The following is a 57,671-nucleotide window of genomic DNA, read 5'->3' as shown; positions in this document are numbered from 1 at the left end:
CCATAATTGGGAAATGAACGACTATAAAGCATGGACGGACGGATTGCCTTCAGATAAATTCTGGAATAAGGATTCTAACGGTACTGGTGGAGCAACAGACTATTCCTCAACGGATTTCCCATTATTCAGATTGGCAGATGTCTATCTGATGTATGCTGAATGCGCACTAAGAGGCGCTTCCGGAACTACGGTTGCCCAGGGTCTTACTTATGTAAATCAGGTAAGGGCCAGATCTTCTGCATTACCATTAGGTACACTTACTCTTGATAATCTTTTGGATGAAAGAGCAAGAGAACTGAACTTTGAAGGAATGAGAAGACAGGATTTGATCAGATTCGGAAAATTTACGGGAGGATCCTATCTCTGGCCATGGAAAGGAGGCGTGAAAAACGGAGTTTCCATTTCGGATAATTACAAAGTATTCCCGATACCGAGTTCGGCACTTCAGTCGAATCCTAATTTGACCCAAAATCCTGGTTTCTAATTTTTAAATCAATCTAGAAAATGAAAAATACACTAAAAATTATATGGTCTTCCATGCTGTTTATGCTCATGTTTTCCTGTACGGGAGAAGATGATCAGGTAGTTATGAATGAAGCGGTTAAAGGAACACTATCTGCGGATAATAGCGTGCTGGTTCTCAATAATTCAACGCCTGCTGCAGAAGCTGTGAAATTTACCTATTCCCCACCTGTATTTGATCAGGCCGTAGCTATCCCTCAATATTTTATTGAAATCGATCTGAAAGGACATAATTTCAGTAAATCCCAGCAGGTAAGTGCGCCTAAGTCAGATAAAACCCTTGCGATTACCCATAAAGTACTTAATGATTTCCTGATTGCTTCAGGAGCCAAAGCCGGGGAAGCAACGGATGTTGAGGTAAGACTTAAATCCTCTTTCAGTTCGAATACCAATTATTACTCGAATGTGGTTACTATGAAAGTCACGCCTTTCGTCAGTCTGAAAAATCTGTATCTGGTAGGAAATGCTACAGAAGCGGACTGGAACAACAATAATAACAACAAGGCCCTTTTCCGGGATCCGGATAACGTGAATAAATTTTATTTCAGAGGTTATTTCTCGGCAGGGGCGTTCAAATTACTTGAAAAGCTTGGAGTCTGGCATCCTCAGTGGGGCCTGAACGGCAGTCTGGTAGCGGCCAGTAATGAAGACGGATCGAACGAACCCGGCTCTTTCAATATTACAACGGCGGGATACTATACTTTTCAGATCGATATCAATGCAAAGACTTACTCCCTGACACCGTCTTCAGCGTCAGGGGCTGTTTATCCTACCATCGGAATCATCGGATCGTCTACACCGGACGGGTGGAACAGCGATCAGGATATGACGGCCTCTGCAGCAAATCCTCACCTCTGGAAAATTTCAAATGTTGCATTAACCGTCGGAGAAGCAAAATTCAGGGCCAATAATGACTGGGGAACCAATTGGGGAAATACCACGCCTTTTTCCGGTATCGGACAGTTAGGCGGAGGGAATATCCCTATTAATGAAGCGGGGAATTACGATGTTTATTTTAACGATCTGGATGGCAGATATATTTTCATCAAGAAATAAGCGCATATATATTTTTTAAAAGTGTTGCTCGCAAGCAGCACTTTTTTTATTTTTAAACTTAGAATAGTCATTATGAAGAAAATTACGATGGGGGCGGTCTTGTTCTCAATGATGTTTGCAGGAGTGAACGCACAGACTTTACAGTCGCCGGACGGAAAATTCCGGATGGATTTCCAATTGAAGCAGGGCGTACCCTATTACAACCTGAAATACAACGGCGCCGTGGTCGTGGAAGACTCGAAACTGGGGCTGAGGTTATTCAAGGATACGGCCATTAAATTTGCGTCGGAAATCGCCAAGCCGGAAGATGCGAAATTCGATCTCAACAACGGCTTTTCCAAAAAAACGGAAACCAGGGATTCTAAAAACGAAACCTGGCAGCCGGTACTGGGCGAAAAGAAAAATTATATCAATAACTACAACGAGCTGGCGGTAACCCTGCATCAGGATGCCACCGACCGGGATATCGTCGTTAAATTCAGGCTGTTTAACGACGGGCTTGGATTCCGTTACGAATTTCCGCAGCAGAAAAACCTGAACTATTTTGTCATCCGCGAAGAAGATTCCGAAATCGATTTCCCGACCGATATGAAAGCCTGGTGGATTGCTGCCGACTACGATTCGCAGGAATACCAGCCGCAGACCACGAAGATTTCTGAAATCCCGGCCAGATGGCCGAGTTCATTCGACAGCAATGCTTCCCAGCAGATGGTGCCGAATGCGGTACAGTCGCCGCTGATGCTGAAGAGAGAAGGAAAAGAGCCTTTATACGTAAACCTTGGAGAAGCGGCCGTACTGGACTATCCGGCTTCCAACCTCGAAGTGGACGCCGTGAATTTCAAATTCAAAACGCATCTGACTCCGGACCGTCAGGGTGCGAAAGGCTATATCCAGACGTCCTCCGTATCTCCGTGGAGAACCATCATCGTTTCTCCGAAAGCGGAAGAAGTATTAGGTTCCAAAATGATGTTCAACCTCAACGAACCGACCAAATATACCGACACCTCATATATTCACCCGACCAAATACATGGGCGTATGGTGGGAAATGATCATCGGGAAATCCCAGTGGGCGTATTCTACTGCGGAAAACGTGCACATCGGTGTAACGGATTTCTCAAAGTTGACCCCAAATGGAAAACATGCCGCGAATACGACAAAAGTAAAAGAATACATCGATTTCGCTGCAGAGAACGGCTTCAAAGGCCTGTTGATTGAAGGCTGGAACGTGGGCTGGGAAGACTGGTTCGGACATTCCAAGGAATTTGTCTTTGATTTCATTACACCGTACCCGGATTTCGATATCAAAGCTTTGAACGACTATGCCCACTCCAAAGGCATGAAGCTCATCATGCACCATGAGACCTCCGGTTCCGCCACCAATTACGAAAGATGGGCGGATAAAGCCTTCAAGCTGATGAATGATTACGGCTATGACGCGGTAAAAACCGGTTATGTCGGCGATATTATTCCGAGAGGCGAGCACCATTATTCCCAATGGACCATCAACCATTTCTACAGGATTGCCCAAAAAGCCAACGAGTATAAAATCATGGTCAACTCCCATGAATCCGTTCGTCCGGGCGGGGAAAGCAGGACCTACCCGAACTGGATTTCCGCCGAAGCCGCAAGGGGAACCGAGTTTGAAGCCTTTGCCGGAAACAACCCCGATCACCAGACCATTCTTCCGTTTACCCGATGGATGGGCGGACCGATGGACTACACACCGGGAATTTTCCAGACCAAACTGGATTACTATTTCCCGGGCGACAAACGTTTCGTAAAAACCACCCTGGCCAAACAGCTGGCCCTGTATGTCGTGATGTACATGCCGCTGCAGATGGCCGCCGACTTGCCGGAAAACTACAAACGCCACATGGATGCTTTCCAGTTCATTAAAGACGTTGCCGCCGACTGGGACGATACCAGGATCTTATCTGCCGAGCCGGGAGACTACATCATCACGGCCCGGAAAGCCAAAGGTACCGAAGACTGGTTCGTAGGTGGAATTACCGATGAAAACAAGCGCGAATACACCGTGGATTTCTCGTTCCTCGACAAAGGCCGTAAATATGAAGTAACGGTATATGAAGACGGAAAGGATGCGGATTATGTCAACAATCCTCAAAGCTACAACATCTACAAAAAGACGGTTACCAGCAAATCTAAGATCAGGGTCAACATGGTAAGAAGCGGTGGTTTTGCCATCTCTGCGAAGCCGGTGAAATAAGAGAAGCCTCCTGAAGACCATTGTTTTTCAGGAGCTTTTTCCCGCTCTCCGCTCATACTCCTCGCGCCGCCGCATGGCCGTCCCCGCTGTGGGGTAACCGCTGCGATCGGGGCTATGGGCGGAGAGTTTTTTAAGAAACCCTCGTGAAAATACATCCGGATCAATTCAGGAGTACGGAAATAAAAAATCAGCAGTATTTTCAAAACAACACTGATTCAACTATAGTAAAATATGAAAAAAATATACCTCACCTTTGCCGTTTCCATGGCGTCTCTGGCATTTTCCCAGAAAGCGCTGGACCGCGTAGAACCGGCATTCTGGTGGAAAGGAATGAAAAACCCGGAGCTTCAGATCCTGGTTTACGGGAAAAATATTGCCAATAATGAAATCGAACTTTCTGACGGCATTCAGGCCAAAGAGATCCGCAAAGTAGAAAACCCGAATTACGTTTTTGTAACCGTGAACACCAACGAGATCAACGTTCCGAAATTCAATATTACCATCAAAAACGGCAGGAAAAAAGTAGGTTCCTATACGTATGAACTGAAAGAGAGACACCCAAACTCTGCCAACCGGGAATCGTTCACCTCAAAAGACGTCATGTACCTCATCATGCCCGACCGCTTTGCCAACGGTGATGAAAAAAATGATTCCAGGCCCGATCTTACGGAAAAAGCCAACCGCAGCCTTCCCAACGGACGACACGGCGGAGACCTCAGGGGAATCATCAACAATCTCGATTACATTCAGAACTTAGGCGCCACCTCAGTCTGGCTCACCCCGGTGAATGAAGACAACGAGAAAGTTTATTCCTACCATGGCTATGCCCAGACCGACCTCTACAAAATTGACGGCCGCTATGGTACCAACGAAGAGTACCGGGAACTCTCCCAAAAGCTCAACCAACGGAAAATGATGCTGGTAATGGACTATGTGACCAACCACTGGGGAATTTCCCATTGGCTCATCAAAGACCTCCCGACCAAAGACTGGATCCATACCTTTAGCGATGAAGAGAAAGGCTTTAAACGGTCCAACTACAAAACGACCACCCAGTTCGATACCAATGCTTCGGAAATTGATAAGCAGACCGCTTTGGACGGATGGTTTGACACAACAATGCCGGACATCAACCAAAGCAATCCGCTGGTATTAAAATACCTTACCCAAAACGCCATCTGGTGGATCGAATATGCCGAGCTCGGCGGGTTCCGTGTAGATACCTATCCGTATAACGACAAAGAAGCCATGGCCCAATGGGCCAAAGCCATCACCGATGAATATCCGAAGTTCAACATTGTAGGGGAAACCTGGCTCAGCAGTCCGGCCTATATTTCCGCCTGGCAGAAGGATTCCAAAACCGGGGAAGCTGCCCATTACAATTCCCATCTTCCGTCCGTGATGGATTTTATGCTGTACGGCGATCTGCCTAAAGCCATCAGAGAAAAGGACGGCTGGGACAGCGGGATGAGCCGGATTTACAACAGTCTGGCCAGCGATTTCCTGTATCCGGACATCAACAACGTCATGGTCTTTTTTGAAAACCACGATACCGAACGGTGGAACGAAATCTTCAATGCCGACCCGAAAGCTTACAAGCTGGGACTAACCGTGATTTCTACCGTCCGTGGAATTCCCCAGATCTATTACGGTTCCGAAGTAGGAATGCGCGGCGATAAAAACAAAGGTGGTGATGCCGACATCAGAAGGGATTTTCCCGGCGGATGGAAAACCGATCAGCAAAATGCCTTTAATCCTTCATCCCAGACCGCGGACCAGAAAGAATTTTACCAATTCACGCAGAAACTGCTGAACTGGAGAAAGGGGAAGGATGTCATCCATACAGGGAAAACCAAAAACTTCGTTCCCCGGGATAATGTTTTTGTCTATTTCAGGTATAACGACAGAGAAAGCGTCATGGTGGTTCTCAATAACAATGACCAGGAAAAAACCGTTGACATTAAACATTTTGCAGAATCGCTTAACCAGTTTACAACAGGAAAAGATATCATTTCAGGAAAAGAATTCTCCGTCAAAACTGATTTCGTCGTTCCTGCTAAAACATCGATGATTATTGAATTGAAATAATAGATCTCTATCATTAAACCTCTTCAAACCTCATAGGTTTTCAAAACCTATGAGGTTTAAACAACAACTACAACCCAACATGAAAAAAACAACCATACTTTTTACTTTTCTGCTGATGATGCTCAGCTTTTCAGCCGTTTCAGCCCAGACAAAATCCGAAAATGAAAAAACGGCCATCGGGACCATGCTTGACAGTTTCAACGTTGCCGCTGCAAAAGCCGATTTCGATACCTACTTCAATTATTTTGCAGACGAATCCGCCTTCATCGGGACCGACGCCACTGAAGTCTGGGACAAAAAAGCTTTTAAAGCTTGGGCAAAACCGTATTTTGATAAAAAATCCACCTGGAACTTTACCTCACTGAAAAGAAACATCTATTTCAGCAAAGACGGTAAGCTTGCCTGGTTTGATGAGCTGCTCGATACGCAGATGAAAATCTGCCGCGGTTCGGGAGTGGTGGAAAAAATTAACGGGCAGTGGAAAATCAGGCAGTACGTCCTTTCCATGACCGTTCCGAACGAAGTCGTGGATAAAGTCGTTGCCGAAAAAGCCCCGATTGAAGAAGCATTAATTCAAAAACTGAAAAAATAATGACAGAAATGGTAGGAAAACACGATTCCGGTATATCCGGGAAAGTAAAAAAGCCCGATTTATCCATGCTTCAGATCATCAACATGAGCATGGGATTTCTGGGAATCCAGATGGCCTTCGGGCTGCAGAACGGAAACGCCAGCCGGATCCTGGCCAATTTCGGTGCTGATGTGCATGAACTGTCCTGGTTCTGGCTGGTAGCTCCCGTCACAGGACTGATCGTTCAGCCCATCATCGGCCATATGGGCGACAATACCTGGAGCCCGCTCGGAAGAAGAAAACCGTATTTCCTGATCGGCGCCATCCTGTGTGCTGTCGGTCTGGTCATGTTACCAAATGCGGCGTCGGCAACCCAGATGATGGCGGCCAATGTATTGCTGCTGGCCGTCATTTTCCTGGCGATGATGGATGCTTCCATCAATGTGGCCATGGAACCGTTCCGTGCATTGGTAGGCGATATGCTGCCGAAACATCAGGGCACCATCGGTTTTTCCGTACAGACCATCCTGATCGGGATTGGGGCGGTGATCGGTTCTTATCTTCCGGACTGGCTTACCCAGCTCGGCATTTCAAATGAAGCTGCCGCAGGTTTTGTAGCCGATAATGTCATCTATTCGTTTTATGTAGGAGCAGGATTTCTACTTCTGACCATTATTTATACCATTGTCACCACCAAAGAATATTCTCCGGCAGAATTTGCTGCTTTCGAAGGAGGAAAAGATATTGCGCCGCCTTCAAAATTTAAGGATATCTTCAAAGATTTTTCCAATATTCCGCCCCAGATGAAAAGGCTTGGGATCGTGCAGTTCTTTTCCTGGTTTGCCCTGTTTACCATGTGGGTATTTACCACCAGCGCGTTAGCTACCCATCATTTCGGACTGTCACCGGAAGATACCCATTCCAAAGCATTTAATGATGCGGGAGACCTTACCGGTAAACTCTTCGGGATGTACAACCTGTGGGCCATTCCCTTTGCCTTCATTTTGACGCCGCTGGCGAAATGGATCGGGAAAAAGCAGACCCACGCCCTGGCCCTGGCTTTCGGGGGAACCGGCCTCATCCTGATGTATTTCATTAAAGACACCGGCCTGCTCTGGATTTCCATGATCGGGCTTGGATTTGCCTGGGCCAGTATCCTCGCGATGCCTTATGCCATGCTGATCGAAGTGATCCCGCAGAAAAAAATGGGCGTGTATATGGGGATTTTCAACTTCTTTATCGTGATCCCGCAAATTATCAATGGTGTATTCGGCGGACCGATCGTCAGCGGTGTATTCGGAAAGATGGCCATCGATTATGTAGTCGTGGGAGGCATCTGCATGCTGTTGGGTGCCATCCTCACCCTGATTTTCATCAAATCCGAAGACGAAACTCCGAAAGAGATTGAGGAGGAGATCCGGCAGGTGCATTTTTAATACCATATTAACATAAACTTAAAGTAAAAATCAGATGAATAGGCTGGAAGAAGGGAGCTTGATGATGGAAGTTTCTTTTATCTCTAAATCAAAAATCAAATAGGATCGGTCTGCATTGATGAGTTATGATGATTCATTTGATTTTAATCTCTATTCTAAAAAAAAACTGCTTAAGCTATTTGCTGAAGCAGTTTTTTTTCAGTGATATTTCAAATAAAAGAACAAACCATCTGGTATCAATAGGAATGGGCTAAAGCCCATTCGCAAAAAAAATAATTTCCATCCGGCTTTAGCCAAAATCTGAAAACATCCGGCATAATGGCGTGGCTTCGGCTCCGCTCAGACACCGGTTAGCCATTTAGTTGACTTATAGTATAAATTTGGATTTCGCCCATTTATGTCATCCCCGCAGGGGATCTCAGCGTAGTATCAGAGAATAATATACACATTTGTCTTTAAATCTCTGTCAGCAATTCTTTATTCAAAATAATTGATGATCAATAAAGTGAGTTTGACCGTAGTGGCATCATATTCACTTAATTATTTAATTCAAAAATTAAATGAGGCTGATTCAGTTGGGAGTTTGGATACTACTCACCTCGCCGGAACAAACAAACGGTTCACAGTTCTGACAGGACTTCATCCCATCCTGTATTAAGCCGTCCCTCCGGGACTGTAAAATAATATAAATCAGTCCTCCCTGATTGAAAAAAACTAAGGCTGGCTATTCAGGATTTAATAAGAACCTCTCTGATAAAGCCATAACATATTCAATTTAAAAATCAATGTCTTTGATCCTGTGTCTGACAAGAGAAACTTCCGGCATTCGGCTTCCTGCTTCCAGCCTCTTAATCCAGATCTTTCGTCGAGTTCACGTTAAATAATGTTAATGGCTGTCATATTCCAATGAAAATCTCTGATTTTCTTTCTCATGTGTTCTAAAATATGTGCAAAGAAAGAAATTAAAATCTGATGTGACTCATGTGTTAAAATTGTCCTTCATGATTTAGGATAAACATCTTTTGCCTTTTTTGCAGTTAAAATATAATGATGGTTCATACAAAACCATCCCTCCCTGTTTGGTTCCCGATTTGCATCATTTATCGGATTTTAAGCTTATTTTAAGCTGAAGGAGGCTTATAATCACTAACTTTAAGTAAAACAAACAGGAATATGTACGACATCATCATTATAGGAAGCGGGGCAGGAGGTGCTACCATGGCTTACCAACTGGCCGACAGCGGCAAAAAAATACTGGTTGTGGAACGCGGAGATTACGTTCCGGTGGAAAAAGAAAACTGGGATTCGGTGGAAGTTTTTCAGAAAAACAGATACACAACAACTGACGAGTGGCTGGATAAGCACAACAAACCCTTCCGTCCCGGAATGCATTACAATGTGGGCGGAAATACCAAATTTTACGGGGCAGCCCTGTTCCGGTTAAGGGAAGAGGATTTTAAAGAAATACAGCATTACGGCGGAACGTCACCGGCATGGCCTATTCAGTATGACGACCTGAAAGAATATTACCTTCAGGCGGAAAAGCTTTTTTATGTTCATGGAAAAAGAGGATCGGATCCTACCGAACCTTTCGATGAAGAGCCTTATCCGTATGCCGCTCTGCCGCACGAACCGAGAATCCAGGAGGTGGTGGACGAACTGTCCGGCTATGGCTGGCATCCTTTTGAACTGCCGGTTGGGGTGAATTTTAAACCTCACAAAGCAGCCAACGCCCCTTATACTTTAGACCGGTTTGACGGATTTCCCGATGCTGCGGAAAGAAAAGGGGATGCCCATTTATGTTCACTTTCAAAAGCACTGGAGCATCCCAATGTGGAACTGATGACCAATACCAAAGTCTTAAGGCTGAATACCAATGAGGAAGGAGATACAGTTACGGAAATTAGGGTAGAACAGGACGGCGAAACCAAAACCCTGACGGCAGGACTGGTCATTCTTTCTGCCGGAGCCATCAATTCCGCGGCCGTTCTTCTGGAAAGTAAAAGTGAAAAGTTTCCAAACGGCCTGGCCAATTCATCGGATCAGGTAGGACGGAACTATATGTTCCATCAGAATTCCGCTCTGGTAGCACTTTATACTGAACCGAACCCGACCAAATTCGGGAAAACCTTCGGGGTAAATGATTTTTACCATGCTAATAAAGGTTACGAATTTCCGCTCGGACACATCCAGATGCTGGGAAAATCAGATGAACACCAGATTAAGGCAGACAGCCCCGTGCCGGCACCCGGCTTTACTTTTGAACTGATGGCCAGACACGCCGTAGATTTCTGGCTCACGTCCGAAGACCTTCCGGATCCGGAAAACAGGGTGACCGTCGAAAACGGGCAGATCAAGATCAGCTACACCCCGAACAACCAGCAGGGACACAGCTATTTAAAAGAGGAGCTGATCAAAGCCCTCAAAGCTTCCGGGAAATTCGATTCTTTCCTGTTCAAAGGCATCTATTTCAGCAAAGGAATGGACATTGCGTCTCCGGCTCACCAGAACGGAACAACCCGGATGGGAACCGATCCATCCGCTTCAGTAGTGGATACTTACTGCAAAGCCCACGACCTGACTAATCTCTATATCGTAGACGGAGGCTTTTTCGTATCCAGCGGAGCGGTTAATCCGGCCCTGACGATCATTGCAATGGCCCTGAGGGTAGGGGAACACCTGAAAAATAACGTTCTGAAATCATGAATTCCCGAATAGCCAGAATGACGGTGATTTACCTGCTGGCATTTTTTACGGGTCTTAATTTTGTTATTTTTCCGGCATTGAGCAGCGTGTTTACTGATAGCGCCCTTTTCGCACTTTCACCGGCACAGTTCGGGAATCTCTTCATTCCACAAGTGATCTGCATTATCGCTTCCTGTCTTGCAGCGCCTTTCCTGGTCAATAAAACAGGACCTAAAATTATCTTGGGGACAGGATTGGTTCTGATGATGGCGGCTACCGCAGGTTTGTGGAGCCTCCGGTTTTTCATGAATGAAAAGCAGATGCTTTTTCCGGCACTGATGGTGCTGGTCGCCTGCACGGGAACCGGTTTCGGACTGTCTATTACCACCCTGAATCCGCTGGCAGCTAGCCTGTCTGAAAACAGTAAATCCTCATCCATTCTCATCCTTCAGTTCCTGGTCGGCCTGGGAACTTCGGCATCGCCGCTGATGATCAATGCCGTCGGCAGCCTGCAGAACTGGATGGATGTTCCCGGAATCGTTTTTATATTGGTAGCGGTCATCTTCATTCTTTTCCTGTGTCTGCAACTTGAAAAAGGGCCGCTTTTCCAACTTCCGGCCCATTTTAAGATCCCTTCCCGGCTCTGGCTTTTTTTTGCAGCCATTGTTTTGTACGGGTTTATCGAAGGTGCCTTCGGAAGTTTCGGCGCGGTGATCCTTAAAAATCAGGGACTCAACAGTTCACAGGCAAGTCTCGGACTTTCCCTGTTTTGGGGCGGAATTGCATTTAACCGCCTTCTTTTCGGAATTTTTTCTAAAAAATTCAACCTGTCGTATGGATTTCTGGGATCGCCTTTGGCAGTTGCCGTATTGTTAAGTGCACTCTGGATCTATCCCGATGCCGGACTGCTTCTCCCGATGATGTTTCTGACCGGTTTTTTTATGGGCACTTTGTTTCCGGGTTCCATCGGTTGGGGAACCGTCGAATTTCCGTCTCTGTCTGTACTGGTATCCGGGTTTTTAATGGCTGCCAACCAGACGGGAACCGGCATCATCACCAACACGCTGGGCCATTTTTCAGACCGGACCACCCTTATCCTTCAGTTTCTTACCGGTTGCGTGATCCTGATCTTCATCCTCCTGATGATCCTCCGGAAAAACTCAAAGATCGAAGAAGCCTTTTAGCGGAAGATGGATGGTGAATGGTGAATTTTGCTGCGCAAGTGAATGGTGAATTACAGCTAACAGAGAAATTACATCTATAAAATCCATAAGAAATAGAATTTTAAAACCCTCTCGGATCCGCAAGGGTGTCGAAAATTCAAAGAATTTTTGACGGGGTGGCTGAGTATGTGAATTGTAAATTGTGAATTTTGTTTCGCAGGTGAATTTTGAGAGATGATCAAGAATTTGAATTGACGATTATAAAATGTAAAACTTATGTAGCGGAGGAAATTTAGCCCCGATAAAAAATTCCCTCTTTCGGAGGGGTGGCAAAATTTTAAAAAAATTTTGACGGGGTGGTTTAAAACGATCTGCAACTTCAAATCCTTTACTTTACTTTTAAAGAAGCCATTACAGAAACTTATCCTTCGCAATAAACCACCCCGTCAGAAATTCTGGGAATTTCTGCCACTCCTCCATGGGAGGGGAATTTCCGTACTTCCCATACTCAGCCCGTCTTCCTTTCTTACCTTACATCAACAGATTTCCCGCATGGCCGCCGTACATTTGTACTATAAATAATCACGATATGAAAACAGTATATCACAAAGCAGACACCAGAGGACATGCCAACCACGGATGGCTGAACAGCTACCATACCTTCAGTTTCGCCGGATACCAGAATCAGGACCGGATGAACTTTGGGGTGTTAAGAGTATTGAACGACGACACCGTTACTCAGGGAATGGGTTTCGGGACCCATCCGCACCGCGATATGGAAATCATTTCCATTCCGCTGGAAGGGGACCTGGAGCATAAAGATTCTATGGGAACCACCGCAGTCATCAGAAAAGGCGAGATCCAGGTGATGAGTGCCGGAACCGGAGTAATGCATAGCGAGTACAACAAGAACAAAGACCAGGCGGTAAAATTCCTGCAGATCTGGGTATTTCCGAGAGAAGTGGGTGTGGAGCCGAGATATGACCAGAAAAGTATTAAAGAAGGAGAAAAGATCAATGGGTTTCAACAGATCCTGTCGCCAAATAAAAATGATGACGGCGTATGGATCCATCAGGATGCCTGGTTCAGCCTGGCAAATTTTACCAAAGGAAACGGCAAAAACTATATGCTGAATAAAAAAGGAAACGGGGTGTATGCCTTTGTTCTCAGAGGAAGTGCAAAAGTAGGAGACCGCATTCTGAATGAAAGGGACGGCCTGGGAATCTGGGATACCCAAAGTTTCAACATCGAGGCGGTGGAAGATGCCGAAATCCTGCTGATGGAAGTTCCGATGGAATTGCCGGCCTATTTAAAATAATAAGCTAACATGAAACTGAACCGGAATCTTCATTAAAAGACCTGAAGAAGGTGCCGGATCACGGAAGAACTTTTGGTTAAGAGCCTGTTTAAAATTTTAATTCATCAAACTTTCCGTCATTTCTCTTAATTTTCTGAATTAAATAAACTTTGTTTATTCTTCACTTTAATACGATGATTTCAATTGACTTAATTGAATATTGCCGGGCAACCGACATATTGATTTTTTAAGCTAAAATGCCTTAAATTCTTAATGTTAAAATATAAAAGGTAAATTTAAACAGGCTCTAAGATACTAAGCATTTTAAATGTTAAAATATTTTTCGCATTAAACTTCTGTTGGTTCTGAATGACAATATCATGTATTGTGAATAATGATCCAAAGCACAGAGTTCTTTTCTGGACAGAATGCCTTGCGAACCTATACACAATTAATAATAGTAAAAGGCTTTGTATCAAATGAATATCAAAACATCTATAAGAAATTTAATAATAATCTATAGTTAAAACGGTTCACATCCCAAAAATCTTCCGATCTTTGCGGCATTAAAAAACAAACAAACTTATTCAACAGATAAACAATGAAAATATTAGCTATTGCAGGAAGCAATTCCGATACGTCCATCAATAAACTTTTAGTAACTTATGCTGCTTCGTTGATCCCGGATGCTGAGGTGGAAACCGTAGACATGAACGACTTCGAAATGCCGATTTACAAGCATCAGCGCGAAGTGGAAAGCGGGGTTCCGCAGCAGGCAGTTGATTTCGCGGCTAAAATCGATGCGGCAGATATTCTTTTGGTATCGCTTTCCGAGCACAACGGAACTTATTCTACGGCGTTTAAGAACGTATTCGACTGGACTTCCCGGATCAAAAACAGAGCCGTATGGAATGAAAAGCCGATGCTGCTGATGGCTACTGCTCCCGGAGGCAGAGGAGGATTGGGAGTTCTGGAAGCTGCCGAAAAGCGTTTCCCTTTGCATGGCGGAAATATCATCGATACCTTTACGCTTCCGTTTTTCAATGATAATTTCGACAAGTCGGCTCAGCAGATTTCCAATGAAGAGAAAAACAACGAGCTGAAACAAAAATTAGAAAAGATTTCAAAGCTGGAATCGATCCTTGAAAAATAGATTTGAAAATTAATATAAAATTAATATCTTTGCAAAAAGAAAAAAAGATGAATATTCAGACCACTTTTAAAGAATGTTTCTCCGAAAAAGGGAATATTGTGGGCTCTGAAATTCTCAGATAATACAACGGCCGATAATCTACCAAGATTGTCGGCTTTTTTGTTTTTAAAATTTGAAATAAAAGACAATATAATGTGCCGGTTTATCAATGTTACCTGTTGAAAGCATTGTTACACTGTTAAACTGAAGCATTGCTAGATTATTTAAAAATATTATGAGCAACACATACAAATCAGCAGGCGTAGACAAAGAAGAAGGATATAAAACCGTTGACAAGATCAAAAAAGCGGTGGGTGAAACCCATAACTCCAATGTACTGAATCATCTGGGGAGTTTCGGGGCATTCTATGAAATCGGAGGATACAGAAATCCGGTACTTGTTTCCGGAACCGACGGGGTAGGAACGAAGCTGAAAGTAGCTTTAGATTCCAAACAATACGATTCCATCGGGGTAGACTGTTTTGCCATGTGTGCCAACGATATCCTTTGCCATGGAGCAAAACCTTTATTCTTCCTCGATTACCTGGCCTGCGGAAAACTGGATTCCGAAATTGCTGCCGAAATCGTTCTGGGAATGGTAAATGCCTGTAAAGACAACAACTGTGCCCTGATCGGTGGTGAAACGGCGGAAATGCCGGGGATGTACCAGCCGGGAGATTATGATGTTGCCGGATTCTGCGTAGGGATTGTTGAGAAAGATGAAATCATCGACGGTTCACAGATCAAGGCCGGAGACAAGATTATTGCTTTGCCAAGTTCAGGATTCCATTCCAACGGATTCTCGCTGGTAAGGAAAGTATTCCCGGATTTTAACGAAGAATTCGAAGGCAAACCTCTGTACGAAACCCTTTTGGTACCTACCAAATTATATTATAAAGACATTCACAAAATCCTTGAGGAAGTGAAAGTGGCTGGGATTGCCCACATCACCGGAGGCGGTTTGTATGAAAATATCCCGAGAATCATTGCTGATGGTTTATGTGCTTCCATCGATGCTTCAACAATTAAAATTCCAAGCATTATGCTGGAGCTTGAAAAAAGAGGCGGGATCGCACGCGAGGAAATGTTCGGAACCTTCAATATGGGTGTGGGAATGATCGTTGTGGTAGATGCGGAACATGCGGAAAAAATTCTTCATCTTCTGGATGATGCCTATGAAATCGGGGAAATTACCGAAGGAAATGAAAAGATCAATCTCTCAATATAAATGTAGCAATTTACCATTGTAGCAATTTACCAATCTTAAACATTGTTACACTGGTATACTGATACATTGTTACATTATAATTATGAAAAACATCGTTGTGCTCGTTTCAGGTTCAGGAACCAACCTTCAGCGGATCATGGATACCATCGACAGCGGGGAGATCCCGGATGCCAAAGTATCTTTGGTGGTAGCCGACCGGGAGTGTTTCGGACTGGAAAGGGCAAAAAAACATAACATCGAAAACGTTCTTATTCCGAGAGGGAAAAATTTCGGCAGTGAGCTGGGAAAAATAATCCCCGAAAATACGGATCTCATCGTATTGGCCGGATTCTTGTCCATCCTGAAGCCTGAATTCTGTGAAAACTGGACCGGAAAGATCATCAACATCCATCCGGCACTGCTTCCGAAATTCGGAGGAAAAGGAATGTGGGGACACCATGTGCATCAGGCGGTGATCGAAGCCAGGGAAAAAGAGAGCGGCGCCACCGTGCATTTTGTAACACCGGGAATTGATGAAGGGGAAGCTATCCTTCAGAAATCATTTCCGGTAACGGAAGAAGATACCGCGGAAACCATTGCTCAGAAAGTTCATGAGGTGGAATATGAAATCTTCCCGGAAGCCATCAACAAAGTATTGGGCAACGGGTAATAAAGAAAATTCCCTCCCCTGGAGGGATGGCAAAAATTCACAAAGAATTTTTGACGGGGTGGTTAGTAAGTGATCCAGGCAGCAGCATTGAATAAAGTGTTCAAATAAAGAAAAATCTAAGTAAAAATAAAGACCGGAGGTGAAAGAACCGGTCTACAGTTTGAAATAGCTGTAAAAAGTAAAAAATCGAAAGTAAAATGAGTAAAAAGAGAGTTTTAATCAGTGTTTCTGACAAAAGCGGATTGATCGGATTCGCTCAGTTTCTGGAAGCCCGCAACTATGAACTGATTTCTACAGGAGGGACGTTCAAACATTTGAAAGACGCTGGTTTAAATCCCATTCAGATTGATGAGGTAACCGATTTTCCCGAAATGCTGGACGGAAGAGTGAAGACGCTTCACCCGAAAGTACACGGCGGACTTTTGGCGGTGCGTTCCAATGAGGAACACATGAACACCGTTCAGGAACATGGGATCGGGCTGATCGACATGGTGATCGTGAATCTTTACCCGTTCTTTGAAAACGTAAACAAAGAGATTTCCCTTCACGAAAAGGTAGAATTCATCGACATCGGAGGTCCTTCGATGCTTCGTTCTGCTGCCAAAAACTTTGACTCGGTGACGGTAATTACCGATGCGGAAGATTATGCATCCGTACAGGCAGAAATGGAACAGAACGGCGATACTTACATCGAAACCCGTAAAAAGCTGGCCGGAAAAGTATTCAACCTTACCTCGGCTTATGACGCAGCCATCTCAAGAATGCTTCTTGATGAAGACTATCCTGCTTATCTGAATGCATCCTACAAAAAAGTTTCCGATCTGAGATACGGTGAAAACCCTCACCAGACGGCAGCATACTATGTTTCTACTTTCGAGAACGGCGCCATGAAGGATTTTGAACAGTTGGGCGGTAAAGAATTGTCTTTTAATAATTTAAGAGATATGGACCTTTGCTGGAAAGTCGTTACTGAGTTTAAGGAAGAAATGGCCTGTTGTGCCGTAAAACATTCTACCCCTTGTGGAGTGGCCATCGGAACTTCAGCCCTTGAAACCTATCAGAAAACATTCGAATGCGACCCGGTTTCCATCTTTGGCGGAATTGTTGCAATGAACTACAAAATCGATGCGGCAACGGCGGAAGAACTGAACAAAACGTTTCTTGAAATCGTAATGGCTCCTGAATTTGATGAGGAAGCCCTGGAAGTTTTAAGAAAGAAAAAGAATCTGAGAATCATTAAAATCGTTAACCCTGTTTCCGATAAACAGACCTGGGTGAAGATTGACGGCGGAATCCTGGTTCAGGACAACGACAGTATTTTTTCAGATGATATTAAGGTGGTAACTGAAACCCAGCCTACCGAAGAGCAGAGAAAAGCATTGCTGTTCTCCCAAAGGGTGGTAAAATATGTAAAATCCAACGCGATCGTAGTGTCCAACGGAATTCAGGCTTTCGGGATCGGCGGCGGTCAGGTCAACCGGATCTGGGCAACCCAACAGGCGATCGAAAGAGCAAAAGAAAAATTCTCAGGAACGCTGGTTCTTGCTTCCGACGCGTTTTTCCCTTTCCGCGATGTAGTGGATTTCTGCGCGCAGGAAGGCATCACCGCGATCATCCAGCCGGGTGGAAGCGTAAAAGACCAGGACAGCATCGATGCAGCCAATGAGCACAACATTCCGATGATGTTCACCGGGATCAGACACTTTTTGCACTAATTAAAATAGAATTAAAAAAATAATCCGGATTGTATTTATACCATCCAAAATGATATATTTGTAAATTATAGACTAGTTAATTAAATACAGTATGAGAATATTAATCATAGGTGAAGGGGGAAGGGAATCTGCTTTGGCAGTAAAGCTTCAGAATGACCCGAGAATTTCAAAAATGTTTTTTGCCAACGGGAATGCGACAACAGATGTAATAGGACAGAATGTGAACGTACCCGATATTAAAGATCTCAGGGATTTTGCCATCAAGGAAAAAGTGGACCTTACCATCGTAGGTCCTGAAGCTCCTCTGGTAGAAGGGATCAGAGATGAATTCAAAAAGCACGACCTTAAGGTGTTCGGCCCTAACCAGAAAGTGGCCAGCCTTGAAGGAAGTAAGGCATTTTCCAAGAAATTCATGCAGACCTATGGTATCAAAACGGCAACTGCCAAAGTATTTGATTCATACAACGATGCTATTTCCTACGTTCAGGATCACGAATATCCGTTGGTGGTAAAAGCCAGCGGCCTTGCCGGAGGGAAAGGCGTGGTCATCTGTGATACCCGTGAAGAGGCGGAAGCAACCATCCACGATTTCATGATCAAAAGAATCTTCGGGGATGCCGGAATCAGACTGGTGATCGAGGAATTCCTTGACGGTTTTGAAGCTTCCATCATCGCTTTCTCCAACGGAAACAAATTGTTCCCGTGTATCGCTGCCAAAGATTATAAAAAAGCAGGAAACGGAGATACCGGACACAACACCGGCGGAATGGGATGCGTGGCGCCAAGCCCTGAATTTACCCCGGAACACTACGCGGATTTCGAGAAGAATATTCTGGAAACTACCGTGAACGGACTGAAAGCGGAAGGTTTTAACTTCAAAGGGATCATCTTCTTCGGACTGATGGTAACCAAAAAAGGAACTTATCTTCTGGAATACAACATGAGATTCGGAGATCCTGAAACCCAGGTGCTGATGGCTTTGATGGAAAACAATCTCTTGGATGTGATCCAGGACTGTATGGAAGGAAAAGACATCGAACTGAAATTTAAGGACGAAAAAGCCGTTTGTCTGGTGATGTGTTCAGGAGGTTATCCGAGAAACATCGAGACCGGTTTCGAAATTGTAGGGGAAGACCGCGTGAAGCACAGTACGCTTTTATACGCAGGTGCCATCCGCAAGGGAGACAAAGTGGTTTCCAACGGTGGAAGGGTGCTGAACATTGTAGCAACCGGAGCCACCTATGAAGATGCCCGCAAGAAAGTATACGAAGACGCAGGCCACGTACATTTCGATTACGGCTTCTACAGAGAAGACATCGGAAAGTTTTAAAAATAATGCCCTGATTTTTCGGGGCTTTTTTTTAAGGAGCCGGGAACCTGCTGTCCGCTCATACTCCTCGCGCCCCGGCCTTGCCGGCCCGCTGTGGGGTAACCGCTCCTATCAGGGCTAGGGCAGTGGTCTTATAGGAAACGGCAGTCTTTTAGCAAAGATTATCAGTAAGACCGGGCTTTAATCCGGTCAAATATCAATTATCAATCATTATTCATCAGTTATAAAATGAACAACGGTATTATCATCTTGGATTTCGGATCCCAGTACAACCAGCTTATCGGACGCAGAATCCGTGAGATGGGCGTATACTCCGAAATTCTACCATTCAACACCCCCTTGGAAACCATCCTTGAAAAACAGCCGAAAGGAATCATCCTGTCCGGAGGTCCGAGTTCCGTCAATGCGGAAAATGCACACCTTGTAAAGAAAGAATTATACGAACAGGGGATCCCGGTATTGGGAATCTGCTACGGCATGCAGCTTACCGCACACCTGATGGGCGGAAAAGTACACAAAGGCGTAAAAGGGGAATATGGCAAAGCCCACCTGGAAATTGTAAAGGAATCTTCTTTATTAAAAGGCGTGACCAACAATTCTGTGGTTTGGATGAGCCATTTCGATGAGGTAGGAGAGCTTCCTGCAGGATTTGAACTGAATGCAAAATCCGGAGTGATTGCGTCAATCGCCAACGAAGAAAAGAAAATTTACTGCGTCCAGTTCCACCCGGAAGTTTCCCACACCGAAGAAGGCGGCAAAATGCTGGAAAATTTCGTATTCGGGATCTGCGAAGCGGAGAGAAACTGGAAACTGACGAACTATATCGAGAAAACCGTAAACGAAATCCGTGAAAAAGTAGGGGATCAGAAGGTAATCCTCGGCCTTTCCGGCGGAGTGGATTCTTCCGTAGCGGCAGTACTGATCCACAAAGCCATCGGCGATCAGCTGACCTGTATCTTTGTAGATACCGGATTGCTGAGAAAAGATGAAGATAAAAAAGTGATGGACAATTACGGGGAGCATTTCCACATGAACATCAAACTGGTGGATGCCAAAGAACGGTTTTTATCAAAACTGGCAGGCGTTGATGATCCTGAAGCCAAGAGAAAGATCATCGGAAACGAATTCATCCACGTCTTCGACGAAGAATCCCATAAAATCGAAGGCGCGAAATTCCTGGCCCAGGGAACCATTTACCCGGATGTGATCGAAAGCCAGTCGGTAAACGGACCGTCTGCCGTGATCAAGTCCCACCACAACGTCGGCGGACTTCCGGAAGAAATGGAATTCGAACTGTTGGAACCTTTAAGAGAACTCTTCAAGGATGAAGTAAGAAAAGTGGGGGAAGAATTGGGTATTCCTCATCATCTGGTACACCGCCACCCTTTCCCCGGACCCGGATTGGGAATCAGGATACTGGGTGCCGTAGATGCTGAGAAAGTAAAAATCCTGCAGGAAGCTGACGATATTTTTATTGAAGAACTCTATAAAAACGACCTGTACGAAAAAGTTTCCCAGGCTTTCGTGGTATTGCTTCCTGTAAAATCCGTGGGGGTAATGGGTGACGAAAGAACCTATGAATATACGGCAGTAGTACGTTCGGCAAATACCATCGATTTCATGACCGCGACGTGGAGCAGGCTTCCTTACGAATTCCTGGATACCGTTTCCGGCAGAATCATTAATGAAGTAAGAGGAATCAACAGAGTTGCGTACGATATTTCAAGCAAACCGCCTGCAACCATCGAGTGGGAATAATTTTAACGAAATTGATTCTACGCATAACAAAATAAATTTCTTCGGAATACCTTTGTACTTCGAAATAATTTTTTTTCATCATTTGTGTTTTTTTGGCCTCCCGGAAGGGAGGTTTTTTTATTCATATCACTCCCAGCCTTACGGGTTCCAAAAATCCGTCAGGTTTAATTCAGCACCATAAATTCTCACTGATGCTCAAGATCATTACTTCTTAAACGCAAAATCTGATCGTCATTAATATCTTAAAGAACAGAGGAAAAGCGGCATTATTACTAATAAAACATATTGATGATGCATACGCTTCATCAGGTCATTTACCTGATCCTTTCTTTGCCAGCTTACGTTATACAGTATGAAAAATAATCTCTGCGTTTAAAAATAAAAGCAGGTTTAAAAAATACCTGTTCGTATAATATCATACATAATATTTTTGATTTGCACGTGATTGTATTCGATTATAAAACTTCCAGCTTGCGGCATCCATCTTCCAGCCTGTTATATTTAATTAAATTTTAATTCCCTATCCCCAACTTCACAGCTGATTATTTTATATTTTTGATATTAATTACCTCATGAAAATAATCGGAACGTGGACCACCGGAAATGACTTATTGCTGATCATCATTTCCGTCATCATCGGCCTTTTGATCGGCGCCGAGCGGGAATACCGGAATAAATCCGCCGGATTAAGGACTTTCATCCTGATCAGTTTCGGATCCTGTCTTTTTACCATCCTTTCCCTGAAGATCGGGATCTCGAATCCGGACCGGCTCGCGGCCAATATCGTTACCGGGATCGGGTTTCTCGGGGCCGGCGTAATCTTTAAGGATGACAATAAAATCGGCGGCATCACGACGGCCACCACCATCTGGGCCACCGCTTCTCTGGGAATGTGCATCGGCTCCGGACATATCTATCTGGCATTGTTGGGGGTAGCATTGGTCCTGCTAATCCTTACTTTGCTTTCCTATCTGCAGGAATTTATCGACAACCGCCATAAAATCAGGGAATATTCCATCACGACTTTGGATCAAAAGGATCTGGAATACTGCGAAACACTTTTTAACCGCTATGGACTGAAATACTCCCTGGTCCGCCAACGTTATGATGCCAACGGTTGTAATACGACCTGGAAAATCACCGGAAATATCGGCAGCCACCAGACGCTTATCCGTCAGATGATGAACGATACCCGGATCCATGCATACCAATTTTAACATATATCCAATGAATGCCAAACAAAAAGCCGCCGGATACAGCAACATCTGGCTTCCCGAGCCGGAAACCCATGATTTTCCCGCCGCTCAGGATTACCTCGAACTGATTTTTGAACCCGATGCAGCTGCGGCATTTGTAGAGAAACTGCAGCAGGCAAAACCGTCCGTAAAAAGTCGAAGGATATTTTCCGCGCCAGCAGCCTGCCTCTGCTTCCGAAAGACAACATTCACGTCAGGGAAAACCTTAAAAAAGTAAAGAACAGCAAAAAACTGTCACCCATTCTCCTGGTACGGGGCAACCAGGAAAAACTCATTATCGCAGACGGCTATCACCGGTTGTGCTGCAGCTATTACCTCACGGAAGACCTCGAAGTCCCATGCCGCCTGGTTTAATTGAACATGAACTCGAATTGGAAATTGGATGATCTGGATGGAATACGGAGACCGGATCCCGGTAGTTTTTCTTATCAGCAGGATGATCAGATATGAATTAAAAATTTTGCTGCTTGCTGAACGTGAACCCGAAGGAGAACCTGGATTAAGCGGCTGGAAGAAGGGTGCCGGATGCCGGAAGTTTCTCCTGTCAAATACAGCAGAAAATGAAGTCCTGGAAAGGACAGTTTAAATTAAATCCCGATGCCGTCCGGTGGCAGGAGGATCGCCATATTCAAAATATTAAGGATTAATTGTAGCTCAGTTTCCTTTGAAAACAGAAAATGGAGTCACGAAGGGATGTATAAAATCAACATTGGGTGTAACGGTATTTTCATCCCGTTAAAAACGATAAACAGCCCGGCTCTTCGTGAAAACTTTGCTTCCACACAATAGTTTTTTCTTATATTTTCCCTAAATTTAAACAAAATTACATCAGATGCAAATAGAAACAAGAGCGCTCACCGTAGCCGATTATCCGGAACTGGTAGAGACCATGAAGAGGGCCTACCCGCAGATGTCGGAATACGTCTGGTCAAAGAAAAGCATTGAAAAGCTGACCACCATTTTTCCAAAGGGGCAGATCTGCATTACGGTAGACGGGAAACTCGCTGCCGTAGCCTTATCGATTATCGTTAATTACGAGGAATTCGGTGACGACCATACCTACAGCGATATTACGGGAAATTATACGTTCAATACCCATATTTCCACGGGAAACGTCCTGTATGGAATCGAAGTGTTTGTGGATCCTGAATTCAGGGAACTCCGGCTGGGAAGAAGGCTGTATGATGCCCGGAAAGAACTCTGCGAACTGCTGAACCTGCGGTCTATTATCCTGGGAGGCAGAATCCCGAATTACTACAAACACACCGACCTCTCCCCGAGGGAATACATCCGGAAAGTCCGGGATAAAGAAATTTATGATCCCGTACTGTCATTCCAGCTTTCCAATAACTTCCTGCCGATCAAGGTACTGAAAGGCTATCTTCCGGAAGACGAATCTTCCGGTGAAAATGCGGTATTGCTGCAATGGAACAACATTTACTACAGCAAGAAAAACACAACGATGCAGGACAGCATCATCCGGTTGGGGCTGGTGCAGTGGCAGATGCGCCATTTCAAGGACATCGATGCCTTTTACGAGCAGGTGGAATTCTTCGTGAATGTTATGGGCGATTACAAAGCGGATTTCGTCCTCTTTCCCGAATTGTTCAACACCCCTTTGCTGGCGCCGTTCAATAAGCTTTCGGAGCGGGACAGCATGATTGAGCTGGCCAAACTCACGGAAGAAATCAGGATGAGAATCTCCGATCTGGCCATCAGCTATAATGTGAATATCATTTCCGGAAGCATGCCTGTGTTCGAAAACAACGATCTGTATAATGTCAGCTACCTTCTTCACCGCGATGGTAGGGTAGATGAATACCGCAAGATCCACATCACCCCGAATGAAAGAAAATATTACGGAATGAAAGGGGGGAACGAGATCCGGGTCTTTGATACCGACTGCGGGAAAATAGGACTGGTGATCTGTTATGATGTGGAGTTCCCGGAACTGCCGAGAATCCTGGCAGATCAGGGAATGAAAATTCTTTTTGTGCCATATCTTACCGATACGCAGAATGCATACATGCGTGTTCGCCACTGTGCGGCAGCGAGGGCCATTGAAAATGAGTGTTATGTAGCCATTGCGGGCTGTGTCGGGAATCTTCCGGGAGTGAATAATATGGACATCCAGTTCGGGCAGGCGGCCGTATTCACCCCGTCGGATTTTGCCTTTCCGTCGAATGCCGTCAAAGGGGAGGCCACTCCGAATACGGAGATGACCCTGATCGTTGACGTCGATCTGAATCTGCTTAAAGACCTGCACCATCATGGGTCCGTTCAGGTGATGAAAGACCGCCGGCAGGATCTGTACGAAACTTACCTGAAATAATCAATACCGATTTTAAAAACCTGTAATGGGTTGGTACACAAAGGGCTGTCTGAAAAATTCGGACAGCCTTTAATTTTACCTGTGTTGCAGCGCTTATAATACCTGCGGACAAACCACTGCAGGGCAAATCAGTCTTGGACATCTTGGTCTTCCGTCATCCGGACAGCATTTATTCGAGCAGTTTGTAATAATTCCGCCTCCTGAAATACTTTTCATTTCTGATCTTGATACTTTCTTTAAATTTTTCATTTTAATAATTTTATAGGTTAGTTTCACTGTTTGGTGAATGTAAAGTTAAAAAAAATCATCATATAAACTCAATTTGGGAAAATAATTACATTTTATTTAACATTTGCTATAAAAATTTAAGTTCTGCCAGGAATAATTTTTGAATTAAATTGCACTTACATTTCAGGGATATGTTTGATAAGCAGCAAAGAAAATTAAAGAGATCCGCCAGACTGATTTCCGTGTTGAGCAAATACGGCTTTAAAGATATGCTGGCCCGCATGAACGGCGGAAATAAAGCGGAAGCTCCGGAGAATACCGATGAAGCGGTTTCCAGAGGCACGGTCTACGAAAGGATACGGCTGGTGCTGGAAGAACTTGGGCCTACCTTTGTGAAACTGGGCCAGACCTTCAGCAACCGGGAAGACCTGCTGCCGCCTGAGCTGATCCGGGAGCTGCAGAAGCTTCAGGACAAAGTGGAAACGGTGGAAATGAATGTGGAGGAGATCCTGGAAAATGAATTCAATATTTCTGTCAGAGATTACTTTGCCGATATTCATAAACAACCATTGGCCACAGCTTCCATTGCACAGGTTTACAAAGCCGTGCTGATTGATGGAACCGACGTTATTCTGAAAATTAAGAAGCCTGACGTACAGACATTGATTGAAGATGATCTGCTGCTCATCAAAGATCTGGAAAAGCTGGTGTCTTCCTATTCCGAAATCGGTGAAAAGCTGAACCTGAAGCAGGCCATTTCCACTTTTGAAAAATCTTTGCTGGAGGAAGTGTCCTTAATCAATGAAAAAGAAAACATCCTTCAATTCAGAAGGAATTTCAAAAACAGCAAAGAAACCTATGTACCGAAAGTATATGAGGAACTTTGTAACAACAATATCCTGTGCATGGAGTTTATCGACGGGATCAAGATAACGGATACCGCCACGCTTCTGAAATATCATCTTGACCCCATCCCTGTTTCCGAAGCGGGCTTAAGGCTTTTCGTTTCGCAGATCCTGGACTACGGATTTTTCCATGCCGATCCGCATGCCGGGAATATCCTGGTGAAAAAGGATGGAAAAGTAGTCTTCATCGATTTCGGCGCAGTCGGGAAAATTCCGCCCAATGATAAGGAAATTCTCGAGAATCTCATCGTCAGTTTCGTTGCTAAGAACCCGCATAAAATCGTCCGTCACCTTAAAAAAATGGCCGTCAGCTACCAGATCCCCGATGAAAAAAGGTTCGAAGCCGATGTGGAGGACATCCTGAACTTTGTCCACAGCACCTCATTAAAGGAAATTAACCCCCAGGCGATCATCAACAAGATGAAAGATGTCTTAAAGGACAACCGCCTGTATATGCCGGATTATTTTTATCTTCTGTTTAAAGGAATCGGACTGATTGAAGGCGTCGGAAGAACCATTAATCCGGATCTTGATGTGGTGAAGAGCCTGCATCCGTACACCCGAAAAATATTTGCCAGGAAAATAAGTCCCAAAAACCTGATGAAAACAGGAATGGACCGGATGATGATGTTCACGGATAATGTGGATGAGATCCCGAAAGAACTGCGCTCCGTCCTGCAGAAGCTGGATGAAAATAAATTTACGGTTTCCAGTGAGATCAAAAATATCGAAAAAACCAACCAGCTGATCAAATCCAGCATCGTCAGCCTGATATTGGCTATGGTTCTCGGTGCCAACATCATTGCTACCGCCATCGTTTTTGTCTCGGAAACAGGACCGAGGATCGGCGAACTGTCTTTGGCAGCGGTATTGGGTTTTATTTTTTCCGTGTTTTTAATCATTGTGATTCTGCTGAGAATTACGAGGAAATAAATTGCGGACTGGTTTATTTGTGTGTATTGGTTAAAGTCAGTGGTAACCATCATTCTCAAATTCTTTTTCCATAGGAATATTAACTGTGTAGCCACAATAAAGGTTAAATAAGGCACGCCACAGGTATGCTATCTGAACGTTGGCTATAAAAAGATAGAACTCCGCTGGAGTTGTGCTATAACGGCTTGAACTTTAACTACACAGATGTTGCGCCTCCGGAGCCAACCCGTTTTAATGGCAACTATGAATGCCGGAAAATGTGTTATTGCTTATCTTTAGAAGAATAGATTAGTGATGATATTCTTAATCCTTCAAGATGAAATCTGCGTAATATGCAAGATCTTTAGGATAAATTTTTAGATTTAAAGTTTAGATCCAATGTAAGATCAACCCTCACAATCCTTATTCCGTAGGAATATCATCTGTGTAGCAATTATAAGGGAAGGATGAGAAGCACGCCGTAAGTGTACCATCTGATAAATCAAAGGGAAGTTTCTGTTGCATCTTTCAACTTTAACTGATGCATTGTTGAGATCATGAACTAGGGTTAAATAAATCTACACAGTCTCTGCATTTTAGATTTTTAAACATTAAAAAATTAATTGCCTATCTTTGCAAAATGGAACAACTCACTTTTGCAGATTTTGACCTTCCGGTTAAAATTCTTGATGTTTTAGCAGACCTGAATTTATTTGAGCCCACTCCGATTCAGGAGAAAAGTATCGGGCCGATTCTTTCCGGACGCGATGTTATGGGGATTGCACAAACCGGGACCGGTAAAACACTGGCTTATCTTTTACCGGTATTGAAAACCTGGAAATACAACAAATCCGGGAATCCAACCGTCCTGGTGCTGGTTCCTACAAGGGAGCTCGTGGTTCAGGTAACGGAAATCGTAGAAAAACTGACGGAAAATATTACTGCAAGAGTGATCGGAATTTACGGAGGTAAAAACATCAATACCCAGAAGCTGCTTTTCGATAACGGATGCGATATCCTGATCGGAACGCCGGGAAGGGTAATGGATCTCGCCATCGACAATGCCATTTCCCTGAAAGAGGTCCAGAAGCTGATTATTGATGAGTTTGACGAAATGCTGAACCTTGGTTTCAGACCGCAGCTGACCCACATCTTTGAAATGATGAAGGACAAAAGGCAGAATATTCTTTTTTCCGCGACCATGACCGATGCAGTAGACGAAATGCTGGATACGTATTTTGCAGGCCCCATTGAAATCTCCCTCGCCAAATCGGGAACGCCGCTTGAGAAAATCGAGCAGACGGCCTATAAAGTCGAGAATTTCAATACCAAGATCAATTTACTGGAACATCTGCTGAAAACCGATGCCGATATGTCCAAGGTATTGATCTTTACCAATAACAAGAAAAATGCAGATCTCCTGTTTACAAAAATCGATGAACTTTTCCCTGAGCAGTTCGATGTGATCCACTCCAATAAATCCCAGAACTACAGGCTGAAAGCGATGAAACGTTTTGAGCAGGAAGAAATCAAGGGACTGATCACAACGGATGTTATGGCCAGAGGTCTGGATATTTCGGATATTACCCACGTCATCAATTTTGAAACGCCTGATATCCCTGAGCAGTATATCCACCGGATCGGTAGAACGGGTAGGGCAGACAAGGACGGTAAGGCAGTGACTTTCGTTACGAAAAAAGAGGAGACTTTAGCACTGGATATCGAATTGCTGATGGATAAGGAACTCAGATACATTGATTTCCCTGAGGAAGTGAAGATCAATCCGAAGAAGATTGCTTCCGAAGAAGATCAGATTGTCATGAAAAATCCTGCGATGGTAAAAATCGGTGACGGTGGCGGCGCCTTTCATGAGAAAAAAGCAAAGAATACCAAAGAAAACTGGGGCGGACCATCCAAGAGGAAAGCGCCGAAAAAGTTCGGAGCCAACCGGGCACAGCAGAAAGCGATATCAAAATCCAAGAAAAAGAAATAAAAAACAAACACCCGGAAATTTCCGGGTGTTTCTGTTATCTTGCGAATACAAGAATAATTTTGTCATCTACACCATCACCGTTTACATCGTCATAGTCGCTTACGAAATGAAGCTCCTTCTGGTTGAGCAGGACCACTTCGCTAACGTCACCATCAACCGTCAGCTGCATTTTTGCGGCATCATAAGAATAAGAATAGGTTTCAGTTCCGTAATTTTCGCAGTTTCCGCCTGAATTTTCATCATAGAGCGTACTGGATACGGTATTGTCCGGCTTGAAATTAATGGTGCTTTTTTTATAGCAGGAAGAATGAGGATCGTTGTAAAGCGTGCTTCCGTTTTTTCCGGAGATGGCTTTTTCGCTTACCGGCCGCCAGTTACCTACGATGGAGTTGGAATCTACGTCATCATCGCTACTGCATGAAGTAAAAATGAAACCTGCCGATACGGCGAGAAATAATAGCTTTTTCATGGTTGATATTAATTTTAGGATGCAAAGAAAAGGAAAAAAACAGCTTCTTCAAAATTAATCTTTAAGACCGGCTGAAAAGTAAAAAGGCTGCTTCATTACTTATGAAACAGCCTTTTTTATTTTATTTATCCCTCATTATCTTCATCAAGAAAATTGAGTTCGTCGTCACGTTGAATGTAATCGGGTGTAATCCCCGGCGGATTGAAAAGTCCCCAGTCGTCCACAATAAAATGTTTCGGATTGAATCCTGCTACCCAATCGACAAACAAGATCCTGAATTCTTCAATGAGGTTCCGGATCAGCTTATAATATTTGGCATCTGCAAAACCGAACATTTCAAGATTATTGCCGCTGACCATAATATCCCTTGCCGCTTTACGGATAATTGCGGCATTTTCCATTTTAATATCATAAAGCTTTACAGCTTCGGCACCGGAAATTTTAGCCTGAATTATCATGCTGTCTTCAAGAATCTGCATTTTGATGCTTTGGAGATATTGGTTGTCTTCAGGAAACAGATCCGTGATAATCTTTACCGTTTTGAATATTTCCTGAGCCTTTTTGTAAATAGGCAGTTCTTTAGCAGGCCGTTCCATCTTATTTCATGTAAGGTTTCATAACCGACGTCCATAATCGGTAGCCTTCCGGGGTCATATGGAGCATATCTTCCACAAAAAGCTCTTGTCGTACGTTTCCGTTCTTATCCTGCATAACTTTGGTAATGTCAATAAATTTTGACCGCGGCTGTTTTTTCATAAAGGCGGCGATTTTCTTATTGGCTTCCCTCATCTGCGGCCAGAGATTTTCGCGGCTTGGAGAATACTTGATGGAAATATAATCCACTTCAATAGCCGGAAATTTAGTCCTGACTTTTTTATAGAACGTTTTAAACCGGTCAACCACAACATCCGCTTTCAGCAGGGCATTGTCTGCAAAATCGTTTTCACCGCAGTAGATGATGATCTGTTTGGGCTGATAAGAATTCAGGAGATCATTCGCATAAAAGTTGAGGTCCGTCAGCCTGGATCCTCCGAAGCCTCTGTTGATAATGGTTTTATCCGGGAAATAGCTGGCGACATCCGTCCATTTCGTAAATGAGGAACTGCCCAGTAAAAGGATGGCATTTTTTGCCGGAGGGTTTTCCTGATCCAGTTTCTTAAAATGCTGGATGTCCTGCCAGAACATTGGTTTTTCCTGTGAAAAGAACAGGGAAAAGGTCAGCAGTAAAAATGCTGATAACATCTTCTTCATTGTTTAATAATTTTAGAGTATATTAAATTTTCTTGTTCATTTTATTAAAAAACTCCCGATTGTTTCGGGAGTCTGCTTTTATCTTTTGTAGGTAATGTATTCTGCATCAACTATCGTATCTCCGTTCTGATCGATATTACCGGACATCTGTTTGATCCTCATTTCAGAACTGGTTAGCACCACGATCCGGTAACTTACCGCACTGTTGTTCTTATAGGTAACCACCAGGTCTTTTGTTTCAGAATTGTAGGTATAGGTTCCTTCAAGCTTTGAAGCCACCTGGCAGTTGGTTCCCGTTCCGCCGTAAGTGGTAAATGAAGTATAATAATCGGTCCTGAATTCTAAATTATCACTGACGCTGCATCCGGTAGGAACTTCGGTGCTCAGTGCGGTTTTATCGTCTTTTCCGGATATTACTTCTTTTTTACTAATCTTCCAATCGCCTTTCATCATATCCATTTCATAAGCTTGGATATCATCATCTTTACAGGAAATAAGCGCTAGCGCTGAGAAGGCAAATAAAAGTAACGGTTTTTTCATTTTTACAAATTTAGAATATGCTAAAATATAAATAAATTTGAAATATATATAATGAAATTGAGGTTTTCTAAACAAATGTTTGCAGAAAAAGTAAATGAGAGGGAAGCAGGATGCCGTTTGCCGGAAGTTCATATACGGAATTTACCATTTAAAGCATAAATTAACAGGATGAAAGACTGACGCTGAACATATTTGTCTTCCGATCTTCCGTCATTTCATTCAAACTTCCTGCCTCCGTCATCCCGCTTCCAGCCTTTAGTAACTCATCTCTACAATCTTATAAGCATCCTGAGGCGTCAGTTTTTTATACTCTCCGAGGCCCAGCCAGTTTCTTTCGGTAAATGCTTTCTCTACACGCTCTGCCGTACCTTGGTAATCCTCGGTATAGTCTGAAAGTCGGGTCTGGATATTCAGGCTGTGGAAAAATTCTTCCATCTTTCTGATGCCGGCTTCCGCTTTTTCTTCTGTGCTTCCGTCTTTAATGCCCCAGACTCTTTCCGCATACTGTGCCAGTTTGCCCTTTTTGGTCTCAAAATTATACCGGTAATGGGATGGTGCGATTACGGCTAAGGTTCTTGCATGATCGATTCCAAAGTAAGCGGTCAGTTCATGCCCCATGGCATGCACAGCCCAGTCGGTGATTACCCCTTTCTGGATCAGTCCGTTTAAGGCCATGGTACAGCACCACATAAAATTGGCGGCGGCATCATAATCAAAATCACCGGCCAGGACTTTCGGGGCTGTCTCCTGTAAGCTGATGAGAATGCTTTCCGCAATCCTTTCCTGTAAATCGGCAGATGAAGGAGCCGTCATGTACTGTTCCAGGACATGGGTGTAAGCATCCGTTAATCCGTTAACAATCTGTCTTGGCGGAATGGACCGTACCACTTCAGGATCCAGTACGGAAAACTGAGGGAACAGCCCGGGCCCTCCGGTGGATAATTTTTCATTGGTTTCCCTTCTGGAAATTACGTAGCCGGAATTCATTTCCGAACCTGTTGCCGGCAATGTTAATACCGTTCCGAAAGGCATCCCTTCCCCTTCAAAGGTCCTAACGGGCTTAGTCAGGATTTGCCACGGGTCGCCGTCATAATTTGCCGCTGCCGAAAGGAATTTCGTTCCGTCGATCACGGAGCCGCCGCCTACTGCCAGAAGAAAGGTGATGTTCTTTTCTTTGATCAGGTTCAGGGCATTAATTAAAACGGCATATTCCGGATTCGCCGGTACGCCACCGAATTCATACACCTGATGGCCGTTCAAAGCTTCTTTTACCTGGTCGTAAACGCCGTTGTTCCTGATGCTTCCGCCGCCGTAGATTATTAAGACATTGGCCTCTGCCGGAATCTCTTTGGAAATTTTTGTGATTTCTCCTTTTCCGAAAAGTATTTTGGTTGGATTTTTAAACTCGAAATTAAGCATTGTTCTTAAATTTAATGTAGCCCAAATTTACGCATTGTCCGAAGAAAATTCAGTTAAAGAAGTTTTAAAATTCTTATGACAGGATTTTATGAAAACTATGGGAATATGTCTGGAAAAGGACGCGGAATGCTGGAAGTTGAAAAAAATAAACGTAGAAATGCGGTTTGAACCATTAAGAGTATGAAGGGTTTAAAGATGATTAAGAAAATCAAAGATTTTTATTTAGCAGTACGCTTCAGGCTAAGCGAATCTTCATTTTTCTGAATACCTTATTAAATCTTAATGGTTTCCTTGAGATTAATAAAGTACTTCCGGATCTTATATGGTCTGGCAGTACATCCAGCCTCCAGCTTCCCTCCTCCAGCCTTTATTCATCACTATTTCCCAATCTTCGTCGCTTCCAGTTTTCCCGTCTTCCGGTTGATCTTAATGAAAAAAGATTCTTTCGACTGTAAGTCGTTTTTCGATTTTACGAGGTAAAGCGAGATCTGATGGGCTTCCATTTTATAGGAGCCTTCCGGACTGCTGCTATCGACCATATACCCATAAGTATTCGCTAATAAAACCGCTTCCGGAAGATTGTCTACAAATCCGATAAAATTGCGTAGCTGCTGTTCGTCTGAAAAATAGGTGGATTTCCCGTTCTCACAGGCTAAAATGTAGGAAAAGCAATCTTCACCAAGGCATTTCTGGAAAAAACCTTTTTCCGGGGCGGGATCGTTCAGGGTCATACGGTCAGGCGTCTGGCTTTCGTAGATGACTGCTTGATCGGGATCAGGATTGTTGCGGAGTACCGACCAATAGCCATATTTTTTATCCGGGATCACAAAAGGGTAGAGGAGTTCCGGATTATCGAGGATTTCCGGGATTTTTCTGAAATCGGCAGGCACACTTTTCTGCCCAAAAAATAAACCTGATATCAGGACCAAAGCCAAAGCCGGAAATAGTATTTTCATTCTGTACGTTTTGTAAATGCTGCAGGCTAAAACTTACTGAAATATAATTTTGTAGTAGCCGTTTTCGTCTTTCACATCAATTCCTACGCCAGTAAACGTTAATTTGTTGATCTGGTATCCGTCACATCCGCCTTTAAACTCCGACGACTGTATCGTGAAAGTGAAATTTCTGACATTAGAAGTAAAGGTATAGTTTTTTGTACCGTTGTAAGCACCTACATTTTCCAGGATCAGGAGGTTTTCATCGGTTTTGGTAAGCTGGATGGTCTTCTGGTTCTCCTCTTTCACGGAATAATTCGTCAGTGTCCCGTTGGTGATCAGGTTTTCATCATTGGTATTCACAAACTTGAAAGCGATCGGCTGCGGCGCATTGTAGCAGTCTTCCCCACAGGCGGCGAAAAGGAAAATTATGATGAAAAAAAAGAATAGTTTTTTCATGGGATTTAGATTAAATTTTTTTATTTAGGATCATCATTAATTAAGTCTAGTTAAAAAAAATATTCTACTTAATCATGAACTAATTTGTTTCATCTAACTGTCTGGTTTGTTTAATTAATTGACCCTTTAAGTTTTTTATTCTATTTTCTAATTTTAATAATTTAATATCTTTTAGATCTACTGTATTAACTCTGGTTAAAACTATTCTAGCCTCTATAGTATAATCCTCAAAGTAACTCAGCAACAAATCTAATGAGCGATCAATTTGTTCTATCGCTTTAACTAAATCTGACCCTTTCAATTCTATGAAAAAAACTTTCTTTTTAGTACAGTTAATTAAAATGTAATCGCATTTTGAGCCATTATCATTAATAATACAGCCATCAATTCTATATTTTGATAATTCATCTTTTTTATTATTTTTATAAATATATTTAGTAGATGATTTTTTATCTCTAAAAGATACAATAGAATGTTTTTCTTTAACAAATTCAAAACAAGTTTCAAAAGGCTTACAAGACATATTATTGCTGATTTAATTGAAAAAGTGCATCAAATTCACTATTGATTTCTCTAGAGATCATATCTACGTAATCTTGCTCAATAATGTTAAACTCTGAATCAATAATCTCACTAACTTTTCCAGATTGAACTTTTGCCGCAAAGATTTTATTTCTATCTATCCATAAGTGTTTATTTATAATATTATTTACAAGTTTAGAATTTTTATTACCAGCTTTTTTTGCTAGAATCAGGTTGTTTAACGAGGCAATTATATAAGGGCTATGTGTTGTTATAATAACTTGTGAATTTCTTATATTAGACATCAATGCAATTAAATTTAAAATTTCTTTTTGAGCTTCAGGAAAGAGATGAGCTTCTGGCTCTTCAATTACAATAAAAACATTTTGTTTTTCTAATATAATTATAAATAATAGTAATAAAATCCACAACGATTCTTGTTGACCTGAAGATGAAAAATTTAATTTTACATAACTATTGGCATCATAATAAATTTTTTCACCATCTTTATCAAACTGATATTTTCCTTTTAAAATTTTTGTAATAATATTTTCTGCTAATGTAGTTTTCGAGTAGTCTATTTCAAGCTGTGTTAATAATTTTCTTTCTTTAATAATATCATTTAATGATTTATTAAATAAAGGCCTAACGATATTAATTTTATCTAAGAAAGTTCTCATTAAAAAATCTAAACTTCTAGGATTTACATATTGAAGTTGGTCAGATAAAGTAGCTAATAAACTTCTACCAGCTGGAATGAAAATTAATTCCCTATCCTCTTTAAAAATTAAATTACATTTTTCTTTTATATTTGAAATAAATTCTCTCTTTTCAATATCCTTCTGTAATAAATCCTTACTAGTAAGTAGAGATATACTTCTGCTATTATGTGATGAATGAAATTTCAAAGATTCGTTTACCAATTTTTTTATTGAATCCAATAATGTTTTACTAAAATTAGCTGTAATATAATTATGATTTGTTTCTAAAGTTATAGTAATCCAGATATCTTTAGTATAATAAAATTTTAAATACAGATTATTTAAATGCGTACTAGGTCCAAAATAATCTAAGTATTTTTGTCTAATTATTTTTCCATAAGAGTTAATTGGTTTCTCGAAATCCCCACTTTCAAACGAATTGATGAAATATTTTACTAAATCGTCGTTTAATGATTTAAAAAAAAAAATAGTTTTGGCAATTGTACTTTTACCACTAGCTTGAGGACCTATTAAGACAGAAAAATCTTTTAATTGAAGAATTAGGTTTTGTATAGGGCCAAAGTTTCTGATTTCTATTTTTTGCATACAATAAATGTTTGAATGACAAATTTAATTAAATTTTTTTTAAAATATTTTTCATATAATTAAAACCAAAATCCCCTACATTTGTTATCATGAGACACAACCAACGCGCAGAAAAATTCAGGCAGATTGTGGAAAATAAGTTCCAGATCTATAATTCATTGTTTATGAGCCTGCCTTATGATAAAATGACGAACATCGGGATGCTGCTTCCGTTTCTTTGTGAAGAAAGCAAAACCGGCTACGAAGCCGGAAAGACCCCCGAAGAAATCGTTGAGGAATTCTTTAAAAACCACACCGATCTGAAGACCGAAGAGCAGAAGCTTGAGCTGCTTTTCAAGATCATCCAGTATATTGAAAGACAGGTGGTTTTGTTCGACAGTATTGAGGATGCCGCCTTCCCGAGCCTTCATTCCGAAAGTGATACCGGAACGGTAACCAATATGTACGAACGTTCCTATCAGGATCATAAGCTCGAGCAGATCCGTGATAAGCTGAAGGACTTTGCCGTAAAAATTGTCTTCACTGCGCACCCGACCCAGTTTTACCCGAATTCGGTACAGCGGATCCTGCATGATCTGAGAAATGCGATCACCACGGATTCCATTACCAATATCGACATGCTGTTGCAGCAGTTGGGGAAAACACCGTTCGTAAACAAAGAAAAACCGACTCCGATCGATGAGGCATTAAGCATCATTTATTACCTGCGGTACGTCTATTACGATTCTATCGGTGAACTGTTTAACAAAATTAAAACCACTTTTGGGAACGATCATTTCCATCTGCATGAAGATTTGATTCAGCTGGGATTCTGGCCGGGCGGCGACCGCGACGGAAATCCGTTTGTAACGGCGGAAGTAACCAAAAGGGTAGCGGAGGAATTGCGGACTGCGATTTTAAAAGCCCATTACAACCATTTGAAATCCGTGAGGAGAAGACTGAGTTTCCGAGGCGTTTCTGAAGTCCTGGGACAGTTGAGCAACGAACTGTATACCGCGATTTTCAGGAGTGAGCAACTTGAGGCTGAAGACATCATCAAAAGGCTGGATGAAGCTGAAAAAATCCTTGTGGAACAGCACGATTCCCTGTTCATTGATGAACTGGTGAATTTCCGCGACCGGGTGAAAATTTTCGGGACCCATTTTGCCACTTTAGACGTCCGCCAGGACAGCCGCATTCATCAGAAAGTCATTGATGAGGTATTTGCCAAAATATCCGGGAAAGCGGAAGCGACAAATGAAGAAAAATTCAATACGTTAATTGAAACAGAAGATAAAATAAACGCCGAAGATTTCGGGGATATCGTAAAAGATACGCTGCTTACCGTTTCACAGGTTGCGGAAATCCAGCAGCGTAACGGTCTGAGGGGGATGAACCGCTATATTATTTCCAACTCCGATGCCGTAAAGGATGTAATGAACGTATATGCCTTTTTCAAAATATGCGGTTACAGGGAAGAAGAAATCAAGATGGATATCGTTCCGCTTTTCGAAACCATGGAAGGGCTGGCCAATGCTGAAAAGGTGATGGAGGAACTGTACCGCAATCCGGTGTATCAGAAACACCTGCAGCGACGGGGAAACCAGCAGACGATCATGCTCGGCTTCTCGGACGGAACCAAAGATGGCGGTTACCTGAAAGCCAACTGGGAAATCTACAAAGCCAAGGAAGTGCTTACCCAACTTTCCGAACAGAACGGGATCAAGGTCGTATTCTTCGATGGAAGAGGCGGCCCGCCGGCAAGAGGCGGGGGAAAAACCCACGATTTCTATGCTTCCCAGGGAAAAACCATTGCCAATAACAAGATTGAGCTGACGATCCAGGGACAGACCATCACCAGTATTTTCGGGAATAAGGAACAGGCTAGATACAACTTCGAACAGCTTCTGACAGCAGGAGTGGAAAACGACGTCTTCAAAAGTTCAAAGAAAGAGCTTTCGGAAAAAGAAAGAGCACTGATCTCCGAACTGGCCGAAATCAGCTATCAGAAATATTCCGATCTGAAGGCACATCCGATGTTTGTGCCTTATCTTCAGGAAATGAGCACGCTGGAATATTACGGGAAAACCAATATCGGCAGCCGTCCGTCGAAGAGAGGTGCCGGAAACGAGCTGAAGTTCGAAGACCTGCGGGCGATTCCGTTTGTGGGATCCTGGGCGCAGCTGAAGCAGAATGTTCCCGGGTTCTTCGGTTTCGGATTTGCCATGCAGCAGCTGAAAGAGCAGGGCCGGTTTGAAGAAGTCATCGAATTGTATAAAGGTTCCGATTTCTTTAAAACATTGGTGCTCAACTCCATGATGAGCATGAATAAAACCTATTTCCCGCTAACGTATTACATTAAGAACAACCCGAAATTCGGCGCCTTCTGGAATATCCTGTTTGACGAGTACAACCTTTCCAAAAATATCATGCTGGAACTTACCGGCTTTACCATGCTGCAGCAGGAAGACCCGCTGTCCCGCAAGTCGGTGAAGATCCGGGAGAGAATCGTGTTGCCGCTGCTGAGCATCCAGCAGTATGCGCTGATGAAGATCCAGAAAGGAGAAGGCAACACGGTAGCTTACGGGAAACTGGTGACGCGTTCGCTGTTCGGGAACATTAATGCCAGCAGAAACTCGGCTTAATTTTTATGAAGGAGCTTCTTCTTGCGATTTCGATTTTATCAATACAATCGGGCGATGCATGGGAAAATGCGTCGAAATTCCAGATTGAAAATCAATGGCTGGGTTTTGAGCCTGCAAATACTGAAGATGTACGTGAAGCTGAGAGAAGATTACATGTAAACCTGCCTGAAGATTATAAAACATTTTTACAAATTACCAACGGTTTTTCAGCTCCGAATACAGTTGAGCCAACTTTTATGAAAGTTGATGAAATTGATTATTTAAATACTATCGATCCTGATCTTGTCAAAATATGGGACGTAAGCAATAATGAAACTGGAAATGATTTAAAGAAAAGCCTACTGATTGCCGGAAAGGGCCAGGAGCAGTATTTTTTACTGGTCCCTGTTGATATTGCCAAAGGAAAATGGAAATATTGGAAATTTGCCAACTGGCACCCTGGCGAACAGGAATATAAAGGCCTTAAAGATTATTTTAAAGATGTTTTGAAATTTTGTGAACAAGAAAGTTTGAATAATAGCAAGTAAAGATTGATCAGAAGAAACCCTTCCGGCCGGAAGGGTTTCTTTTTTATTCTTTAATAAATTTCTCATAATACACTTTATCCGTCGTCAGTATTTTCAGGTAATACACCCCTTTGGAAAAATCCTCTACTTTTACAGAATGCATGTTATCATTATTTTTTGTGATCAGCCTTCCAAGGTTGTCGTACACTTCCAATGAGAGAATTTCACTTTCCGAGGCGACGTTCAGGATAGTTTTTACCGGATTCGGGAAAATGGCAACTGTATTTTTCCTGACAAGATCTGAAGTGTTTAACACAGTATTATAAAAACTTCCGAAATTCAGGATTCCGAATCCCATCTGGTCGGTGTGGTTCGGATAGAGGGAAGCGGTCTGCCGCAGCCGGTTTCTCATCAGATCACGGTTCATGTTTGGAAATGCCTGGATGAGGCAGGCCACTCCTCCGGCAGCAATCGGTGTGGCAATGGAAGTTCCGTTCACTGAAATGGTGGTATTGCCTGTATTGGAAACACTGGTAGCTCCTGTGCCTCTGGCAGCAGCATCAGGTTTGGTTACTCCGGCAGCATTAGGGCCATAAGAGGAAAAGGAAGAAGATGTTCCTGCCGAATCCACGCTGCCGATGGTGAAAACTTTTGCATTATCAGCCGGCGTTACAATGTAATGCCACGGCTGCGCTCCTGAATTTCCGGCAGCAATTAAAGTGAAAATTCCTTTATTTACCGCTATTTCTGCTGCTCTCGCAATAAAAGAGGTAGTCCCGTTCATCTGAGCATACGTATAGTTGTACCTGGGATCATCAAAAGTAGCATAGCCCAGTGAAGTGGTGATCATATCCACTCCTTTCCGGTCGGCCTCTTCAGCCGCTTCGATCCAGTAGAGCTCTTCTTCCGGAATTTCTACCGCTGCATTTTCGCTGCGGTACAGGTAAAAGTCGGCATCCGGTGCCGATCCTACAAAGGTATCCTGGATATAACCGCCGATCGCACCCAAAACAGCTGTACCATGGGAATTAAGCGAGGCATTGTAAATATCGGGTGTTTTGGTAACGAAATCAAAGCCGCCCTTAATGTGACCGTTGGTCCACAGCCTGGAATAAGCAGCAGCCGTATTCACATTCGGGAATCCGGCATCAATAACGGCAATCGTTACGCCCGTACCGGTAAAACCGGCCAGATGAAGCGGGCGGAGATTGATCTGGTCAATCTGTGCGGAGCCGGAGCCGTAATCAAAAACCGTCAGGTTCTTACCGGCCGGATCAGTGGGATTTTCCCATTTGCCCGGATGGGCAAGCTTTGTTCCGCCGGAAGCATTTCTGGCAAAACTCTCTACTGACAGGACGTAGCTCTGCGACTGAAGCGTATTAATCTGCGCCGGCGTCGCATTCACCGCAACCCCGTTCAGCCATTTGGAATAATCCGTTACGGTAAATCCCAGGCTTTGGATATTGTTGATGTAGGTCTGCTCGACAGGCGCATCCTGGTCGTTCAGTGCAATGCCCATGGAAGCCCTGCGATTGAGGGATTTCTGGGACAGTTCCGATAATGGATTGGCATAGAAAGCAGCCTTGTTGGGTTTATCCTTAAAAAATACAAAAACAAGCGATGTCTGTGCAAAACTTAGCGAATAACCTGCTAAAAGACAAAAGAGTAAAGTTTTTTTCATGTACTTATTTTCTATAAAGATAAAACAAAATCAATAAAATTTTTGACGGGATTTTAAATTCCTTATTTTTACAGAAATATTTATTTATGAAAAAGATCCAAATGGTTGACTTGCAAAGTCAGTATTACAAGATAAAGAATGATGTAGATAATGCAGTATTGAATGTAATGGATTCGGCGGCTTTCATCAACGGCCCTGAAGTAAAGTCATTCCAGAACGAATTGGAGTCTTATTTGGATGTAAAGCACGTGATTCCGTGCGGAAACGGGACCGATGCCCTTCAGATTGCCTTGATGGCGCTGGATTTAAAAGAAGGGGATGAGATCATTACCGCAGATTTTACCTTTGCCGCAACCGTAGAAGTTATTCATCTGCTTAAACTTAAATCGGTTCTGGTGGATGTGGATTATGATACTTTTACCATTTCTACGGAAGCCATCAAAAAAGCCATTACGCCAAAAACAAAAGCGATTATTCCGGTACATATTTTCGGGCAATGTGCGAATATGGAAGAAATCCTGAAAATTGCTGAAGAGCATAATCTTTATGTTATCGAAGACAATGCACAGGCCATCGGTTCGGAATTCACTTTTTGCGACGGAATGGTGAAAAAAGGCGGAACCATGTCGACGGTAGGAACCACTTCGTTCTTCCCTTCCAAAAATTTAGGCTGCTACGGCGACGGTGGAGCGATTTTCACAAACAATGACGAACTGGCCCACAGGTTAAGAGGGATCGTCAACCATGGGATGTATGAAAGATACTACCATGATGAAGTCGGGGTGAATTCCAGGCTGGACAGTGTTCAGGCAGCGATTTTAAGAAAGAAACTTCCGCACCTTGATAATTACAACGAATCAAGAGGAAAAGCAGCCGATTATTACGACGAAGCTTTTGCCGGAAACGAACATATTTTAACACCGAAAAGAGCGGATTACTCTACACACGTTTTTCATCAGTATACCCTGAGGATTCTCAACGGTAAACGAAATGAATTACAGAAGTTCCTGACCGAAAAAGATATTCCTGCGATGATTTATTATCCTGTAGCCCTGAGAAAGCAGAAGGCCTATTTCCAAGAGAGTAACGACGCCGATTTCGTCAATACGGATAAACTTCTGGATCAGGTGATTTCCCTTCCGATGCATACGGAACTGGACGAAGAGCAGCTGAAATATATCACGGATGCGGTGTTGGAGTTTATGAGTAAATAATAGATGAAGAGGAAAGTTTTTAGATATAAAGCCGTTTACTGGTTTACTATTATACTGAGTTTCGTTCTAATGCTTGCTTTTGGATTTGCGGTTTATAACAGATGGATAACAAATTCTTTTAATAACGTAGAAGAAATTTTATTTTCTATAACCACATTTTCCATAGCTGCTGTATCGACGCTTTCCTTTTTTTCATTAATATTGAAAAAGAAATATTCAATTGTTTTATTATCCTGTTTGTTGATTTTATTAATGATCACGATTTCATTAGGTATCCTCAGAACTATTTTCATCCTGAAAAGTTTTGGGGATGATAAGATCGATTATTTTCTTGCATCTGGCCTTTATTTAGTTTTATTCGTAATTTTATATATCGTCCGAAGGTTTAAAGCGGTACAATATGAAAATATAGATTATATTGGACAATAGAATGGATGCCAGTAGACTGCTTTGTTTAAATTGAAAATCTTTGACAAAATTTTAAAATAAAAAACACAAACAATGAAAAGTAAAATATTTAAACACAAGAGCATGACAAGAGCGGTTTATTTTTTCGGCTTTTTTATGCTTTTAATTTTAGGTTTTGCTACGGGGGATACATACACTCTTTTCAAAAGCGATTCGGAAGGCGTTACTGCTGGCGAGTATTTTACATCTGCTTTTTTAAGCTTTTTGTTTATGTTGTGTTTTATAAGCCTGGTATGCCTGCTGATAAAATCAAAGAAAACCATTCCGGTCTTAAATCTCTTTTACGGTTCTCTTTTCATCCTGCTTTTCGGAGTGGAAATCATCAATGTGTTTTCCGCCGAAAGAGTTGCTGTAAATGACCAGGGCATCATCATAGGAGTCTGCTGTATCCTTCTCGTTTTACTTTATTTGATTAATAAGTTTAGATACGGAGAAATAAAATATGAAAATATAGATTCAATTGGGCTTGAAGAATAAATGAGTACACTGTTTGTCAAGTCAAAAATCTCTTGCAAAGTCTAAGTAAAACACAAAAAACACAAACATGAAAATCAGAGAAAGCCATTTGGAAAGCGGCTGTTTTTACCCTATTTTCAACAGGGGAGTAAACTCAAAGATGGTCTTTTTAAGTGATGAAAACTGCAGCTTTTTTCTTCGGAAAGTAAAATTATACCTGATTCCTTATTTTGACATCTACGCGTATTGCCTGATGCCAAATCATTTTCATCTTCTTCTTAAAGTGAAATCCGGGATCGAGGAGGTGTCTTCTTTTAAAGACCGTGGCCTTCATTCGGAAGAATGCTTTTTCAGCAAACAGATCGGAAGGCTAATCAGCAGCTATACCCAGGCTTTTAATAAAGTCTATCGGCGAAGCGGGCCTGTTTTTGAATCACCATTCAAAAGAATCCGTATCGATTCTGAAGAATATCTGAGAAATTTAGTTATTTACATCCATCAAAATCCTGAAAATTTTCAGAATTATAAATTTTCATCTTATCTTGCGGTGCTTTCTGAAACCCGGACGCTCCTTCTGCGAAATGAGGTAATGGAATGGTTCGGGGATCGAGAAAATTTTATAGCGTGTCACCGAAAGGAGTTTAACGGACATTTTGTAAGAGATATTGAACTGTGATAAGGTGCAGGGAGTTTGGATTGATGATTTTTATTTTGGCTTGCCTGCATCATATTCAGTGGAATGAAGCGCCTGAATGGTTGGAATAGCGTGAAATTTTTTTGGATGTCGCAGAAAAACGGTAACAGAAACTTTGTCAAAGATATTGAACTTTGACAAAATGGGGTGACTTAAAATAATAAAACGAAACTTTGTCAAAGATTTTTAACTTTGACAAAGTCATAAAAACATAAAAAATGGCAATACTGGTAACGGGAGGTCTTGGATACATTGGTTCCCACACGGTGGTGGAACTTTTAAACAGCAATTACGAAGTGGTGATTGTGGACGATTTATCCAATTCCGAAAAATTTATTTTAAAAAATATTGAGGAGATTACAGGCAAAAAGCCCGTATTTTATCCTTTTGACCTGAAAAGGAGAGAACTTCTGACCCAGGTTTTTGATGCGCACACGATTGACGGGTGCATCAATTTTGCGGCTTCCAAAGCCGTAGGGGAAAGCCAGCTGAAACCGGTGGATTATTATGAAAACAACCTGTTTACCCTGATCAATATTCTTCAGGAATTTAAGGAGAGGGGGATTTCCAACTTTATTTTCAGTTCATCATGCACGGTGTACGGTCAGGCTGACCAGATGCCCATCGACGAAAACACACCGCTGAAAATGCCGGAAAGTGTGTACGGTAAAACAAAACAGATGGGAGAAGAGATCCTGATTGACTTTGCCAAGGCCTACCACAGGAAGATCGCATTACTGAGGTATTTCAATCCGATAGGGGCACACCCCTCAGCAAAAATCGGAGAATTACCGATTGGAATTCCAAATAATTTAGTACCTTACGTAATGCAAACGGCCGCAGGAGTACGGGAAAAGCTGAGCATCTGGGGAGATGATTACCCTACAGAGGACGGAACGGCAGTCCGTGACTATATTTATGTAGTCGACCTGGCGAAGGCCCACGTAGCGGCCTTAAGGAAATTAATGGAAGACGAATCCAACGTGGCTACAATTGACATCTTTAATCTCGGTACAGGAAAAGGATCTTCGGTCTTGGAAGTAGTAAAAGCTTTCGAAACGGCTAATGATGTAAAAGTGCCTTACCAGATCTGTGACAGGAGGGAAGGCGATATTACCATAGCGTATGCCAATGCAGATAAGGCGCAGAGAGAACTTCAGTGGAAATCTGAAACTTCTTTGGAGGAAGCATTAAGAACGGTATGGGAATGGCAGAAGTATTTAGGAAACAGAAACGCTTAAAAATTTTTGATATAAAAAATATTGATATGAAAACAGAAAGAATTGGGATTACCTTTTCGTCTTTTGATTTGCTTCACGCAGGGCACATCAAAATGTTGGAAGAAGCTAAAACAGTTTGTGATTACCTGATTGTCGGATTGCAGATTGATCCGTCACACGATCGTCCGACCAAGAATAAACCGACACAGACCATTGTTGAAAGGTACATTCAGCTGAAGGCCGTAGATGCAGTGGATGAAATTATCCCTTATTATACCGAAGAAGATCTTCTGGATATTCTGAAATCGTTCGTGATCGACGTGAGAATCATCGGGGATGATTATCTCGACAGGGACTTTACCGGAAAGAAATACTGTGAAGAAAAAGGAATTGAAATCTTTTATAACAAAAGAGACCACCGGTTTTCTTCCAGCGATCTGAGAAAAAGAATCTACGAAGCCGAACTGGCCAAGCTGGCTAAGTTGGAAGCTGCAGAACCTGAACAATAAAAAAATCCCGAAAGCAATTTCGGGATTTTTTGTGATTTATATTTCTTTTACATCGGACCCTGTTGGTCGTCTCCTGCTGCGTTGGAGTTGATGTCTTTCTTACGTTTCGGCTGCTCAATTTTTTCTCCCTGCTTAAACCGGTACGTAAAGGATAGTGCAAATTGTCTTGGCTGCCATTGCATATAGGATTCCCTTTCAAATTCAGCGGTTTTGGTAACACTTCTCATCGCCCTTGTATTAAAGATATCCTGAATATTGAAGCTGATGGTTCCGTTTCCGTTAAGAACGGTTTTTGAGGCTCCAAAACTAACTGCATACATATCCTTCCGGTCCTGGCTGAGTGTTTTCTGAGCCCCGCGGTAGAAGCCCTGTAACTGGAAACTGAATGTTTTATCTACTTTAAACGTAGTTGTCAACCTGGCTATTGAAGAAAATCCTGAACCTTCAAAAGGCATCGGCTTCGTCACTTCCGGGCCGGTATATGTTCCGGTGGTTTTATAGCCGAACAGGTTTACGTTTCCCAGTAACTTCAGCCATTTTGTAGCATCCCAGTTAAAATTAAGATCCATTCCGTAACGGTCATCATTTCCTAAATTAATGGGTTTGGTATGGAAAGCTCCGCCAGCATCACTGTAGACCAGCATTTTTACATCGTCAGCAGTATGCCTGAAATATAAGGTAGGATTTACGGTAAACTTATTTTTGGAGATACTGTATCCGAATTCGTAAGAATCCACATAAGAAGGATTCAGATCGATATTTCCGTCAAAAATATTCTGGTTATCCGTGTAGCTCGGGTTCGGGATCAGGAAGAAAGATCGCGGCCGGTCAATTCTTCTTGAGTAATTCATAAGGAACTGATTATCTTTTGCAATTTCATAACTTAAGAAAATACTTGGAAACAGATTGTTGTAACTTTTCTTTTTATCAATAAAATCAGCATTTGGAACCAGATTCTGATACTTGATGTCAACCTCTGAATATTCATTTCTTAAACCTAATTGATAGCCCAGTTTGCCGATTTTACTTTTAAACTGAACATATCCTGCATTAAAGGTCTCCTTGTACAAAGCATTATACGTAAAGGTTGGCAGGTAGAAATAGTCTGCAGAAAGTGAATACCTCTGAGAGACATCATTATCATAAATATTTTTATTGATATCCAGACGGTATCCGGCTTCAAGCTTTGAATTTTCGCCAATTGGAAGTTCATAATCAGCCTTACCGATTAATGTTTTGTTAAGTGTTGTCTGGTTGATCTGGTTTTGTAAAGTAAATGCATCATTTTCAGTTTGCTTAACATCCGTATCATTATACGAACGGTTTCGCTGTAAGCTTAAGGACAGGGATAAGTTGTGTCCTTTATCATTGAACTTATGATCCAGGCCGAAATCGCCTTGCAAGGCCAGGTTGTTGTTGGAACCTACATTATCCCTTCTTGCGGAAGACAGGCTTCCGTCGGTATAACGGTACCCGTACCATACGTTTCCGATATTGTCACTGTCAAAAGTCCTTACGGTTCCGGAAGCATTTATTGAGGTTTTTTCAGACAGGTCGTATACAAAACCGGTAGAAGCATTATAATTGTCGTTCTTATTTTTTGTTATGGATTCCTGGTCTGCATTGGTTGTATTATCAGCTCTCGGAATGAGGTAAATTGCATTATTCCTGTTCGTATTCTTGGATTCTCTGTAACCGCCGCCGCCATTCAGAAACCAGGTAAGATTACCTTTTCTCCAGCTTAAATTCGTATTGAGATTGGTTTGCGGTAAATAACCCAATGTTCCGGTAATACTTCCGTTAAAACCGGTTTTCTTGCTTTTCTTTAAAATAATATTTAAAATACCGGCCGTTCCGCTTGCTTCAAATTTGGAAGAAGGGTTGGTAATGACTTCAATTTTTTCAATCTGGTCTGCCGGAATGCTCTGTAAAGCATTGGCTCCGTCATCAATTCCCAGAAGCGCAGAAGGCTTTCCGTTAATCAGGAACTTTACATTGGAGCTTCCCCTCATGGAAACGGTTCCGTCTGTCTCTACGGAAACCGAAGGTACATTGGAGAGTACATCCTGAAGACTTCCTCCTTTGCTCACAATATCCTGGGAAGGATCATAGGTTCTTTTATCAAGCTCCACTTTATAGGGCTTGGTAGAAGGTGCCGTAATCACAACGCCCTGGATATCCCCTGTTTTCAGGTTGGTGGAACTTTTTTCAGGATCTATTGAAAAGGCGCCGATGTTTCCGGCTGCGGTAATCTGCTTATTAATGACATTTTTCTGGTAATCGATGGCCTCGATGGTGATGTCATAATTTCCGGGAGCAAGCTCAAGCTTATACTGTCCTTTCTCGTCAGTGAGCGTCGCATCACTGAATGATTTATTGGCTTTGTTACTGAATGTAACCGAAGCATAAGGAACGGGCTGGTTGCTCTTGCTGACCACCGATCCTGAAATACCGACCTTCTCCTGTGCAAAAGCGAATGCTGCTGCCGAAAGTACAAAAGTAAGCCCTAGGGTTTTCTTTGTAAAAATGTTAATGATTTCCGTCTGATTCATAAGGGTATTTTTTGTGTAAAATCGTGAAAGATTTCCCTTTCTATTGAGAAATTATCAATGCTGGTAATCTCACAATATCAAGTATAATTTATTATTTATAATGAATAGGTCGCTGAAAACAACGAAATGTTAATTGCTGAATTGTTAAAAAAAAGTTAATATGGTTTTATTTTATATTTTTTGAATTCAGCCAGTCCTGATACGCCTTTGCATTAATCGCATGCTGTTCGGCACTGGCCGTAAATTTGTGGTAACCGAATTTTGCCGGATCGGCACACATAAAAATATAATCATTCTTTTCAGCATTGAGTACCGCATCAACGGAATTTTTATCCACCACACAGATCGGTCCCGGAGGTATGCCTTTGTTGGCATAGGTATTATAAGGCGAGGGGGTAGACAAGTGTTTATAGAAAACCCTTTTAATCTGCTCTTTAAAATTCGTCTGCTTATTGATGGCATAAATAACAGTAGGGTCAGACTGCAGCTTCATCCCTTTGCGGTACCGGTTCAGGTATAATCCGGCAATCGTCCGCATCTCGTCTTTCTTTCCACCCGATTCTTTATAGACAATGGATGCCAGGGCATAGATCTGGTCTCTCGTCAGCCCGGATTGCTGCTCTTGTGCTGTCCGCTCGCTGTTCCAGAATTCCTGGTACTGAGTGTCGAATTTTTTAAAGAACTCCTGCGGCGTTACCGTCCAGAAAAAATTATAGGTATCGATAAAAAAATATTTTTTCAGGTCTTCTGCATTGCGGTAACCTTTTTCTGATGCAATTTCATTAAGACCGTTTACAAACTGAAGAGAATCCAGCTCCGTTTTTTTGGTTACCTTACCGACCATCTGGTAAACATCGCCGAAATCTCCGATCCTGAAACTATTGTCAGCCTGGTTGCCTGCTTTGATCATATTTACCAGACGCGTATTTCCCAGTCCTTTCTGGAAATGGTAGCGCCCGGGTTTGAAGTTATCTGCCAATCCTTTCTCCTGGGCCACCGCTGCAAATGATTCTTTATTGCCGATGTACTTCGACGCTGAATCCAGGATCTGTTTAAAGCTCGCATGATGAGGGATCAGCACATAGCCGTCCTTTTCAATGTTGTTACCGTAATATTTTTTGTAAAATCTAAATCCAAAAAATCCGCCTGCCGCCAAAACGAGCAGGATGATAATGAGAATAGCTTTTTTCATGTACTGTCGATTAATAAAAGTTTTGTTTAAATAAGGGCTGTTTTTCCTTTAAATACCTGTTTGGCAGGACCTTCAAGCCATATATTCCGGAAGGAGCTGCCGGTTTTTTCAGCATATACCTTCAAATTTCCCCCCAAAGTCTTAACTTTTACAGAAATTAGATCATTATTCTGCAGAAAAGTTAAAGCTGACGCCGTAACACCGGTGCCACAGCTGTACGTTTCATCCTCAACGCCCCTTTCATAGGTTCTCACAAAAATCTCGTCATCCGTTATTTTTTCTACAAAGTTGACATTGATGCCTTTTTCTTTATATTTTTCGGAGTTACGGATGCCGCTTCCGTTTGCAAAAACATCGTAGTTGACCAGATCTTCTACATATTTTATATAATGGGGCGAACCGGTATCAGCTACCTGATCCTTTCCGTCACTTGAAATCGTTTCCACATTCCCCATTTTCAGTTTGACGATCCCGTTATGGATTTCCGCTTCATGCTCGCCATCAATGGCCATAAACCGGCATTTTCCTTCAAACAAGTCGAGGAAGAAAGCAAATGCTACCGAACAGCGGGCGCCGTTTCCGCAGAAACTTTTCGATCCGTCGGAGTTGTAATAGTCTACTTCAAAATCATAGCCTTCAGCCATGTTGATCTTGATCAGTCCGTCGGCACCGATCCCGAAACGCCGGTGGCAGAGTTGCCGGATCTGTTCAACGGAAAGATGGTCCCACTCCCCGGAACGGTTGTCAATCATGACAAAGTCGTTTCCCGTACCCTGATATTTATAAAATTCCATAGTTTATTTCGTATTATACTGTAGTTGAGATTGCTGTTTCAAGAAATTAAAAATCAGTTCCCACCTTTGAATTCACGGGTTTAAGCTGACTTTTACGGTTTCTTGTCCTTTAAAAATTAACCGTGCAAAATTACTATAATAAAAGGAAAAACGAACAGTGTTAACTGTCCGTTTCATTATTTGTAGCTGTTTTTATCTGAATCCGCCGCTATTGCTGTTGCTGCTCCGCTGTGGTTGCGGTGAAGACTGCTGAGGCTGAGGCGAGCTGTTTCTGAAACCTCCGCTGTTCGAATTGTTGGAATTATTGTTATTATAATTATTTGTATTCGTACTGTTCCTGAAACCTCCGTTGCTGTTGTTCTGAGGTCTGGTTGTGGTCGTCTGCTGATTTCTGAAACCGTTGTTTTGTCTCTGGCCGCTGTTCTGTCTTACGCTGCTGTTATAGGTAGGGCCGTCGTTTACGTTACCTCTGAAACCGTTATTCGGTCTGGCGGATGTTGTTCCGTTGGATCCCGATCTTCTCTCTACATAGACCTTCCTTCTGGAATTGTTGTAATTCTGGTAGTAGTATGGCATGCCGTTATCGTAATAATAATTGTAATTGTTACGGTAGTAATATCCGTCATCCCCGTAATACCCGCCGTTTCCATAGTAGCCTTGCGGTGCATAATAGGCCCCGTTATCATAATAAGGATCGCCGTACGCACTGGTGTATGGATCCGAATAAATGGAGCAGGATGCTAAACTTGAAAGTGTAATGACACTGAATGCTATTTTTAATAAATTTTTCATGACTTTAAAAACTTTTTTTCTTATAACTTTTTTTCCAAACGGCGTATCCCTGGACCGCCATTATGGTAAATACCAAATATTGAACCGAAGTGATTCCTAGCTCCTTATAAATCATCATCGGGATACAGATCATATCGCCGACGATCCAGAAAATCCAGTTTTCAATACGCCTTTTGGCCATAAACCACATCCCGACCAGAAAGAGGGAAGTGGTGAAAACATCCAGCCAGTTGCCCCAATCCAGATGGTAAAGGCCTAGATTTGCGCCTTGCATTGAAAACTGATTGTCGATATAAGGTTTGTAATAATACACTCCTGTTACTAAGATTAAACTTAAGGCAAAAAGTAAAATCCCATACTGCCATTCTTTTTTTGAAGCCCAGCTTACTTCTACATGAATGTGGTCTTTGGAGTGCTGTCCCCAGAGGATCCAGCCGTAAATGCTCATCACGGTATAGTAGACATTGATCATGCAGTCTCCCAGCAGTCCGAAGTTGAAAAGAATATACACATAGATAAGCGTGGAAATAATTCCGGTGGGATAGACCCAGATGTTTTTTCTGATGGAGAAATAGACACTCAGAATACCGAAGACGGTAGCGGAAGACTCCAGCACGATCTGTGCGGTACTGTAGGTTTCGTAGGGTTTTACGAAGAGATCATATAGATTCATGCATTCAAAATTAGACAAAATATCGGATAATAAGAAATGGCGCAAACGGGATGGAAATCAGAAATTTAAATTACAAAAATTTAAAATTAACGTCGAAAGTTTACTAATAAACGTTAATGTTTATAAATTTTTTATATTTTCGTAAATCTTTAATAAATAATAAAATATGTCTAAAATTTGGACCAAGAAACCGATGAGTGCTTTCGAGAATGATATGAAAAGCAGTCAGCTCAAAAGAGTACTCGGTAAATGGAGTCTTACAGCTATCGGAATCGGGGCTATTATCGGAGGGGGAATTTTCGTGCTTACAGGTACCGGAGCGTATTACCATGCAGGACCTGCGTTGGCCCTTTCTTTCGTTATTGCAGGAATTGCCTGTGTATTTGCAGCATTATGTTATTCTGAATTTGCATCCATCCTTCCGGTAGAAGGTTCGGCTTATGCGTATGCCTACGGAACGGTAGGTGAGATCTTCGCCTGGATCATAGGCTGGGGGCTCATCCTCGAATATGCCATGGGATCCATGACGGTAGCCGTTTCCTGGTCGGGATATTTTAATAAATTGCTGAAAATGTTCGGCCTTCATCTTCCCGAGTACCTCACGTCGGATCCGGCCAGCTATACGGGAGAAGGATTTTCTATGAACTTACCGGCTTTCCTGATCGTCCTTTTTGTAATTTCTATTCTTATTAAAGGAACCAAAGAAGCGGCAAAAGCAAACAACATGATCGTAATCATGAAGGTTTCAGCCGTTCTTTTCGTGATTATTGCTGGGGTATTCTTCATCAATGCAGACAACTGGAATCCTTTTATTCCTGCTGCAAAAATGGTGCAGGAAGGGGAAAATATGAAGGAGGCTTACGGTATCCAGGGGATTATTTCCGGAGCGGCAGCAATTTTTTTCGCGTATGTAGGTTTCGATGCCGTTTCCACACAGGCGGGGGAAGCCATCAATCCTAAAAAAGATGTTCCGTTTGCGATCATCGTTTCACTTTTGGTATGTACCGGTTTATACATCTTAGTATCACTGGTTCTTACAGGAATGATGAACTATCAGGATTTTGATCCGCATGGAAAATATCCGGATGCCATTAAAGCACCGGTAGCGTATGCTTTTGAAATTGCAGGACAGGGCTGGGCCGGTTACATTATTACGATTGCAGCAACCGTAGGTCTGGTATCCGTATTAATGGTAATGATCATGGGGCAGTCCAGGATTTTCCTCGGAATGTCCAAAGACGGTCTTATCCCTAAAATGTTCAGCGATGTGCATCCTGTAAGAAAAACGCCGGCGAAAAGCTTGATGCTTTTGGGATTGGCTATTGCTACGGTAGCAGCCTTTACACCGATCAGCAAACTGGCCGACATGACAAGCTTCGGTACTTTATTCGCTTTCACCATGGTTTGCGTTGCAGTATGGATCTTAAGAAAGAAGGAACCGAATATGCCGAGAACATTTAAAGTTCCTGCATTGCCGGTGATTGCCACCTTAGGAATCTGCATCAATGTTTATCTGATCTGGAACCTGAGCCACGAGGCCAAATACCTTTCCATGGCATGGCTGGTTATCGGGGTGATTATTTATTTTACCTACAGTCTCAGAAACAGCAAGCTTCATAAAGTAGGCTATGGCGAAACCTTCAAAGCGGAGCAGGAGCCTCTTGAAAAGCATGATTTAGATTAAAAAATAAATTACTATAAATAAAATCCACAGAATTCTGTGGATTTTTTATTTTTGTGGATATGAAAAAAATCTTTCCCCTGATGTTTGCCTTCTTCGGAATGGCTGCATCCGCCCAGCAGGTTCAGAGCATGAAGACGATATTTAATGATAAGATCAGCATCCGGGCACTCGGACTGTATGATCACAAAGTATGGTACAGCGGGACGGATTCCAAATTCGGCTTTGTGGATTTACAAAATCCTGATTATAAAAATCAGATTAGATTATCGGATGAATCGCTTCAATTCAGAACATTAGCGCAGGATAAAGATTTTTTCTATGCTGCCAATATTGAAAGCCCGGCTATTTTTTTTAAAATTGATAAAAAGGATCTTACTCATCAAATTGTATTTACAGATGTGAGCAAAGCAGCATTTTATGACGCTTTTCATTTTGTTAATCCTCATTTGGCATTTGCTTTTAGCGATACTGATGATGCAAGATTGAAATTGACGATATATAAAAATGGAAAATGGAGCTTCTTTAAAAATAATATCAAACTTAATCAGGGAGAGGCCGCATTTGCAGCGAGTAATACGAATATTGCCTCGACAACAAAATTTATGTGGGTTGCAACCGGTGGAAAATCTTCGAGAATTTTAAGGTTGAATTTTAAGAATGATCAAATTAATGTTTTCAATACCCCCATAATCCAGGGAGAATCTTCCCAGGGAATCTATTCCATCGATTTCCTGAACAATACCTTCGGAATTGCTGCCGGCGGGGATTATACCAGACCGGAAGCCAATATAAACAACATCGCAACCACAAACGACGGCGGGAAAACCTGGCATGTTCAGGCTTCGGGAAAAAATGCGGGCTATACGACCTGCGTGAAAATAAAACCGGGTTCCAAAGGAAAAGAAATCATTTCAGTAGGGGATAGGCACATCAGCTATTCTTCGGATTTCGGGAAGACCTGGAAAAAGATTTCCGATGAAAAGAACCTCTACGTCTGCGAATGGGTGGATGAACATACCGTTGTTTTTGCCGGAAAGGATAAAATTTCAGTCATGAAACTAGGTAATCAGAAATAAAACGGAAAATCTCGCGGATATTGGAGGCCTTTTGAAGCCGTCTATTGCACAATCTCGTATTTCGGGTGACCCGAACATAAAGCATCCCATTGTTTATCAGCAATCAATTTGCAAATAGCAATCCTGCTTACCGTAATAAATCATCTTAAAATGCGGAGTCCGGTAACCGGGCTCCGCTGTTTGTTTTAACTGTTCATTATAAAAATTCCTGCATCCGGCATCCCCCTTCCAACCTTTTAATCCGGATTCGATTTCGAATTCACATTAATAAATGGGCACCGTGCAGCTGGAGCATTAATGGATAATTATCTCTTTTTTTGTAACATTCTGTTAATATAAAATTAATCTATAATTCCTCCGGAATTGTGTAGTTATTTTTAATTTTGCTTAAAACAAACACAATGATGAAAATGAAACACAACATCCTTTTCTCCCTGATACATTTCTGATTTCATTTTTAAAATGATATTTATTACGGTAGATTTTATGATTTGCCGCTCTGTTCCGTGCCTTTATATTCATAATTTTAAATACATATTTATGCGGTATCTTACGATCGTTACCTTTTTGTGTTCCGGCTGTTTCTTTGGCCAGGACACCCTCGAAAAACGGGATCCTTATTTTCCGATGGATGACAGACTGCTTGAGAAAAAAACAGAAGCTGAACCCGTTCAGGACAGTCTGCTGTTGCATAACTTCAGCAACATTCCTTTTTATAAAGCCAGTTATACGGAAAAAGATTTGCCCTATGCCGGTAAGGAACATTTCTATATTTCGGCAGACCATCTGCCGGAAATCTATGCTTCCCTGATCAGTCTGCATCCGGCTTATATTCCGGATATTTATTCCAATACCCAGAAAGTCGTCTACAACCGGAAAAATGATCTCCTGGAACTTACTATGAAAAACCGTCATGGCCTGGTTGCAGGCGACTTTGTAATGATTGAAAATAAAGACGGGATCAAATTTGAATCCAGGGTTGAGGAAATACCCAATGAATTTACCTTCGCGGTGAAGAACAATCTTCCCAAAGCATATTCCTATTTTGTACGCGGCAAAAAAATAAACGATCTGAAGCAGATAGACCGTGATGAGCTGTTACTGGTCGAAGTTAGGGTCAACCAGCTTCTCTACAGGAAAGTATGCGCTTTGGAAAGCGAAACGGATTTTATGAAAAATAAAACGGTACTTCTGGAAAAGCAGATTCAGGAACTGAAGCATGCCGTTCATCAATTAAAAAACAAAAGATAATGCGTTACTTTTTATTTACGGCCTTTTCAGTTTTGATGGTCTCATCGGTTATGGGGCAAAGTACGAAAAATGAAATCGGCTTCACAGCCTTCTATGACCGTGTCAATCACAGCTACATTAAGTTCAAAGGTCTTACCAAAGAACACCTGCTTTATAAAAATGCCTTTTCTTTTCAGGCAGTTTATGGCTGTCATATCAGCAATACAGTGTCCCTGCTATCCGGTGCAGGATACAGCAGACGTGGATTTCGGAACGAGAATACTGACTATTCAGCGGATTATATTCAGTTTAGTGAATACGTTGGGATTGAAATAATCGATAATAAAATGCTCATGGTTTCCCCTTATACGGGTATTTACCTGGGACTTCCGGTGCATACCGGCATAACGATTAAAAACAATGATCTTCCGGATGAAGCAGGCCGTGGAAAAGCGGATCTTGGCCTGGAAGGCGGGATCAGAATGGGAATCAAATTAGATGACCGGTATGATATTCATATCATCCCAAGATTCCAGTTCGGACTGTCTGAAGTATACCGGAAGTATGATTTCGAATCCCGTAGAAACCTTGCTTTTTCTATGGGTGTAGGAATTACAAGAAAATTTTAACCCTTTAAACCTGAATAATGAAACCATTAAAAATAGATAGAATCATTTTTTTACTGATGATCTTTATGACCATAGCAGCATGCAACCGCGATGAAGATTCCGTTCTGCTGAAATTTCTCGGAACCTATCAGGTCAATGACTCCTGCGGATATACCAATACGGCATACAGTATGGAAATCAGCGTAAAAAATGAAAATACCAAAGAAATCTACCTTAAAAATTTCGGCGGTTACGGAAGTACGGTGAGTGCAAGGGTGAGTGATGACAATCCTGATCACATTATTATCAATACCAATGCGGATAATCTGCACATCACGGGCGAAGGGGTGATCAATAATGAAAGGACCCGGATCGTGTTTACTTATGAGACCAGTAATAACGGAGTTTCTGTAAGCTGTAGCAGTGAAGCCAATAAATAAATGAATTTTGTTTATGAAAATAAAAAAATCTTTACGGCCCATTTTAACAGGCGCTATCGGATTGCATTTCTGTTCGATATCTGTATCCGGGCAGCAGACCTACCGGGTTGAAGAGATACAGAATATAGCTGAAAATTTTGAAATCAATACCTACGCGCTTTATCCGGTGGTATCGCAGGCAGCTGGCTTATCCGCTACGGTGTACCCAAATCCCGTGGATCACCTCCTGAATGTAAAAATGAACGGCAATACAGGGAAAAACCTTAATTACCGGTTGGTAGATGCCAGCGGAAAATCCGTGGCAGTACGGAACGGCCTGCCCGCCCATTTTATCATCAACATGATGGGAATGCCAACCGGCATTTATATCCTGATCCTGGAAGACGATGGCTTACGTAAATCATATAAGATTATTAAAAAATAAAAACAACCTAAAAACACTTTAAATGAATAAATTATATACTTCGGCTTTTTCCCTTGCGTTTGCCTTTATGATACAGGCTGTGAAAGCGCAGGAAAAGCCCTTCGGAAGCATGGTTTTCCGTTCGCAGATCTTTGATGCCGGCCATCAGGCGGTTAAAAGCAAGGCACTGACGATTGAGGCCGAATTGTTTACCAAAGATAAAATCTGGTATTCTGAAAATCAGCAGATCAATACCAATGACGAAGGCTTTGTATTCTTACAGGTGGGTAAAGGAAGCGCTACTTACGGAAACTTTAGCCAGGTTCCTTTCAGTACCGAGGAAATCAGCCTCCGTATCCGATACAAAATTTCAAATCCCAATGATCCGGCAGGAGGGTCTTTTACAGAACTCCAGGCTACACAGCTGTATGCAGTCCCTTATGCTTTCCATGCTTTGACGGCAGGCTCTCTGAGCGGTATCTCCGCAGGGACTGTTCCCGGGACACAGGGCAGTACCGTCCCCGGAACGGATCCCGATACCGGACTGGCATCTAAAGGAAATACCTGGTCGCTGTACGGCAACCGTTATGTGTCCATGAGAAACGGTTTTTTAGGCACGGCAGATGAAGCTCCCCTGAATTTCAAAACCAATAATAAGCTGCGGATGAGCATTACGGCAGACGGGAAAATCAATTTCCTGGGCGATGTCGTGTTGGGAAATACGAATACATTAACGGTCAGCAATCTTGTGGCCAACAGCATTACGTCTCTTAATTCCCATACCGATCATCTGAATGCCGGGACTGCTGAAATAACTTCTGATCTGCAGTCATTAAGCCCGGATACCGGAGCCCTTACGGTCAAAGGCGGAGCCGGAATCCGGAAAAACCTGAATGTGGGTGAAAACCTTTCCGTTAAAAACAATACCGATCTCTCGGGAAACCTTCACGTAGCAGGAATTTCTGATTTTTCGGAAAAAGTGAATTTCAGTAAGCCGGTAAGCAGCAGTGACCTTACAGAATCCAATGCACTGAATGAAGGATCTGCCGTTTTTTCAGGAGGAATATCCGTGGCAAAAAATATCAACACCGGAGGAAATCTTACAGCCGCTAAGAATCTTGTCGGTCATCAGGATTTGCTGATCGATAAAAATGCGAGAATAAAAGGAACTGACAATGCCACCAACAAAGATCATGGGGCTATGATAATAGAGTCGGGAGGATTAGGCGTGGAACAGGATATCGTAAGTGGGGGCAGTATCAGAACCAATTCCAACGCTATCGTGGATAAGGATCTTGAAGTTGCTCACCTTTCCAGCCTGAATACGGTGAATATTAGCGGAACAACTTCTGCTGAAGGCCCGGTATCGATTAATAATAACACATTTTCTTCGACCCCGGTTCAGGGA

General features: G+C 42.5%; 51 protein-coding genes (1 of these 51 running past the window's edge). 34 read left to right on the top strand and 17 right to left on the bottom strand.

Annotated elements, in window-relative coordinates; all coding sequences use genetic code 11:
• The 18 genes from CHA01nite_RS12375 to CHA01nite_RS12290 all read left to right on the top strand — a co-directional run.
• Positions 1–484, top strand: the 3' portion of a protein-coding gene (locus CHA01nite_RS12375; protein ID WP_146941782.1) for a RagB/SusD family nutrient uptake outer membrane protein. Its footprint begins 1,076 nt before the window's first position; the window shows 484 of its 1,560 coding nt (coding positions 1,077–1,560); its start codon lies beyond the left edge, outside the window; its stop codon occupies positions 482–484.
• 20 nt (positions 485–504) lie between these two features.
• Entirely contained in the window at positions 505–1,578 is a 1,074-nt protein-coding gene (locus CHA01nite_RS12370; RefSeq protein ID WP_146941780.1) for a SusE domain-containing protein, read from the top strand.
• Positions 1,579–1,650: 72 nt separating this feature from the next.
• Entirely contained in the window at positions 1,651–3,807 is a 2,157-nt protein-coding gene (locus CHA01nite_RS12365) for a glycoside hydrolase family 97 protein (RefSeq protein WP_146941778.1), read from the top strand.
• Positions 3,808–4,038: 231 nt separating this feature from the next.
• Complete coding sequence (locus CHA01nite_RS12360) at positions 4,039–5,895, top strand: glycoside hydrolase family 13 protein (RefSeq protein WP_146941776.1); 1,857 nt, start codon at positions 4,039–4,041, stop codon at positions 5,893–5,895.
• Between the two features lie 79 nt (positions 5,896–5,974).
• Entirely contained in the window at positions 5,975–6,487 is a 513-nt protein-coding gene (locus CHA01nite_RS12355; RefSeq protein WP_146941774.1) for a nuclear transport factor 2 family protein, read from the top strand.
• On the top strand, positions 6,487–7,902 hold the full coding sequence (locus CHA01nite_RS12350; RefSeq protein WP_146941772.1) for an MFS transporter: 1,416 nt from the start codon (positions 6,487–6,489) through the stop codon (positions 7,900–7,902). The genes CHA01nite_RS12355 and CHA01nite_RS12350 overlap by 1 nt, the downstream gene beginning before the upstream one ends.
• Before the next feature lie 1,173 nt (positions 7,903–9,075).
• Positions 9,076–10,608, top strand: a complete 1,533-nt coding sequence (locus CHA01nite_RS12345; protein ID WP_146941769.1) for a GMC oxidoreductase — start codon at positions 9,076–9,078, stop codon at positions 10,606–10,608.
• Positions 10,605–11,771, top strand: coding sequence for an MFS transporter (locus CHA01nite_RS12340; RefSeq protein ID WP_146941768.1), 1,167 nt, complete (start codon positions 10,605–10,607; stop codon positions 11,769–11,771). The genes CHA01nite_RS12345 and CHA01nite_RS12340 overlap by 4 nt, the downstream gene beginning before the upstream one ends.
• A 568-nt stretch (positions 11,772–12,339) precedes the next feature.
• Positions 12,340–13,068, top strand: a complete 729-nt coding sequence (locus CHA01nite_RS12335; RefSeq protein WP_146941766.1) for a pirin family protein — start codon at positions 12,340–12,342, stop codon at positions 13,066–13,068.
• Between the two features lie 580 nt (positions 13,069–13,648).
• Entirely contained in the window at positions 13,649–14,200 is a 552-nt protein-coding gene (locus CHA01nite_RS12330; protein WP_146941764.1) for an NADPH-dependent FMN reductase, read from the top strand.
• Positions 14,201–14,474: 274 nt separating this feature from the next.
• Complete coding sequence (purM, locus tag CHA01nite_RS12325; RefSeq protein WP_146941762.1) at positions 14,475–15,467, top strand: phosphoribosylformylglycinamidine cyclo-ligase; 993 nt, start codon at positions 14,475–14,477, stop codon at positions 15,465–15,467.
• Between the two features lie 82 nt (positions 15,468–15,549).
• Positions 15,550–16,116 (top strand): phosphoribosylglycinamide formyltransferase, encoded by a 567-nt coding sequence (purN, locus tag CHA01nite_RS12320; RefSeq protein ID WP_146941760.1) that lies wholly within the window; start codon positions 15,550–15,552, stop codon positions 16,114–16,116.
• Between the two features lie 197 nt (positions 16,117–16,313).
• Entirely contained in the window at positions 16,314–17,831 is a 1,518-nt protein-coding gene (purH, locus tag CHA01nite_RS12315; RefSeq protein WP_146941758.1) for a bifunctional phosphoribosylaminoimidazolecarboxamide formyltransferase/IMP cyclohydrolase, read from the top strand.
• A gap of 91 nt (positions 17,832–17,922) precedes the next feature.
• A complete protein-coding gene (gene purD / locus CHA01nite_RS12310; protein ID WP_146941756.1) occupies positions 17,923–19,161 on the top strand; it encodes a phosphoribosylamine--glycine ligase in 1,239 nt (412 codons plus the stop codon).
• Positions 19,162–19,389: 228 nt separating this feature from the next.
• Entirely contained in the window at positions 19,390–20,919 is a 1,530-nt protein-coding gene (guaA, locus tag CHA01nite_RS12305; RefSeq protein ID WP_146941754.1) for a glutamine-hydrolyzing GMP synthase, read from the top strand.
• 572 nt (positions 20,920–21,491) lie between these two features.
• Positions 21,492–22,136, top strand: coding sequence for an MgtC/SapB family protein (locus CHA01nite_RS12300; RefSeq protein ID WP_146941752.1), 645 nt, complete (start codon positions 21,492–21,494; stop codon positions 22,134–22,136).
• A gap of 10 nt (positions 22,137–22,146) precedes the next feature.
• Positions 22,147–22,392, top strand: coding sequence for a hypothetical protein (locus CHA01nite_RS20845; RefSeq protein WP_228458409.1), 246 nt, complete (start codon positions 22,147–22,149; stop codon positions 22,390–22,392).
• A gap of 615 nt (positions 22,393–23,007) precedes the next feature.
• Positions 23,008–24,507, top strand: coding sequence for a carbon-nitrogen hydrolase family protein (locus CHA01nite_RS12290; protein WP_146941750.1), 1,500 nt, complete (start codon positions 23,008–23,010; stop codon positions 24,505–24,507).
• A gap of 93 nt (positions 24,508–24,600) precedes the next feature.
• Here the strand turns inward: CHA01nite_RS12290 and CHA01nite_RS21130 are convergent, their stop codons facing one another.
• The gene (locus CHA01nite_RS21130) at positions 24,601–24,756 is read right to left on the bottom strand and encodes a bacteriocin-like protein (RefSeq protein ID WP_444979415.1); all 156 of its coding nucleotides are present in this window, start codon (positions 24,754–24,756) and stop codon (positions 24,601–24,603) included.
• Between the two features lie 170 nt (positions 24,757–24,926).
• On the opposite strand from CHA01nite_RS21130, the gene CHA01nite_RS12285 reads away from it, so the two are divergent.
• Together CHA01nite_RS12285 and CHA01nite_RS12280 are read left to right on the top strand one after the other, a co-directional pair.
• Positions 24,927–26,573, top strand: coding sequence for an ABC1 kinase family protein (locus CHA01nite_RS12285; protein ID WP_146941748.1), 1,647 nt, complete (start codon positions 24,927–24,929; stop codon positions 26,571–26,573).
• A gap of 619 nt (positions 26,574–27,192) precedes the next feature.
• Positions 27,193–28,545 (top strand): DEAD/DEAH box helicase, encoded by a 1,353-nt coding sequence (locus tag CHA01nite_RS12280; protein WP_146941745.1) that lies wholly within the window; start codon positions 27,193–27,195, stop codon positions 28,543–28,545.
• 34 nt (positions 28,546–28,579) lie between these two features.
• On the opposite strand, the gene CHA01nite_RS12275 is transcribed toward CHA01nite_RS12280, so the two are convergent.
• The 9 genes from CHA01nite_RS12275 to CHA01nite_RS12235 all read right to left on the bottom strand — a co-directional run bounded on the left by CHA01nite_RS12275 (position 28,580) and on the right by CHA01nite_RS12235 (position 35,447).
• Positions 28,580–29,014 carry a lipocalin-like domain-containing protein gene (locus CHA01nite_RS12275; RefSeq protein WP_146941743.1) on the bottom strand — a complete coding sequence of 145 codons (435 nt, stop codon included), beginning with the start codon at positions 29,012–29,014 and terminating at the stop codon, positions 28,580–28,582.
• 125 nt (positions 29,015–29,139) lie between these two features.
• The gene (locus CHA01nite_RS12270; RefSeq protein WP_170234729.1) at positions 29,140–29,610 is read right to left on the bottom strand and encodes a hypothetical protein; all 471 of its coding nucleotides are present in this window, start codon (positions 29,608–29,610) and stop codon (positions 29,140–29,142) included.
• 1 nt (position 29,611) lies between these two features.
• The gene (locus CHA01nite_RS12265; RefSeq protein WP_146941741.1) at positions 29,612–30,265 is read right to left on the bottom strand and encodes a GDSL-type esterase/lipase family protein; all 654 of its coding nucleotides are present in this window, start codon (positions 30,263–30,265) and stop codon (positions 29,612–29,614) included.
• A gap of 78 nt (positions 30,266–30,343) precedes the next feature.
• Positions 30,344–30,805: a lipocalin-like domain-containing protein gene (locus tag CHA01nite_RS12260; protein WP_146941739.1), complete on the bottom strand. Its 462-nt coding sequence runs from the start codon at positions 30,803–30,805 to the stop codon at positions 30,344–30,346.
• Positions 30,806–31,060: 255 nt separating this feature from the next.
• On the bottom strand, positions 31,061–32,224 hold the full coding sequence (locus CHA01nite_RS12255) for an iron-containing alcohol dehydrogenase (RefSeq protein WP_146941737.1): 1,164 nt from the start codon (positions 32,222–32,224) through the stop codon (positions 31,061–31,063).
• A gap of 377 nt (positions 32,225–32,601) precedes the next feature.
• A complete protein-coding gene (locus CHA01nite_RS12250) occupies positions 32,602–33,180 on the bottom strand; it encodes a hypothetical protein (protein WP_146941735.1) in 579 nt (192 codons plus the stop codon).
• Between the two features lie 33 nt (positions 33,181–33,213).
• Positions 33,214–33,618 (bottom strand): hypothetical protein, encoded by a 405-nt coding sequence (locus CHA01nite_RS12245; protein ID WP_146941733.1) that lies wholly within the window; start codon positions 33,616–33,618, stop codon positions 33,214–33,216.
• Between the two features lie 79 nt (positions 33,619–33,697).
• Complete coding sequence (locus CHA01nite_RS12240; RefSeq protein WP_146941731.1) at positions 33,698–34,141, bottom strand: hypothetical protein; 444 nt, start codon at positions 34,139–34,141, stop codon at positions 33,698–33,700.
• Between the two features lies 1 nt (position 34,142).
• On the bottom strand, positions 34,143–35,447 hold the full coding sequence (locus tag CHA01nite_RS12235) for an AAA family ATPase (RefSeq protein ID WP_146941729.1): 1,305 nt from the start codon (positions 35,445–35,447) through the stop codon (positions 34,143–34,145).
• An 89-nt stretch (positions 35,448–35,536) separates the two neighbouring features.
• Between CHA01nite_RS12235 and CHA01nite_RS12230 the strand changes: the two genes are divergently transcribed.
• Positions 35,537–38,071, top strand: a complete 2,535-nt coding sequence (locus CHA01nite_RS12230) for a phosphoenolpyruvate carboxylase (protein WP_146941727.1) — start codon at positions 35,537–35,539, stop codon at positions 38,069–38,071.
• A gap of 5 nt (positions 38,072–38,076) precedes the next feature.
• Positions 38,077–38,598 (top strand): SMI1/KNR4 family protein, encoded by a 522-nt coding sequence (locus tag CHA01nite_RS12225; protein ID WP_146941725.1) that lies wholly within the window; start codon positions 38,077–38,079, stop codon positions 38,596–38,598.
• A 43-nt stretch (positions 38,599–38,641) separates the two neighbouring features.
• Here CHA01nite_RS12225 and CHA01nite_RS12220 read toward each other — a convergent pair whose 3' ends face one another.
• Entirely contained in the window at positions 38,642–40,258 is a 1,617-nt protein-coding gene (locus tag CHA01nite_RS12220; protein WP_146941724.1) for a S8 family peptidase, read from the bottom strand.
• Positions 40,259–40,344: 86 nt separating this feature from the next.
• Between CHA01nite_RS12220 and CHA01nite_RS12215 the strand changes: the two genes are divergently transcribed.
• Positions 40,345–41,472, top strand: coding sequence for a DegT/DnrJ/EryC1/StrS family aminotransferase (locus CHA01nite_RS12215; protein ID WP_146941723.1), 1,128 nt, complete (start codon positions 40,345–40,347; stop codon positions 41,470–41,472).
• A gap of 92 nt (positions 41,473–41,564) precedes the next feature.
• Here CHA01nite_RS12215 and CHA01nite_RS12210 read toward each other — a convergent pair whose 3' ends face one another.
• Positions 41,565–41,765 (bottom strand): hypothetical protein, encoded by a 201-nt coding sequence (locus tag CHA01nite_RS12210; protein WP_146941722.1) that lies wholly within the window; start codon positions 41,763–41,765, stop codon positions 41,565–41,567.
• Between the two features lie 208 nt (positions 41,766–41,973).
• On the opposite strand from CHA01nite_RS12210, the gene CHA01nite_RS12205 reads away from it, so the two are divergent.
• The 4 genes from CHA01nite_RS12205 (at position 41,974) to CHA01nite_RS12190 (ending at position 44,819) form a co-directional block, all read left to right on the top strand.
• Entirely contained in the window at positions 41,974–42,417 is a 444-nt protein-coding gene (locus CHA01nite_RS12205) for a hypothetical protein (protein WP_146941721.1), read from the top strand.
• Positions 42,418–42,484: 67 nt separating this feature from the next.
• Positions 42,485–43,072 carry a hypothetical protein gene (locus tag CHA01nite_RS12200; RefSeq protein WP_146941720.1) on the top strand — a complete coding sequence of 196 codons (588 nt, stop codon included), beginning with the start codon at positions 42,485–42,487 and terminating at the stop codon, positions 43,070–43,072.
• Between the two features lie 236 nt (positions 43,073–43,308).
• Positions 43,309–44,331: a UDP-glucose 4-epimerase GalE gene (gene galE, locus CHA01nite_RS12195; RefSeq protein ID WP_146941719.1), complete on the top strand. Its 1,023-nt coding sequence runs from the start codon at positions 43,309–43,311 to the stop codon at positions 44,329–44,331.
• A gap of 26 nt (positions 44,332–44,357) precedes the next feature.
• Positions 44,358–44,819 (top strand): adenylyltransferase/cytidyltransferase family protein, encoded by a 462-nt coding sequence (locus tag CHA01nite_RS12190; protein WP_146941718.1) that lies wholly within the window; start codon positions 44,358–44,360, stop codon positions 44,817–44,819.
• A 47-nt stretch (positions 44,820–44,866) separates the two neighbouring features.
• On the opposite strand, the gene CHA01nite_RS12185 is transcribed toward CHA01nite_RS12190, so the two are convergent.
• From CHA01nite_RS12185 to pnuC, 5 genes are all read right to left on the bottom strand, one after another.
• Positions 44,867–47,371, bottom strand: a complete 2,505-nt coding sequence (locus CHA01nite_RS12185) for a TonB-dependent receptor domain-containing protein (protein WP_146941717.1) — start codon at positions 47,369–47,371, stop codon at positions 44,867–44,869.
• A gap of 166 nt (positions 47,372–47,537) precedes the next feature.
• The gene (gene mltG / locus CHA01nite_RS12180; protein WP_146941716.1) at positions 47,538–48,563 is read right to left on the bottom strand and encodes an endolytic transglycosylase MltG; all 1,026 of its coding nucleotides are present in this window, start codon (positions 48,561–48,563) and stop codon (positions 47,538–47,540) included.
• 26 nt (positions 48,564–48,589) lie between these two features.
• Entirely contained in the window at positions 48,590–49,357 is a 768-nt protein-coding gene (gene dapF, locus CHA01nite_RS12175; protein WP_146941715.1) for a diaminopimelate epimerase, read from the bottom strand.
• A 192-nt stretch (positions 49,358–49,549) separates the two neighbouring features.
• Positions 49,550–50,149 carry a hypothetical protein gene (locus CHA01nite_RS12170; protein ID WP_174771823.1) on the bottom strand — a complete coding sequence of 200 codons (600 nt, stop codon included), beginning with the start codon at positions 50,147–50,149 and terminating at the stop codon, positions 49,550–49,552.
• A gap of 4 nt (positions 50,150–50,153) precedes the next feature.
• Positions 50,154–50,822 carry a nicotinamide riboside transporter PnuC gene (gene pnuC, locus CHA01nite_RS12165; protein WP_146941714.1) on the bottom strand — a complete coding sequence of 223 codons (669 nt, stop codon included), beginning with the start codon at positions 50,820–50,822 and terminating at the stop codon, positions 50,154–50,156.
• A 166-nt stretch (positions 50,823–50,988) separates the two neighbouring features.
• Here pnuC and CHA01nite_RS12160 point away from each other — a divergent pair, with 166 nt between their 5' ends.
• The 7 genes from CHA01nite_RS12160 to CHA01nite_RS12130 all read left to right on the top strand — a co-directional run.
• Positions 50,989–52,506: an APC family permease gene (locus tag CHA01nite_RS12160; RefSeq protein ID WP_146941713.1), complete on the top strand. Its 1,518-nt coding sequence runs from the start codon at positions 50,989–50,991 to the stop codon at positions 52,504–52,506.
• Between the two features lie 59 nt (positions 52,507–52,565).
• Positions 52,566–53,582, top strand: a complete 1,017-nt coding sequence (locus CHA01nite_RS12155) for a WD40/YVTN/BNR-like repeat-containing protein (RefSeq protein ID WP_146941712.1) — start codon at positions 52,566–52,568, stop codon at positions 53,580–53,582.
• Between the two features lie 540 nt (positions 53,583–54,122).
• Positions 54,123–54,833, top strand: coding sequence for a hypothetical protein (locus CHA01nite_RS12150; protein WP_146941711.1), 711 nt, complete (start codon positions 54,123–54,125; stop codon positions 54,831–54,833).
• Positions 54,833–55,441: a hypothetical protein gene (locus CHA01nite_RS12145; protein WP_146941710.1), complete on the top strand. Its 609-nt coding sequence runs from the start codon at positions 54,833–54,835 to the stop codon at positions 55,439–55,441. Before CHA01nite_RS12150 ends, CHA01nite_RS12145 begins: the two co-directional genes overlap by 1 nt.
• A gap of 17 nt (positions 55,442–55,458) precedes the next feature.
• Entirely contained in the window at positions 55,459–55,860 is a 402-nt protein-coding gene (locus CHA01nite_RS12140) for a hypothetical protein (RefSeq protein WP_146941709.1), read from the top strand.
• Positions 55,861–55,873: 13 nt separating this feature from the next.
• Positions 55,874–56,284, top strand: a complete 411-nt coding sequence (locus CHA01nite_RS12135; RefSeq protein WP_146941708.1) for a T9SS type A sorting domain-containing protein — start codon at positions 55,874–55,876, stop codon at positions 56,282–56,284.
• 22 nt (positions 56,285–56,306) lie between these two features.
• The coding region (locus tag CHA01nite_RS12130) for a hypothetical protein (protein WP_228458408.1) at positions 56,307–57,671 on the top strand (1,365 nt) is incomplete at its 3' end.

It is taken from the genome of Chryseobacterium hagamense (assembly GCF_007991455.1).
Taxonomy (GTDB): domain Bacteria; phylum Bacteroidota; class Bacteroidia; order Flavobacteriales; family Weeksellaceae; genus Chryseobacterium; species Chryseobacterium hagamense.
The sequence above is the reverse complement of the archived record's forward strand: the minus strand, read 5'-3'. Positions and strand labels throughout refer to the sequence as shown.

Coding starts and splice junctions, on each gene's coding strand:
- CHA01nite_RS12350 (WP_146941772.1), top strand. CDS start 6,487: ATGACAGAAATGGTAGGAAAACACGATTCCGGTATATCCGGGAAAGTA.
- galE (WP_146941719.1), top strand. CDS start 43,309: ATGGCAATACTGGTAACGGGAGGTCTTGGATACATTGGTTCCCACACG.
- CHA01nite_RS12345 (WP_146941769.1), top strand. CDS start 9,076: ATGTACGACATCATCATTATAGGAAGCGGGGCAGGAGGTGCTACCATG.
- guaA (WP_146941754.1), top strand. CDS start 19,390: ATGAACAACGGTATTATCATCTTGGATTTCGGATCCCAGTACAACCAG.
- CHA01nite_RS12230 (WP_146941727.1), top strand. CDS start 35,537: ATGAGACACAACCAACGCGCAGAAAAATTCAGGCAGATTGTGGAAAAT.
- mltG (WP_146941716.1), bottom strand. CDS start 48,563: ATGAAAAAAGCTATTCTCATTATCATCCTGCTCGTTTTGGCGGCAGGC.
- CHA01nite_RS12200 (WP_146941720.1), top strand. CDS start 42,485: ATGAAAATCAGAGAAAGCCATTTGGAAAGCGGCTGTTTTTACCCTATT.
- CHA01nite_RS12140 (WP_146941709.1), top strand. CDS start 55,459: ATGAAACCATTAAAAATAGATAGAATCATTTTTTTACTGATGATCTTT.
- CHA01nite_RS12155 (WP_146941712.1), top strand. CDS start 52,566: ATGAAAAAAATCTTTCCCCTGATGTTTGCCTTCTTCGGAATGGCTGCA.
- CHA01nite_RS12250 (WP_146941735.1), bottom strand. CDS start 33,180: ATGAAAATACTATTTCCGGCTTTGGCTTTGGTCCTGATATCAGGTTTA.
- CHA01nite_RS12150 (WP_146941711.1), top strand. CDS start 54,123: ATGCGGTATCTTACGATCGTTACCTTTTTGTGTTCCGGCTGTTTCTTT.
- purN (WP_146941760.1), top strand. CDS start 15,550: ATGAAAAACATCGTTGTGCTCGTTTCAGGTTCAGGAACCAACCTTCAG.
- CHA01nite_RS12330 (WP_146941764.1), top strand. CDS start 13,649: ATGAAAATATTAGCTATTGCAGGAAGCAATTCCGATACGTCCATCAAT.
- purH (WP_146941758.1), top strand. CDS start 16,314: ATGAGTAAAAAGAGAGTTTTAATCAGTGTTTCTGACAAAAGCGGATTG.
- CHA01nite_RS12290 (WP_146941750.1), top strand. CDS start 23,008: ATGCAAATAGAAACAAGAGCGCTCACCGTAGCCGATTATCCGGAACTG.
- CHA01nite_RS12265 (WP_146941741.1), bottom strand. CDS start 30,265: ATGAAGAAGATGTTATCAGCATTTTTACTGCTGACCTTTTCCCTGTTC.
- CHA01nite_RS12170 (WP_174771823.1), bottom strand. CDS start 50,149: ATGAAAAATTTATTAAAAATAGCATTCAGTGTCATTACACTTTCAAGT.
- CHA01nite_RS12340 (WP_146941768.1), top strand. CDS start 10,605: ATGAATTCCCGAATAGCCAGAATGACGGTGATTTACCTGCTGGCATTT.
- CHA01nite_RS12190 (WP_146941718.1), top strand. CDS start 44,358: ATGAAAACAGAAAGAATTGGGATTACCTTTTCGTCTTTTGATTTGCTT.
- CHA01nite_RS12285 (WP_146941748.1), top strand. CDS start 24,927: ATGTTTGATAAGCAGCAAAGAAAATTAAAGAGATCCGCCAGACTGATT.
- CHA01nite_RS12355 (WP_146941774.1), top strand. CDS start 5,975: ATGAAAAAAACAACCATACTTTTTACTTTTCTGCTGATGATGCTCAGC.
- CHA01nite_RS12275 (WP_146941743.1), bottom strand. CDS start 29,014: ATGAAAAAGCTATTATTTCTCGCCGTATCGGCAGGTTTCATTTTTACT.
- CHA01nite_RS12145 (WP_146941710.1), top strand. CDS start 54,833: ATGCGTTACTTTTTATTTACGGCCTTTTCAGTTTTGATGGTCTCATCG.
- CHA01nite_RS12185 (WP_146941717.1), bottom strand. CDS start 47,371: ATGAATCAGACGGAAATCATTAACATTTTTACAAAGAAAACCCTAGGG.
- CHA01nite_RS12210 (WP_146941722.1), bottom strand. CDS start 41,765: ATGAAAATAGTTCTGAGGATACCTAATGAAATCGTGATCATTAATAAA.
- pnuC (WP_146941714.1), bottom strand. CDS start 50,822: ATGAATCTATATGATCTCTTCGTAAAACCCTACGAAACCTACAGTACC.
- CHA01nite_RS12205 (WP_146941721.1), top strand. CDS start 41,974: ATGAAAAGTAAAATATTTAAACACAAGAGCATGACAAGAGCGGTTTAT.
- CHA01nite_RS12280 (WP_146941745.1), top strand. CDS start 27,193: ATGGAACAACTCACTTTTGCAGATTTTGACCTTCCGGTTAAAATTCTT.
- CHA01nite_RS12255 (WP_146941737.1), bottom strand. CDS start 32,224: ATGCTTAATTTCGAGTTTAAAAATCCAACCAAAATACTTTTCGGAAAA.
- CHA01nite_RS12260 (WP_146941739.1), bottom strand. CDS start 30,805: ATGAAAAAACCGTTACTTTTATTTGCCTTCTCAGCGCTAGCGCTTATT.
- CHA01nite_RS21130 (WP_444979415.1), bottom strand. CDS start 24,756: ATGAAAAATTTAAAGAAAGTATCAAGATCAGAAATGAAAAGTATTTCA.
- CHA01nite_RS12240 (WP_146941731.1), bottom strand. CDS start 34,141: ATGTCTTGTAAGCCTTTTGAAACTTGTTTTGAATTTGTTAAAGAAAAA.
- dapF (WP_146941715.1), bottom strand. CDS start 49,357: ATGGAATTTTATAAATATCAGGGTACGGGAAACGACTTTGTCATGATT.
- CHA01nite_RS12135 (WP_146941708.1), top strand. CDS start 55,874: ATGAAAATAAAAAAATCTTTACGGCCCATTTTAACAGGCGCTATCGGA.
- CHA01nite_RS12225 (WP_146941725.1), top strand. CDS start 38,077: ATGAAGGAGCTTCTTCTTGCGATTTCGATTTTATCAATACAATCGGGC.
- CHA01nite_RS20845 (WP_228458409.1), top strand. CDS start 22,147: ATGAATGCCAAACAAAAAGCCGCCGGATACAGCAACATCTGGCTTCCC.
- CHA01nite_RS12245 (WP_146941733.1), bottom strand. CDS start 33,618: ATGAAAAAACTATTCTTTTTTTTCATCATAATTTTCCTTTTCGCCGCC.
- CHA01nite_RS12360 (WP_146941776.1), top strand. CDS start 4,039: ATGAAAAAAATATACCTCACCTTTGCCGTTTCCATGGCGTCTCTGGCA.
- CHA01nite_RS12300 (WP_146941752.1), top strand. CDS start 21,492: ATGAAAATAATCGGAACGTGGACCACCGGAAATGACTTATTGCTGATC.
- purM (WP_146941762.1), top strand. CDS start 14,475: ATGAGCAACACATACAAATCAGCAGGCGTAGACAAAGAAGAAGGATAT.
- CHA01nite_RS12270 (WP_170234729.1), bottom strand. CDS start 29,610: ATGGAACGGCCTGCTAAAGAACTGCCTATTTACAAAAAGGCTCAGGAA.
- CHA01nite_RS12335 (WP_146941766.1), top strand. CDS start 12,340: ATGAAAACAGTATATCACAAAGCAGACACCAGAGGACATGCCAACCAC.
- CHA01nite_RS12365 (WP_146941778.1), top strand. CDS start 1,651: ATGAAGAAAATTACGATGGGGGCGGTCTTGTTCTCAATGATGTTTGCA.
- purD (WP_146941756.1), top strand. CDS start 17,923: ATGAGAATATTAATCATAGGTGAAGGGGGAAGGGAATCTGCTTTGGCA.
- CHA01nite_RS12215 (WP_146941723.1), top strand. CDS start 40,345: ATGAAAAAGATCCAAATGGTTGACTTGCAAAGTCAGTATTACAAGATA.
- CHA01nite_RS12235 (WP_146941729.1), bottom strand. CDS start 35,447: ATGCAAAAAATAGAAATCAGAAACTTTGGCCCTATACAAAACCTAATT.
- CHA01nite_RS12370 (WP_146941780.1), top strand. CDS start 505: ATGAAAAATACACTAAAAATTATATGGTCTTCCATGCTGTTTATGCTC.
- CHA01nite_RS12220 (WP_146941724.1), bottom strand. CDS start 40,258: ATGAAAAAAACTTTACTCTTTTGTCTTTTAGCAGGTTATTCGCTAAGT.
- CHA01nite_RS12160 (WP_146941713.1), top strand. CDS start 50,989: ATGTCTAAAATTTGGACCAAGAAACCGATGAGTGCTTTCGAGAATGAT.